Below are 49520 nucleotides of genomic sequence, written 5' to 3' on the forward strand. Positions count from 1 at the left end.
CGCTTATAACGGATGTTTAAAATCCTGTTATAAGCGTTTCTTTATTGTCTAAAAAACGACTCTAATCAAAATAAGCGAAGTTTTTCAGTGCCCTCGCCGAGGCAAATGGGATTTTTTTATTTATTGCGCTGAGACTAAAAACTGCTCACTGAAAATATAATTATTTATTTCCTTTTTCGAAATCAGCAACAAATTGTGCTAATCCGATATCAGTCAATGGGTGTTTCAACAAGCCGTAAATTGCAGATAATGGTCCGGTCATTACATCAGCACCAATTTTTGCACAGTTTACAATATGCATCGTGTGACGCACCGAAGCAGCAAGAATTTGAGTTTCATAACCGTAGTTATCATAAATCAATCTGATTTCTTCAATCAAAGCCAATCCGTCCGTAGATACATCATCTAAACGGCCTATGAATGGAGAAACATAAGTAGCTCCAGCTTTTGCAGCTAATAAAGCCTGTCCAGCCGAAAATACTAAAGTCACATTTGTTTTAATTCCTTTATCAGAAAAGTATTTAGCAGCCATAACTCCTTCTTTAGTCATAGGCAATTTTACCACGATTTGCTCGTGTAAATCCGCTAACTCTTCTCCTTCTTTAATCATTCCGTCGTAATCCAAAGCATTAACTTCAGCACTTACGTCACCATCAACTAGGTTACAAATATCAACATAATGCTTCAAAATGCTGTTTTTCCCAGTAATTCCTTCTTTAGCCATCAACGAAGGATTAGTTGTAACACCATCCAAAACGCCTAATGCCTGTGCTTCTTTAATCTGAGCTAAATTAGCCGTGTCAATAAAAAATTTCATATAATATAATTTAATTGTGTGTTTCTAATTCTTTGGGCGTGACCCTTCGTAAAAACTTCGGGTCAGGCTTTCCGCTATATCCTCGCTAAAAAGCGAGGGATGCCGCTTCAATCCTTCACGCAAATTTCGTGCAAAATTACAACTTATAATGGTTCATCAGCATTTTTTCATATACTTTATCAGGTAAAATTCTCTTCAAAACAATTGATATTTTTTGCATAAAAACGCCCACTTTATAATGAATTTTAGGTTCTGGAGTTTGAATAATCTGATAAACCGCCTCGGCCATATCATTTGGATTACTGCCACTATCCACATGTTCATCCATTGTTTTCAATGTATTTCCGTATGGAGTTTCATAAGCCGAACCTTTTAAAACCGGAGCATGAAAACGTCCCGAAGCAATATTTGTGGCAAAATCACCAGGAGCCACATTGGTAATATGAATGCCAAACGATTTTACTTCCATTCGCAATGCTTCCGTGATAAGTTCTAAAGCCCCTTTTGAAGCAGAATAAACACTTCGGTATGGCAAGCCCATATAACCCGCAATCGATGTCACGTTAATAATCAAACCTGATTGTTGGGTTCGCATTTGTGGCAACACTGCTTTCATTACTTCAATTGGACCAAAAAGATTAGTCTCAAAATTATTCTTGATTTCCTGCATCGGAATTTCTTCCAATGGGCCAGTAATTCCCACACCGGCATTGTTTATAACAACATCAAGTCTTCCAGAAGTCGCAATCACTTTGGCAACAGCCGCATGAATAGAATCCGTATCCCGAACATCTAAAACTACTAGAGGAAAAACCGAATTCAAAACTCGGTCAGGATTCCTACTGGTGCCATACACAACAAAACCTTTGTGATGCAAAAACTCTCCAATAGATTTTCCTATTCCTGAGGAACCTCCAGTTATTAGAACTACTTTATTCATGATTATTGCTATTGGTGATACGAAAGGTCCAAAAATAAAAAAATCCTCCAGAAGGAAGACTATATAATGAATTGAATTTTTGTGAGGTAAATAAAATAAAAAATGGCAAGCGACCTACATCGCACCGCTCAACCACGTACCCTTGCTATGTTCCCATCCTGGGGGAGTCTGCAGGAGCTGGTCGTGTAGGACTTGCCGGTGCAAATATACAATCTTTTTATATTTTTGCAAGAGCTTTAATCATTAAAAATAACGTTGTATATTGGGGTATCAAAAATAAAAACCATGAAAAATTATAACTTCCTATCTATCATTTTATTAGGAATCACTTTAGCAAGTTGCAACGAAACAAAAAAAGGCGAAAATACTTTATTTACCTTTGATAATTCCAAATTTAAGGAACAATATAACCCACAAGAGTCCCTTACTTTCGAAATTTTGAACTCCAATTCGAAAACAATAGACAGCGTTGTGTATTATGTAAATGACAAAAAAATTGGTTCAAAAAAAGGAGTTGAAAAATTATCTTTTGAATTGAAAGAACAAAAATTGGGATATCAAAACCTAAAAGCTTTAGTCTTTTATGAAGGACAATCTTCCGAAGCTACCACAAGAGTAGAATTAGTTTCAAACATTCAGCCAAAATTATTAAAATACACCATCGTAAATACGTATCCGCACGATATTCAAGCATACACGCAAGGGTTAGAATTTTACCGTGACACACTGTATGAAGGAACTGGAAACGGCTCAGGAAATAGTACCGGAATAAAAGGAATCTCAAGTTTAAGAAAAACAAATTATAAAACTGGAGAAGTTTATAAAAAAGTGGAATTGGAAGACAAATATTTTGGCGAAGGGATTACGATTCTAAATAATAAAATATACCAATTAACGTGGCAAAATAATGAAGGATATGTTTACAATGCAGATACTTTCAAAAAAGAAAAAACGTTTACCTATTTCAAAGCAATTGAAGGTTGGGGATTAACTAATGACGGAAAATATCTTTATCAATCTGATGGTACGGAAAAAATTTGGATATTAGATCCAACCACCTTTAAAGAAGTAGATTACTTGAACGTTTATTCATTCGAAACAAAAATAAAAGCTATCAATGAACTCGAATGGATTGACGGTAAAATTTATGGAAATGTATACCAAAAAGACGCAATTGCTGTCATCAATCCTAAAAACGGAGCAGTCGAAGCAATTATCAATCTTGCCGATTTAAAGAATAAAATAACTCAATTACCGGATACGGATGTCCTAAACGGAATTGCCTACAACCAAAAAACAAAAACCATTTTTGTTACCGGTAAAAATTGGGACAAAATGTTTGAAATCAAAATTTCAGAGTAATTATCAAAGAAAATGACAACATTAATCATCAATATAAAAGAGTTACTTCAGGTTCGGGAAACAGCTAAAGCTAAAGTTTCTGGTGCCGAAATGGCTATTCTTTCAACGATTAAAAATGCCTTTTTAGTAATTGAAGACAATTTGATTGCTGATTTTGGTGCTATGGAGAATTTACCTCCAATACATGCTGATAAAACGATTGATGCCACTGGAAAAATGGTTTTGCCATCTTGGTGTGACAGTCATACTCATATTGTTTATGCCGGTAATAGAGAACAAGAATTTGTCGATCGAATCAATGGTTTGACGTATGAAGAAATCGCCAATCGAGGCGGTGGAATCCTAAATTCAGCTAAAAAACTCAACGAAACTACAGAAGAAGAAATCTACCAACAATCCAGAGCGCGACTGGAAGAAGTCATGCGTTTGGGAACCGGAGCAGTAGAAATAAAATCAGGTTATGGATTAACAGTTGATGGAGAATTGAAAATACTTCGTGTGATACAGCGCTTAGCTCAAAATTATCCCATTACCATAAAAGCAACTTTTTTAGGTGCTCACGCATTTCCATTGGAATACAAAGAAAATCATAAAGGTTACATTGATTTAATAATTAATGAAATGCTTCCTGAAATTACTAAAAATAAACTGGCAGATTTCATCGATGTATTTTGTGAAACGGGTTATTATTCTGTTGAAGAAACCCAGCAAATTATGGAGGCCGGAATTCAATTTGGCTTAAAGCCAAAGATTCACGTTAATCAGTTCAACTCAATTGGCGGAATTCAAGCTGGCATTAAATATAATGCGCTTTCCGTGGATCATCTAGAAGTAATGAAACCCGTAGATATTGAAGCATTAAAAAATACCGAGACAATGCCCGTTGCATTACCATCATGTTCTTACTTTTTGAGTATTCCTTACACTCCAGCAAGAGAAATGATTGCGGCTGGACTTCCTCTCGCTTTGGCCACGGATTACAATCCAGGTTCTACTCCATCAGGAAATATGAATTTTGTTGTAGCTACTGCATGCATCAAAATGAAAATGACTCCTGAAGAGGCCATCAATGCAGCCACAATAAATGGAGCTTATGCAATGGGAATTTCTAAAACTCACGGAAGCATCACCATTGGTAAAAAAGCTAATCTAATTATTACGAAACCTATTCCTTCCTACTATCAAATACCTTACGCTTTTGGAAGTAATTTAATTGATACTGTTTTGATTGAAGGTGAAATAATTTCATAAAAAAAGAGGAACAGTACGTTCCTCTTTTTGTTGTTTTATAATATAATGACTATCTCAGTTCAAAACTTGTTTTAGAAACTAAAACATCTTTATCAAAAATATTGATAAAATAAGTTCCTTTAGCAAAATCTTTTCCTCTTAAATCTTCCGATACTTGGATTGTTTTATTTTCATATTTTACATTAGTTAGAAAACTATATGTTAAAGTATTCTCTCCAAAATTTTCAGTTCTCTTATCGCCTAAAACATTATTTTTACTGTCAATTACTTGAACGTAATATGTTTTATCTCCTGATTTAGCAATTTGATTTTCGGCAATTGTAAAGTTAATTCTAAGAACATCAGCTCTACTTGCTTTATCAGTTTCGATTTGTTTTCCTGAACTTCTTAATTTAAATGCAGAACCTCTAGTGTTTAAAACCGTTAATTTTGAACCAATTTCAACTGTTCTTGCTAGTTCATCATTTTGACCAGTTAATGCTTCAACATTCTTTTTTGTTTCTCCTAAAACCACTATCGTACTGTCACGTTGTGAAGTTAGTGTTGTATTTGCCTTTTTTAGGTTATCATTTTCAGCCATTAAAACTTTCATATTACCTTGTAAAGCGTTGAATTGCGTTTTGTATTTAGCTAATGACGCTACATCACCTTTTGATTTACTTAAATCAGACATTAATTTAACCACTTTATCTCTTTCTTGAATTAACTCTTCTGACATTGATGTGTTCTCTGCAATAGCAGCATCATAAGTTGATTTTAATTCTTGTAAATCTTGCATAACTGATTCTTTTTCAGTTAAAGTAGTTTTCAATTCTGTTTTTACGATTTCGGTATCTGAAGTCATTTTAAAAATATAAACTAAACTTCCCACTAATAAAATAGCTAATACTGCTACAACCGCTTTTAGACCTGAACTGTTTTTTTGATTTTCCATCATTTAACTTATTTTAATTTATTTCACAAATTTAACAATATATAACCACCTAACAACGTAAGTTGACGTAATTATATTATTTTTGAAAAAAAATATTTTTGTTAATGGAAAAAATCATCCCGTTTACCATCAAAGACCTTGCTAAAATTACAAACCATAGAAGTGGTGAAATAAAATTTGGTGAGAAAATGATAACTGTTCCAAAAGATACTGATTCATTAGAGTTTTTAAAAACTTGTGAAGCAAAATATGTTTTGTTTGGCATTCCTGAAGATATAGGTATTAGAGCTAATTATGGCAGACCGGGTGCAGCTTCAGCATGGGATAGCGCCATCAAAAGTATTGCTAATATTCAGCACAATCGCTTTTGTAAAGGAAGCCAACTTTTTGTTTTAGGACAATTAAATGTTAGTGCCGAAATGAAGGAAGTAGAACATTTAGATTTTAATGATATTGATGACCGCTCAAAATTGAGTCAGTTAGTTGAAAAAATTGATAAAGATGTTTCTCACATTATTTTTAATATTATAAAACTAGGCAAAATTCCTATAATTATTGGAGGCGGACATAATAATTCCTATGGAAATATAAAAGGAACAGCACTTGCTAAAGGGAAACCTATTAATGCTGTAAACTTTGACGCACATTCTGATTTTAGAATTTTAGAAGGACGTCACAGTGGTAATGGCTTTTCATATGCTTATGAAGAAGGCTTTTTAAAGAAATATTTTATTTTTGGTTTACATGAAAATTATACTTCCAAGAATGTACTAGACATCATAAAAAAAATAGAAGATCGGGTGCGCTACAACACTTACGATAGCATAAACATTAGAAAAGAAAAAGATTTCAATCAAGAAATGGCATTAGCTTTAGAATTTATAAATGACGATTTTTTTGGAATTGAGATAGACCTTGATTCGATTCCTAATATCGCTTGTAGTGCCATGACTTTTAGTGGTTTCTCAGTAGAACAACTAAGACAATTTATATCCTATTTTGCAAAAAATAAAAATGCAGCCTATTTGCATATTTGCGAAGGCGCACCGGATTTAGGTGAAGAAAAAAACAACCATTTAATAGGTAAACTAATAGGATATTTAGTAACTGATTTTATTAAAACCAATATTACATAGTCTTTTTTATTGATGAATTTCTCATAAGTATTTATAGAAATTCTAACTCCAAATTCCATATAAATTATCATCAAAAATAATAATACTATCTTTGCTACACTATCTATGTACTTAATGCATGATATTTAATACCAAAAATATGTTATTCGAAGATTTATCACTTTCAAAAAGTATACAAAAAGCCGTATTTGAACAAGGCTATCTAAACCCTACTCCTATTCAAGAACAATCTATCCCAATTGTATTATCTGGAAAAGATTTAATAGGTTGTGCACAAACTGGAACTGGGAAAACTGCCGCGTTTGCAATTCCAATTATACATCAATTGCACCGAATTGTAGGTTCTTCAAAAAAAGCAAAACAAATACGAGCTTTAGTAGTTACTCCTACAAGAGAATTAGCTGTCCAAATTGGTCAAAGCTTTGATACGTATGCAAAATATACAAACTTAACACAGCTTACCATTTTTGGTGGAGTTTCACAAAATCCGCAAGTAGATACTTTAAAAAGTGGTATCGATATTTTGGTTGCAACTCCCGGAAGGTTACTTGATTTACACAAACAGGGCTTTATTGATTTAGACCATTTACATACTTTAGTTCTTGACGAAGCTGATCAGATGCTTGATATGGGATTTGTAAATGATGTAAAGAAAATTGTAAAGCTTACGCCAAAAAACAGACAAACATTATTTTTCTCAGCAACAATGCCAATCGCTATTCGGGAATTAGCCGAAATGTTTTTGACCGATCCTGCAACAGTAACCGTTTCGCCTGTTTCATCTACCGCCGAAAATGTAGAACAACGCGTTTATTTTGTTGAAAAAGGGGAAAAAAGAAACCTACTATATCATTTAATTAAAAATGAAAACCTATCCGATGTTTTGGTTTTCTCCAGAACAAAGCATGGCGCGGACAATGTTGTAAAAGCATTACGAAAAAACAATATTGCCGCTGAAGCTATTCATGGTGACAAATCACAAAATGCAAGGCAACGTGTTTTAGATGCTTTCAAAAACAAAGAAGTTGGTGTTCTCGTAGCTACCGATATAGCAGCTCGTGGAATTGATATTGACCAATTGCCCGTTGTAATTAATTTTGATTTACCTAATATTCCTGAAACGTATGTCCACCGCATAGGTAGAACTGGTCGTGCTGGAAATGGCGGTATTGCAATCTCTTTTTGTAGTAAAGATGAACATACCTATTGGAAAGACATACAAAAACTAATAAAAGTCGATGTAAAAACGGTAAATGATCATCCGTATCAATGGCATTCTGGAAGTCCAGAAATTGCTTCTGGTTCTCAACAAAAAAACTCAAACCGTAGCGGTGGAGCTCACAAATCAAGAAAATCTGAGGTTTCAAAACAAAATAAAAAGCGCTGGTATTAATTGTTTTTGAATTAACTATCACTAAGAAATTACCTTTCAACAAAAATAAATCACTCAATTAACAACAATTTTTATTGTCTTTAATCAAATTTACTTCAGAAATCATTAAATCATTAAATTTGATTAAAGACAACATAAACAATTTTTAAACAAAAAGACTTTCAAGATAAATTATCTGCAGCATCTAATGAATTATTTTTATGGAACAAAAAGAAAGAACAAGTTAGAAAAAAAGGCAATTACATTCGAAAAAATATTAATCATCAATCCTTCTTTCGTTCTTTTATATTAACTGAATCAATTGAAGTAAATAAAATTGAAGTAAATTTTAAAAATGAAATTCTTCAAATTGATATTGAAAAAAAGACATTCTTTTTTAGAAAAATAATACAAATTAGAAAAACATTTAAATCCTTAACAGATAAAGAAAACGCTTTTATTTTAGTTTTTAGAAATCAAAATTGTAATGATACTAAACAATTTAAGCGAATCAAATGGTTTTATAATGATATCATTTATTCCAGCTGAAAGCGCTTCTTCAGTAATTTCAGCTTTATCGAAGGCAGTAAGTGCAACAATTGGTGTATCAATTCCCATCAACCGAATCTTTCTCGTAGTCTCAAAACCGTTTATCAGAGGCATATTGATATCCATTAGTATGACATCAAAAAATTCTTTATCTAGTATTTCAAGGGCAGCATATCCATTATCAACAACAATGCACTTGTAATTATTTTTTTCTATTGTTTTTTTAGTAACCAATTGATTAATATGATTGTCCTCAACTACCAAAACTTTTATAGTTTGATTCGAAGTAATATCTACTTGAATATTATTGATAATTTCAATTGTTTTCTCCATGTTATATTCGAATGCAATAACAAATTTGAATGTTGTACCTACATCAATTGAACTTTGAATAGCTATGGTACTATTGAATAACCCCAACAATTGTTTTACTATCGAAAGTCCAAGACCTGTACCCTGATAATCAGTTTCTTTTCTACCAATTTGCACAAATTTATCAAAAATCTTTTCCTGATCATCCAAAGCTATTCCTATTCCATTATCTTTAATTTCAAAGTTGATAAAATAAGACTCATCTTCTATTTTTTCTAAATTTAGACTTATTGTTACTTCTCCGTTTAATGTGAATTTCAGAGCGTTACTTACTAAATTCATAATAATTTGCGATAGCCTTAACTTATCACCAATTAGATATTCTGGAATAGCAGGATCAATTTTTACTATCACAAAATTATTATTATTTTTTGCCAAAAATGAAAGCGAATTTATAACCATATTAATTTCATCTGAAATATTAAAAGTCATATTCTCTAATATCATTCTGTTATCTTCTATTTTGTTGATTTGGAGAATATCATTCACAAGTGACAGTAAATACCTAGCAGAAAATTTCAGTGAACTCAAATGTGGACTATTTGCTAATTCTTTGTGCTCGTCAATCAACATATTAGTAATTCCAACAACGCCATACAATGGAGTTCGCAATTCATGACTGATGGTAGACACAAATTGGGATTTTAAAACCGAAGCTTCCTCTGCTTTTTCTTTAGCTAGAATTAACTGCTCATTAGTTTTAGAGAGTTCTGAATTTAATTTTTTTCTAAAATTATTATTTTTGAATAAATTATACACAAAGAGCAACAAAACAAAGAGTATTAACATAAACAATATTACAATCGTTTTAGTTTTTTGAACTATTTGATGCTGCGCTTCCTTTTCGCTTTCAAATTTTTCAATCTCTCTTTTGTACTCATCTAACTCTACATTGATTCCGGCAACATTTGCTTTTTTTAGCTTGTCTTTATTATAAAGAATTTCGGTAATTTTATTATACAAGATAAGATTTTGGTATGCTTTCTTATAATCGCCTTTTTTCAATAAGAATTTAGAATATTCTAAATGTGCAAATGATAAATCTGATTTCTCATTAGTTTCATTTCCCGACTTTATGGCGTTCAAAAAATAAGCATTTGCTTTTTCATCATTACCTTTGTTCCCATGATACATTCCATTAAGCATGTACACTACACCCGCTGTCGATTTATCGCCATATTTTATATTATTGCCATTGATAAATTCCAGATTTGTATAACCTTTTTCGAAATGACCCACATCAAAATACGCCCAAGTAATATTCAGTTTAGTCATGAAAATTTGGCTCGAATCAGCTATTTTAATACTGTATTTGAGAGCATTTTCAAAAAAATTTATTCCTTTTATATACTGCTTTTTTTCAAAACAATAAATATTACCTAAATTATTATTAATCCTATTTTTTAATGTGTCGTTGTGCGTTTTATTAGCGTAAAGTAATCCTTTTTGATAGAAATAAATAGCTTTATCAAATTCAGCTAATTCAGCATAATTTGCAGCAATTGTAATATAGGAAATGGTTGTCGAGACACTATCATTATGTACGATAGATTTATGTAATGCCTCTTTAGAAATTTTTAATGATTTTTCAAAATTAGCATCATTCAAAAAGTGAGAAGCCTGTTCGGTTAGTTCAGTGAGTTCTTTTTTACTATAAAGCTTTTTTTGAGCAATTAAATCATTAAACGTATTTGACACCAGTAATACCAATAAAATAACACGTATCTGACACATAATTAATCATAGTTTATCAAATATACATTTTATTAATAAAAAAATAAGAAAAAGAACATTTTTCATATTAAAATCTGATTAAATATAAAATTAGTAAGGAGTTAAGAAAACCTCGTGTTATTTAAACAAAAAAACCGCCTCAAATTTACTTTGAGACGGCTTGTTATGCTATGATTAAAACATTTAAATTATTAAACGTCTACATTTACCGTTTCTTCATTACCCTCCCATTGTCCTACAACAGAGGTGGCTAAAGCGTTCCCTAAAACATTTGTTGCACTACGAAACATGTCACAAAAATGATCGATAGGTAAAATTAATGCGATTCCTTCAATTGGAATATCAAACATACCACATGTAGCGGCAACGACAACTAAACTTGCTCTTGGAACACCTGCAATTCCTTTACTAGTAAGCATCAAAACTAAAAGCATCGTCATTTGTGTTCCAATATTCAAATCGATTCCGTACGCCTGCGCAATGAAAATACTAGCGAAAGTCATATACATCATGCTTCCGTCCAAATTGAAAGAATACCCAAGCGGCAACATAAAAGAAACTATTCTGTCTTTTACTCCAAAACGTTCCAATTCTTCTGTCAATTTAGGAAAAACTGCTTCACTACTGGTTGTACCAAAAGCAATAATCAAAGGGCTAACTATTCTTTTAAGTAAAACAGTCATTCTGCTTTTTAGAAAAATATAACCCACCACAATTAATACTAACCAAAGTGAAGAAATTCCGACTAAAAATGAACCAAAAAATTTAAAATACGTTATCGCTAATTCTTGAAAATCTCGTACAGCAAAAACTCCGGCAATAGCTCCAAAAACTCCTATTGGTGCAAACTTCATTACATAATTTACCATTTTAAGAACAATGTGAGACGTTTTGTCTAATGCATTTATGACAGGTTTTACATAATCACCTAGTGCGGCTGCGGCCAAACCAAAGAAAATAGAAAAAATTACAATTTGCAAAATCTCATTAGTTGCCATTGCTTCAAAAATACTTTTGGGTACAATATGCTCAATAAAATTTTCAAAAGATATATTTTGTGTTTTTGCAGTAACCTCGGAAGCTGAACCCAGGTCAACATTTGATAAATTAAGACCTACTCCCGGTTCCAAAATGTTTACCCAAAACATTCCGATTAATAACGATATGAATGAGGCTGTAAAAAACCATCCCATCGCTTTTCCTCCAATTCTACCTACTGCTTTTATATCTCCGAGCTTTGCAATTCCCACAACTAATGTCGTAAAAACTAAAGGCGAGATGATCATCTGGACCAATCGAATGAAGATTGTTGCAAGTATTTTAATTTTTGCACTGAAGTTTTGTGCAGCTTCTGGAGAGATTGAATTATGAATTATAATACCCAAAATGGCACCTAATACCATCGCGATTAGTATCTGTCCCGTTAATCCTGAAAAAAAAGATGGTTTGGTGGTTGTTCTGTTACTCATTAATTTGGTTGTTTATTTTAGTCTTACTTTAATTGTGTAAAATTTCGTTTCTTACTTTTTGTTTAATAAGATACAATGTGGTGTAATCAGTGATAGCTACAAAAATTAGTTTTAATATGTTTTGTTTATCAGATAAAAGTCGGCAAGCACAATCGCAGCCATTGCTTCAACTATAGGTACAGCACGTGGAACTACACATGGATCATGACGTCCTTTTCCTGTCATTTCTGTAATATTACCTTCCTTATCTAATGACTCTTGTTTTTGCATAATGGTCGCAACCGGTTTGAATGCAACTCGGAAATAAATGTCCATCCCGTTGCTAATTCCACCTTGAATCCCACCAGAAAGATTAGTTTGTGTAGTACCGTCAGGATTATATAAATCATTATGTTCGCTTCCTTTCATCTTAGAACCATCAAAACCACTTCCAAACTCAAATCCTTTTACAGCATTTATAGAAAGCATAGCTTTACCTAATTCAGCATGAAGTTTATCAAAAACAGGCTCGCCTAAACCAACAGGAACATTTTGAATCACACAAGTTACAGTTCCACCTACAGTGTCGCCTTGTTTGCGAATATCACGAATATATTCCTCCATAATTACCGCTGATTCCTCATCAGGACAACGCACTGGATTATTTTCAGTTTTTGAAAAATCTAGTTCTTGGTATGGTTTTTCTAAAAATATAGGACCTACAGAAGACACATAAGCATTGATTTTTATTTCTGGTAACATTTGCTTTGCAATAGCACCAGCTACTACTCTACTAGCAGTTTCACGAGCTGAACTTCTTCCGCCTCCACGATAATCTCTTACACCGTATTTTTTTTCATAGACATAATCAGCGTGACTAGGTCTGTAATTGTCTTTTATATGCGAGTAATCATCTGATTTTTGATTGGTATTTGGAATAATAAAACCTATGGGAGTTCCTGTGGATTTACCTTCAAATATTCCAGATAAAAATTGTACATCATCTGGCTCCTTACGTTGGGTAACTATTGCCGACTGACCCGGCTTTCTTCTTGACATTTCAAATTGAATTGCTTCTAAATCTATAGTTATTCCAGGAGGGCAACCATCTATTATACCGCCTAATGCTTCACCATGTGATTCTCCAAAAGTTGTTAATCTAAATAGTGTTCCGTAGCTATTTCCTGCCATTATAATTAGTTTTGAACAAAAGTACCATTTTAGTTCAAAGTTTAAAAGCTTATCCTGAAATTTCGGGATAAAGTTTTAATAAACATTTCACATTTATTGATATTAATTTAATCTTGTCTAAGAATTCTTAACCTTTAATGCCATTTTTATTGTTAATAATTCTATTAATTTGGTAAACTTCAAATTCAAATACATTGAAAAAAAGAAAAGTCGAGTTAGTTGTTATTTCTGATGTACACCTAGGAACTTTTGGTAGTCATGCTAAAGAACTTTATAACTATTTATCCTCTATAAAACCTAAAACGTTAGTCTTGAATGGTGACATTATAGATATCTGGCAATTTCGAAAATCATATTTCCCAAAAGCACATTTAAAAGTCATACAAAAAATTATAAGTTTCGCATCCAAGGGAACTAAGGTCTACTACGTAACTGGAAATCATGACGAAATGCTTCGGAAATTTAGTGATATGAATATGGGTAACTTTGCTTTAGTAGACAAATTAGTTTTAAATCTTGATGATAAAAAAGCTTGGATATTTCACGGTGACGTTTTTGATGCTTCTGTGCAACATTCAAAATGGATTGCTAAACTTGGCGGCTTAGGGTATGACTATTTAATACTTTCAAATCGCTTTGTAAATTGGTGTTTATCCAAAATGGGAAGAGAACCGTATTCTTTTTCTAAAAAAATAAAAGCAAGTGTAAAAAAAGCAGTAAAACACATTTCTGATTTTGAGACAACTGCAACCGAATTAGCCATCGAAAAAAAATACGATTATGTTATTTGTGGACACATTCATGAACCAAAGATGATTTATAAAGAGAATAAAAACGGGACAACTTTATATTTGAATTCGGGAGATTGGGTTGAGAATTTAACAGCATTGGAGTACAATAAAAAACGTTGGAAATTATATAATTATTCCGAAGCAAATTATGTTGAAGAAGAAAACCTTTTTGAAATGGAGGATATTATAATTAATCAAATTGTGGAAAGAGCACTTTTCTCCAAACAAAATATTTTTTTGTAATTCGAGATTCAAAGCTTTTCAATTCCAAAATGTGTAAATTATGTAACATTTAATTGAAATTTTATAAACTTCGTAACCTACTTAATTATACATTTGTACCTATAAAAACTTACTTATGAAAAAAATTATTTTATCAGCAATAATGTTAATTGGATTAGCATTTACCGCACAAGCACAAGACATTTCGAAAAACGCATTAGGATTACGTTTTGGTGATAGCTATGGATTTGGAGCAGAAATTTCATACCAAAGAGCATTAGGTAGCAACAACAGACTTGAACTTGATTTAGGTTGGAGAAACAGAAGTAACTTTAATAATAATAGTTACGATGACAATGCTGTGAAATTAACAGGTTTGTATCAATGGGTATGGAACATCGATGGTGGTTTCAACTGGTACGCAGGTGTTGGTGGTGGTGTAGGAAGCTACGGTTATGAAGATAACAATACAAAATACAATGATGTTTTTGCATTTGCTGCTGGAAATATCGGTATTGAATATAATTTCGACTTTCCTTTATTAGTGTCTTTAGATTTTAGACCTGAATTTGGTGGTAGTGGATATTACAAAAACAATTATGGTTCTGATGTAGCTTTAGCTTTAAGATACCAATTCTAATATTTTAGAAAACAAATTAAAAACGCCATTTGCAATGCAGATGGCGTTTTTTTTTATTTAAAAATGATTTCTTTTTTAGAATTTATTTTTACTACACAAAATGGATTTGTGAATGCTTGTGTAACCATACTGCCTGGTTCCGGATTAGTCTCTTTAATGGTGATAACAATATTTTCATCGGTTTCGATAACACTATCAATCCCTATACTATATCCGCCTGATGTTTTTTCTCCCATATTCAAAACTATAAAATTTGATTTCTGAACATCATTAGCACTAATTTTATTTTTTAAATTTTCATCGTTCTGCAACATTGCTATTTCATTTGGCTCCGTCAGAATCTCAAAAAAACGAATACTTGCACCACCGTTTGATTGTTGGGTCAAGACTTCATATAAAGAACTTTTATCGGAACTTTTTGTAACTGCTGCACCGCAAGAAGCTAAGGTGACAGCCACTAATGATACTATTATTTTTTTCATTGCTGCATTTATTTGTGACTAGAGTAAATTCTAGATTAATACTACTTTTATTCTAGATATAATGGTTAAACGTATTTTTTTAATGCTTTTTCATACAGAGCTTCATAAAGTGGTAAAATGTTTTTGATATCAAATTGTTTTGCTACTGAAAGCGCATTTTCCTTAAATTTCTGAAGGGTAGCATCATCTTTTAAAATCTTTAAAGCGTTCTGCGCCATTTCATCCGTTTTTCCTACATCACTTAAATATCCTGAAATACCATCAAAATTCACTTCCGGTAAACCTCCAGAATTACTAGAAATTACGGGAACACTCCAAGCCATAGCTTCTAGAGCAGCAAGACCAAAACTTTCTGTTTCTGATGGCAATAAGAACAAATCAGTGTAACTTAAAATTTTATCAATCTCATTACTATTGCCAAAAAAAATAACTTTGTCCTGTATTCCTAATTCCTGACATAAATATTCTGCTTTTTCTTTTTCAGGACCATCCCCTACCATCATTAATTTAGCTGGTATTTCTTTTTGAATACTAAAGAAAATTTTAATTATATCTGGAATTCGTTTTACTTTTCTGAAATTACTGATGTGCGTTATAATTCTTTCGTTTTTATTGGCCATTACGGAACGATGACAAGCTGTACTTGGGTCATTCATGTTTTTGTCTAATTCTATAAAATTAGGAATGACCTCAATTTCATTTTTTATCTTGAATAATTTAAGAGTATCATCTTTTAGACTTTGGGAAACCGAAGTAACAAAATCAGATTTATTAATGCTAAAAGTCACTGCTGGTTTATAAAAAGGATGATTTCCTACCAATGTAATATCGGTTCCATGAAGTGTCGTTACCATTGGAATATTAATTCCTTCATCTTTCAACATTTGTTTTGCCATATAACCCGCATAGGCATGTGGGATTGCATAATGTACGTGCAACAATTCGATTTTATAGAGTTTTACCATATCCACTAATTTGCTTGACAAAGCTAATTCGTATGGTTGATAATGAAATAATGGATATTCAGGAACATTTACTTCGTGGTAATGCACATTTGGGCTCAGTAGCGCCAAACGCACAGGCTGACTGTAGGTTATAAAATGTATTTCATGACCGCGACGAGCCAGTTCAAGGCCTAATTCTGTAGCGACAACACCACTTCCACCAAAGGTGGGATAACAAACTATTGCAATTTTCATCTATGTAATTTAATAAAACGAAATTAAGAAAAATAGGAATGTGTTTTATGGAAATTTAAGTTAAATCATTACCAACTCAAAACTTAATTCGCTGAATTCTTACAGCAGTTAAAATCGCTGACTAATAAAAGTCAACTTCAGCAAAAAAAACTTCAATGTGGTAGTTAGCAGAATTATATATCATCAGTAAAATGTTTGTGTGTCATTTTAGATAATGAAATTTATAAAAAAGAACTAATAACATTCAATAGTGTTACTAATTATGAAAATTAGTGTCTTATCTATTGATTTGGCTCATAAAATCACCATATTATACCCTACAAATTATTCATTTAAGGTTAATTGATTTAGAATGAATTCTTAATCATTTTCAAACAATAATCACTGAATATCAGTTCCTTTGTTATCCTTTTTATAAGTTTTTTTATTTATCCACTTATTCACTTTATAACTTAGATATGCCGAGCCACTGCCAATAACTGCACCCGCAAGTACATCACTAGGATAATGAACCCCTAAGTGCATTCTAGAATATCCCACTGTACTTGCCCAAACAAAGGACGGGGCAATAACAAACCATTTAGGATAAGCTAAACTCAGTGAGGTTGCTGTTGTAAAAGCTAAAGAGGTATGTCCAGAAGGGAATGATCTTCCCAGAGAAGATGCAGCTTGATCAATATCTGGATAGGTTTCAAATGGTCTGTTCCTTTTTATAGTATGTTTTAATGCTATAGTAACAAATGCATTAACTAAGAAAGTCTCGCCTAAAAAAACTGCTTGTTTCTTGATAGAACTATCTTTTTTTATTAATCCAACAGAATATATGATAATAGGAGTTGAAATACTAATTGGAACCGCAGTGTTTGTAACAAATTTAAAAGTTGGGTCCAAATTTTTATTTCTATCAATATTGATATCTCGTAGGATATTAATATCAATATTTTGAGCATTTACAAAAGTCATGCAAAAAAGCAATACAATTAAATTGACTTTTGCAAAAACGGTATTCCTGTTTTTCATCACGCTATTTTTATATCAAATATACTATAATTAGGCTAAAATTAATAACTATACAGTTCTAATGAAGGACTATAAACCTGTTTACAAAAAAAATCCAAATGAAATAATTGATTATATCATTTGGAGTATTTATTATTGCTTCAAGGTTAGATTAATTTATAATAGCTTCATAAATCACCTTTTGAATATCTTCTCGAATGTTTTCTTTGGATAATCTATTTTCACCAGCAATAGGAAAAGTTCTGTTGGATAAAAATACATAAACAATTTGCGTTTCAGGATCTGCCCAAGCCATCGTTCCTGTGTATCCGGTATGACCAAAACTAGTCATCGAAGCACAGCCACACGTAGGTCCTTCTACACCCAATTGTGGTTTATCAAAACCTACGCCTCGCCTATTTCCTGCTGCACAAAAATAACAGGTATTAAAATCATCAAATGTCTTTTCAGAAAAATACTGCTGGTAGCCATAATTCCCTTTCTGCAAATAAAGCTCCATTAATTTAGCAACATCCATAGCATTCGAAAATACACCTGCATGACCAGAAACCCCACCTTCTAAAGCAGCCGACAAATCGTTGACATATCCATGTAAAAGTTGATTACGAAAATAAGTATCCGTTTCTGTTGGAGGAATTCTCCTTTTGTCAAATTTAGTCAACGGATTATAACTAGAATTGTTCATTCCAAGCGAACGATAGAAATTTTCCTGAATTAAAACATCCAATGTTTTACCAGTTGTTTTTTCTAAATAATCCTTTAAAATCATAAAAGTTAAATCACTGTATTTGTATTCTTTTTTCACTGACAGTTTACTATCAACAATCATTTTCATAATAGTATCACTAAAATCATTTCTGATATAAAGACTGTCTCCCAGTTTTTTAGAAAATCCTTGCTCTTCTACTTTTCTAAAATAAACTTCCGAAGGTAATTTAGATTTATCCATTACCGCTTTGTAAAATGGAATCCCAGCGGCAAGTCCTGCATAATGCGACAATAAATCCTTGAAATTGATATTTGCTTTATTCGAATCTTTAAAAATTGGAGCCATTGTCCCTAAAGTAGTTTCCAAATTTATTTTTTGCTGATCGTATAGCAACATAACATTTGGTAAAGTTGCCAAAATTTTTGTTAAAGATGCCACATCATAAATATCTGAATTCTGGACTTTTATTGTTTTATCATAAGTATGATGCCCGAATGATTTTTGATAAATAACTTTTCCCTTTCTGGCTACTAAAACCTGAATACCAGGCGTCATTTTTGCATTAATTGCTTTATTCGCAATGCCATCAATTTTTGATAAAATGGCTGAATTCATACCCACGTTTTCAGGAGTAGTGAATCCTAAACGATTTAATTTTTCCGTAGACAAACCATCATTTACCTTAAAGTTGTTATTTATTGAAACCGGTAATTTCCCTTTGGCAGCAATAGACCCAAAAATTAGTTCCGCCGAGACGACTTGAGCGATATAGCTATTTTGATACGAAACGACTAATCCTTCAATATCATCAAAATTTGTTATAGGTAATAAAGAATATGGTTTTGCAAAAACGTTCAGAATAACATTATTATTCTTTGCTAAAAAATTTATTTTGAATATTTCGTTTGTTTTTAAATCATCGTTTCTAAAAGCCACATCTGATTTGTGATAGCCAATGATTACCGTTGTAAAATCCTTTAATTTCACCTGAAGACTGTCAAGATTTGTATCTGAAATCACGGTAACTTCTGCATATTTTTTTAAAGTCGAAACAAAAGCATCATTGTTATCATCACCTATTTTTACATAAGCGATTTTTTGTTTGTCCAAATTTTTAATTGGTAAAACAGTACCCGTATTTTTTAAAACTGTAATCGCATTTTCATATAATTCATACTGTAAAGCATCGTTTTCAACTGCATTTAAATCTTTGTGTAAATTTTCGGTAGCAATTGGCTTATAACTATTTAAACCAGCTTTGTACTTAAACTTTAGAATTTTCTTTACAGAATGCGCCAATCGTTCATCGGTAAATAAATTCAAAGAATATGCAAGTATAAATTTATCAATTGCAGCAGGAACATTTTCAGGAAATAATAATACATCATTTCCGGCCATAAAAGCTTCAAAGTTAATTTCGCTAGGAGAATTGAAATTACTTACACTTTTCATATTTAAAGCATCAGTAAATATTAGACCTTGGAAGCCCAATTCTTTTTGAAGAATATCCGTAACAACATTATAAGAAATAGAAGAAGGAAAATTAGGTCTTGATTCTAAACTAGGAACGTTTAAATGCGCCACCATAACAGACGAAAGGCCTTCATGAAACATTTTTTGATAAGGGTAAAACTCTACGTTTGATAATCTTTCTTTTGAAGAATTTATAGTTGGTAATCTTTTATGAGAATCTGTTTCTGTATCTCCGTGACCTGGAAAATGTTTACCTGTAGAAAACACACCTTGACTCTGAACGCCTTTCATTACAGCAATGGCGCGCTCGGTAACTTTAAATTTATCTTCACCAAAAGAACGAAAACCAATAATAGGATTTTTAGGATTTGAATTGATATCTAATACCGGAGCAAAGTTAAATTGCAATCCCATACGTTTGCTTTGTTGTCCGATTTGAATACCAACTTTTTCCAAAAGCTTCATGTCTTGAATGGCTCCAAGAGTCATATTCCATGGATAACTATAAGTAGAATCCAGTCGCATACCCAAACCCCATTCTGCATCATTACCGATAAATAGTGGTGTTTTAGATTTAGATTGGTACCGGTTAGTTAATTTTGCCTGACGTTGCGGACCGCCTTGAAAGAAAATTAAGCCGCCAATATTATGGTCTAATATGAGTTTGTCAATTGCTTTGATATGCGCTGAATCTTTATTAGAATATGCAGCGACCATAAATAATTGTCCTAATTTTTCTTTTAAAGTCATAGCACTATATACGCTATCAACCCATTTGTTTCCTGGTGGAGACAATTCAAAAAGATGCGGAGTATTAGAAGTATTTATACTGTCCAAATTTTCTATTTTGGACGGAATGTTAGTTACAATTGTTTTGTCCTTATTCACTTTTGTACCAACACAACCCGCAGCAACAAAAATAAATAAGACATAAAAAAAAACAATTTTAATGCCTATTTTTTTCATTGAAGTATTTTGTTTAAAAAAAGCGGCTATGCCAACTGTCAATAGCTGGAACTTCCCACGATTCATTGTATTCTTCTATATTATTCACTAAATTATTAAAAACTATAGTATTTTCAGTAACAGCTTTGTCCTTTACCATTTTCTTGAAATCAATTAATGGCTTATGTGCAATATGCTCTCCAAGTTTGAAGGTAACATTCATTTTATCCAATAAATCAACGGTGTACTTTTGTTCTAAACTTTGAATAAACTCTACTGAGGAATCAATCGAACATCCCGTTGCTGCTTGAACATCTTGATTTACAGCAATAATTATAAATCGATTGTATTTTAATTGATACGATGACTCTAAACTAGTACCATGTGCAGCCCAACTTTCAAGAAAACTTTGCAGAGCAGTTTCGATTTCAGAGAATTCCGCATCCGAAAACTTTCTGTTTGATTGATAAATCCAGATTCGAGATTCTTCGGGTAAATTTTCAAATAGAACGTACATTTTAAGTATGAATTATGAGTTATGAATTATGATTTATTATCAAAATTCGTAATTTAATTGATTTATAAATCCTGAGCATTTGCGATTAATTCCGCAATATCCATGACCTTTACTTCGCCTTCTTTTTCTTTATTTTTGATACCGTCAGTCATCATCGTATTACAAAAAGGGCAACCCGCAGCAATTATTTCTGGTTTAGTTTCTAATGCGTCTTCAGTCCTTTCGACGTTTACTTCCTTGTTTCCAGGTTCAGCATCTTTAAACATTTGCGCACCACCTGCTCCACAGCATAAACCATTTGCTTTAGAACGTTTCATTTCCACTAATTCAGCATCTAATTTAAGAATCAAATCTCTAGGTGCTTCATAAACATTATTAGCTCTTCCTAAATAGCAAGGATCGTGAAAAGTAATTCGCTTTCCTTTGAATTGTCCTCCTTCAATGGTCAATCTTCCGTCATCTAATAATGATTTCAAAAATTCCGTATGGTGAACTACTTCATATTTTCCGCCTAATTCCGGATATTCATTTTTTAGCGTATTAAAACAATGCGGACAAGCAGTAACAATTTTTTTGGCTTCGTATGCATTTAAAACCTCGATGTTCATCATGGCTTGCATTTGGAATAAAAACTCATTTCCAGCTCTTTTTGCAGGATCACCGGTACAACTTTCCTCAGTACCTAATACCGCAAAAGAAACATTGGCTCGATTTAAAATACGAACAAATGCCTTTGTAATTTTTTTTGCTCTATCGTCAAAACTTCCAGCACAACCTACCCAAAATAAAACTTCTGGTTGTTTCCCTTGAGCTAACATTTCGGCCATCGTTGGCACTATTAAATTTTCTGACATACTATTTTGTTGATTCGGTTATTTGCTTATTTAATTAATCACAAATTCATTATTAATAAATCAGTTATTGTCAAACAAATAACGATTTAAATATTTTAAAGGTTATTCGTTTTTCCAATTTAATCGATCTTGCTGGTTGTATTGCCAAGGTGCACCATTATTTTCTATATTGGTCATCATAGCATTCAAAGGCATTGGAGCCGCACTTTGTTCCATAACTAAGTAGCGACGCATATCCATAATTATAGAAAGCGGACTAATATTTACAGGACATTCCTCTACACAAGCATTACATGAGGTACAAGCCCAAAGCTCTTCTGGTGTAATATAATCGTTTAATAATGTTTTGTTATCTGGAATAAAAACACCTTTGTTGGCATCAATATTTCTTCCTACTTCTTCCATCCTGTCTCTGGTGTCCATCATAATTTTACGTGGAGACAATTTTTTACCTGTAATATTGGCTGGGCATGATGAAGTACAGCGACCACATTCTGTACAAGTGTATGCGTTCAATAGTTGTACCCAGTTTAAATCTTGAATATCACTTGCCCCAAACTTACTTGGAATTGCATTTTCATCCACCGGAGCTGCTGCAAAAGGATCTGCATTAAGGTCCATCATTAATTTTACTTCTTTAGTAACAGACTCTAAATTGTCAAATTGTCCTTGAGGATTTAGATTTGCAAAATAAGTATTTGGGAAAGCTAAGAGTATGTGTAAGTGTTTTGAAAAATAAAGGTAGTTCATGAAAATTAAAATTCCCACGATGTGCAACCACCAGAAAATCTCTGAAAGCAACATTACCAATTCATTTGACATTCCATTGAAAATAGGCTCAATAAATTGACTTATTGGAAAAGTACCGGCTTTTATAAAATGAGAAAAACCTCCAGATACATTTTGCAAATGCAAATCAGAAGCATTCATCAATAAAAATAATGTCATTAAAACCACCTCAAAGTACAAGATGTAATTCGCATCACTTTTTGGCCAACCTTTTAAGTCTGAGCTTACAAACCTTTTTAGTTTAATTGCATTTCTTCGGCTCCAAAAAGCAAAAACAGCAACTAAAACCAAAAATGCTAAAATTTCAAAAGATGCAATCAGTACATCATATGTTGTTCCTAAAAAAGCAAAAACTCGATGCGTACCAAAAAGTCCATCGATTATAATTTCAAGTAATTCAATGTTTATAATTACGAAACCCACATAAACTATAATATGAAGTATTCCCGAAATAGGTCGTTTTACCATTTTTGATTGACCTAAAGCAATCATGGCCATATTGGACCAGCGCGCTTTTGGGTTGTCAGAACGATTTACATCAGTTCCAAGATTGATATTTCGTCTAATTTTTTTAACACTTGTAAAAAAATATCCAAAACCAATTACCAATATAATGGCAAATAAAATATTGTCTAAGTAGCTCATAATTGCTATTTTATTTCATTAGTTATTGAGTCATTTGCAGGACCTACATACGGTTTGTTTTTCTTTCCAAAAACAGAGATATTCACATATCTTGTTGGATAGAGTCTAATATCTTGCAATAGTAATTCTAATTCTTTTGTAGAACTTTTAATGTTTTGGTAAAAAGCTTCATCATTTAATAGTTTACCCATAGAACCTTTACCTGATTCTAATCCATTCATAATACCATCGACTCTAGCTAAAGTTGTATTTAGATTCTTTACAGTTTTTCCCAAATCAGCTTTATTTAAAGAGTCTGATATCTTAGAAAAATTTCCAGATATTTTATTGAAATTCGTAACCATTCCGTTTATTTGAGTTTTATTGGTACTCAATAAATCGTTAACGCTCATGGAAACTTTATGAAATTGCTCAACAGTCTTACTTAATTCAGCTAATGTGAGTTTTAAATCTTGCTGTCCTTTCTGGTCCAAAACATTGTTTAATCCAGAAATTAATTTTTCAGTACTTCCCAATAATTTTTCTAGTTTTTCTTGGAGAGGTGCTAATTGGTCTCCTACTTTATCCGTAAGACCCATTTTTACACCACCTTGTAATTTCTGACCATCAACAGCTAAAGTTTTATCATCAAAATTAGGGATAATTGCAATTTGCTTTCCTCCAATGAATCCAGGCTCATAAATAGACGCAATACTGGATTTTGAAATTGGAAAATCAGTTTTTAATTGTAATTCAACTAATAATGTACCAGTATTCTCATCAATTGTTATACTGCTTACTTTACCAATAATCAACCCATTTAACGTAACAGGAGCAGAAGTCGCTAAACCTTCAACACTTTTATATTCTACATAAAATGTTTTGTAATTAGTAAAAAGGTCTCTTCCTTTCAAAAAACTGTAGCCCCAAATAAATAATAAAATAGATGCAATTACTAAAATAGCAGTTTTAATTTCTCGTGTTATTTTCAAAATTTAAGTATTTTTTACAAATTTAATATAAAATAATTGACTTGTTATAATTATTTCAGTGCTTCTTCAACACTAATATTTTTTCCATCTTTAATTGCTATAATATACGCTGAAGAATAGCCTTTGGATTTTACAACTTTCAAATTCTCTTTTGCAATATTATAGTCTGAGGTTAAGCCATATGTATACTTATATAGAGATCTATTGCTTGTGGTCATCATTACATTTTTTAAACCTTTAAAATTTGAAGGGCTTAATTTAATATTTTTATTTCCGGTAGCAAATAGAACTTTAAAAACCACATCAGAATTTTGTATTTTCGACTCTTGCTTTTGTAAATCTTGTTTCTCTATAGATGGTTTTGTTTTAATATTTTTTGAAGAATATTTCATCTCATTTTTAACTACTTTTTTAGATGGAAGTTCTTCATAATTATTAGTTTGTGTACCAAAATATTCTTTCTTGTAATCAATAATCGCTAATGCAATAGCTTCGGCCATATTATTTTGCCCTTCTTCTGAATTTAAATAACGTCCTTCTTCTTTATTTGATAAAAAACCCAACTCAATTAAAACACTTGGCATATAAGCCGCATCTAAAACCCATAAAGGAGTCTGTTTTATCCCTCTTGATTTTCGATGTAATATATTTTTAAAATTCTTCTCGATTTTTGAAGCCAGATTAATGCTTCTGTCTAAATAATCCTCTTGCAGCATTTTTAATCCAATCAATGTTTCAGGATTCTTAGGGTCAAAACCTTTATAGGTTTGCTTGTAATTTTTTTCTAGAAGAATCACTGAATTTTCTTGTTTAGCAATTTCTAAATTACCTTTACTTCTTGCTAAACCCATTACAAATGTCTCAGTACCGGAGGGAATTGGATTATCTACTGAATTACAATGTATGGAAACAAATAAATTAGCATCAATAGTATTTGCCTTTTTAGGTCTGTCTTTTAAATCTATAAAAACATCTGATTTTCTGGTGTAAACCACTTTGATATCACCGTCTTTTTTGAGGTATTTCTCTAATTTTAATGTTGTTTTGAGAGCAATTTCTTTTTCGACAAAACCATGATACGAATTACCTGGATCTTTACCTCCATGTCCTGCGTCCAGAATAACTGTGAATTTCTGATTGGATTGAGAAAAAGTATTCCAACAGAAAAACAGAAATATAGTAACAATTGTGAATTTGACTTCTTTGGAAATGTTCAAAATAATATTTTTTTTTCAAATTTAATAATAGTAGAATTCATTTCTACTATTTTATAATATCTTGAATATTGATTTTTTTTCCATTTTTAAATGCTATCAAAAATGCAGAATTATACCCTTTTTCTTTGGCTTCGCTTAATTGTTTTTTAGCTTCATCATAATCGGCGGTTTCACCATACATGTATTTGTAGACTTTGTTTTCATACGCTACAGAAATATTTTTAAGTCCATTAAAATTCTTTGGAAGCAATTCTAATCTTTTGCTACTGGCTGAAAGTTGCACTTTGAAAATCGGTTTAGAATTCTCAGTCGCTTTATTTGATGTAAATGCTTCTATCGATTGTGATACCATTTGTTGTTTTGCAGGAGTAACAGTATCACGTATGGGTTTTTCATTAATTTTTTGAGACGGTATCTCATCAAAAAGCTCTACTTCACCATTGCCATAATATTCTTTTTTATAACTAATAACAGCATCAGCAATTGCCTTAGCTATTTCGTCTTGACCTTCTTCAGAATTTAATCTATTCCCTTCAATTGTATTGGATATAAATCCCATTTCTATCAATACTCTTGGCATGTAAGCTTTGTGAAGTACCATAAAAGGTGCTTGTTTTACTCCGCCTCCTCTTATTTTCTTACCCAAATCTTCAAAAGCATCTTCAACTTTACTGGCTAATGAAATACTGTTGTCCAGATATTCTTCCTGCATCAGTGTCATTCCAATCATTGTTTCAGGAGAATTAGGATCAAATCCCTCATATTTTTGTTTGTAATCTTTTTCTAAAGTAATAACAGAGTTCTCTTTTTTAGCCGCTTCTAAGTTTGAAGCTACTTTACTCAAACCCATTACATAAGTTTCCGTTCCATCGGCAGCTGTATTTCTATTGGCGTTACAATGAATGGATACAAAAATATTTGCATTAAATCTATTAGCGATATTAGCTCTTTCGATCAAATCAATAAAAACATCAGTTTTTCTAGTATAATTGACTTCTATTTGTGGGGTTGCCGCAAGAATTTTGCCCACTTTTAAAACTACAGCCAAAGCAATATTTTTTTCTATACGCCCTTCATAGACAGCACCAAAATCATGTGCACCGTGACCCGCATCTAAAGTTACCTTAAAATTATTGGATTGACTGTTACCAGCCAGTGAATTTAGTATCAAAATAAAAGTTACAATTATTTTAATTTTACTTGTACTACGCATAAAGCTATAAGTTAATTTAATTAAAAGACTACCGCTATAAAAATATTTATTTGCCTATTTTTGACAAAAAATAATATGTAAGTTTGACATGTCAAAAAACAGGCCAAAATTTTACAAAAATAGCATTTAAACCTTTGCATACAAACTTATTTAATATCGTTTTATTATCAATTTTCCTATCCTTAGGTTCTGGTAAATTATATTCTCAAGATATAACAAAAAAAAAGACTACTGTACCTGCTAACAATCAAACAGATAGAACTAAACCAAGCATAAATACGACTAAAACTTCAGTTTTAACGGTTGAAAAAGAAACTGATACCATTAAAATGGACAGTATCAAACCTAAAAAAGCATTTCTTGACGGTAAAGTAAAATACAAAGCAGATAATTATGCTAAAATTGACCAGAAGAAAAAAATCATTATACTTTACGACAAAGCAGAATTATACTATCAGGACGTTGAATTAAAGTCTGGTATTATCGTGATGGATTATGAAAAAAATGAAGTGTATGCCGGACGGATTAAGGATTCGACAGGTACTTACACGCAATATCCAAATTTTAAGCAAGGAACAAATGTAATTGAACCCGATTCTATTCGTTTTAATTTTAAAACAAAAAAAGCTTTGATTTGGAATTCAAGATCCGATCAAGGAGAATTTAAAATAAAAGCAGCTATCACCAAAAAAGAAAATGATTCAGTTTATTTTTTAAAAGGAGCTCGTTTTACCACTTCAAAAGATGTAGACAATCCTGAATATTATTTTCAAACAAATAAAGTAAAATTTATTCCTGGCAAAAAAGTGGTAACCGGTTTGACTAATATGGTGATTGCAAATGTGCCAACACCAATAGCGCTGCCATTTGCTTTTTTCCCTATGAGTAAAGAAACAAGTATTTCAGGTTTGATTTTACCAAGCTATAACGATTCTAATAACAGAGGTTTTTCTCTTCAAAATTTAGGATATTATTTTGCGCTGAGCGATAATTATGATTTGACCGTTTTAGGAGATTATTATACTAATGGAAGTTATGGATTGCGTTTTGAAACTAGTTATGCAAAACGATACAATTACAGAGGAAATCTGAACGTGAGATTTGAAAATTTAATAACTAGTGAAAGAGGTTATCCAGATTATTTGAAACAAAATATTTATAACATCCAATGGTCTCATTCTAAAGACTCTAAATCAAATCCTAATTCCAGTTTTTCTGCATCTGTGAATCTTGGAAGCAGCAAATATTTCCAGCAATCCATTAATCAAATTAACATTGGTTCCAATCTTAATAATACATTAAGCTCATCTATTTCGTATTCAAAAACATTTACTTCGGTGCCACAGGTAAGAATGTCACTTACAGCAACACATTCACAAAATACGCAAACTGAAGAAATCAATATGACTTTGCCAACTTTACAGTTAAGTGTGGACCGTATTTATCCATTTGTAGGTAAAGACGGAGTTAGAAAAGGTTTCTTAAAAAACATCAACTTACAATATAATTTAAACGGAAGAAACAGTATCATTACCTCTGACTCATTATTTTTTAAACCGCAAATGTTTAGAGATGCAAAAGTTGGTTTTCAACATAGTATACCATTAAGTACCAATTTTAAATTATTCAAATATTTTAGTGCTTCATCATCCATGAACTATGAAGAAATATGGTACACAAAAACAATTGAAAGAAATTATGATGTTGACCAAAGCAAAGTTGTTGATAAAACCATTAACGGATTTGATGCTTTTAGAACATACTCTTTTTCGTCCAGTTTAGGAACTACTATTTATGGAACTTTTAATTTTGGTGATGACAAAAAAATAAAATCTATAAGACACGTCATGCGACCATCTGTTTCTTATGGTTACACACCTAGTTTCGAAAAATATTATGACACTTATGCAGCTGATGCCAGCGGATCTATGATCAAACAATATTCACGATTTGAAAACGGAATTTATGGAGCTCCGGGTATAGGTAGCTCTAATACTTTGGGTTTTGATTTGAGTAATACTTTTGAAGCCAAAGTAACCGATAAAGACTCCACAAAAGTAGAAGCCAAAAAGATAATGTTACTAAATAATTTAAACCTTTCCACCTCTTATAATCTGGATGCGGATGGTATAACTTCACTCGCATTTTCACCTATTAGAGTTAGCGGCGGAACAGCATTATTAGATAATAAAATGAATGTCAATTTTGGTGCTACATTAGATCCGTATGCCATTGATAATTCTGGAAACAGAATAAATGTTTTTAATATTGATAATGGTGGGAGTCTTTTTAGAATGACCAGTTCTAATATGACAGTCAACTATTCTATTTCGAGTCAAGGAAAAGACAAAACAGATAAGGAGAAGAATAACCAGAGTCAAAGAAACGGTGGTCGTGAGGATGATTTATTTGGTACAAATACAGATTTAGGTGACAGCCGAAGAAGTCAATTTGAAGAAGAGGAAGAGGAAGGCGAAGATGAAATTTCAGAATTTTTCAATTCAAAACTACCTTGGGACATGACATTTGCATACTCACTAACTTACGGAAATAACAATAGAGAAAATAAAATAATTGGTAATTCAATAATGATTTCTGCTAATGCTGATATCACACCAAAATGGAAAGCAGGAATATCTACTGGTTATGATTTTGTCCAAAATGGAGTTACTTTTACACAACTTCGATTTGAGAGAGATTTATTGAGCTGGAGAATGGATTTTAACTGGTCTCCTTTTGGTACTAATGCCAACTGGGGATTCTTCATCGGGATAAAATCTGGTGTTCTAAGTGACATTAAGTGGGACAAAAGAAGTACCATAAACCGTTAATCAATTTTTATAAATTTTTAAAAAATATAAAACTGTTTTATGAAAAAGATAATTTTTACAGAAAATGCTCCAGCACCTATAGGACCATACAATCAAGCGGTTCTTAAAGGAAACACACTTTATACTTCAGGACAGATAGCAATTGATCCAAAAACAGGAGAATTAGTTACAACTACTATTGAAGTAGAAACAGAACAAGTAATGCAAAACATGAAAGCTGTATTAGAAGCAGCTGGAATGACGTTTGACAATGTGGTTAAAACTACAATTTTTATCATGGACATGAATGATTTTGCTAAAATAAATACTGTTTACGGTTCTTATTTTAATGAAACAACTGCTCCGGCGCGAGAAACAGTTCAAGTGGCTTGTTTGCCAAAAAATGTAAATGTTGAAATTTCAATGATTGCAATACTATAACAAGTGTTGTTCAATATTTAATACAAATAAAAGTTACTATTTATTCCAAAAAAAATCACTACAAATTTACTTGCTTGAAGTAAATCGGTAGTGATTTGTAATTTAAAAATACTTTAAAATACTATTTATTGGCAATGTGATATGCAATCAAACCATCAATTGGTCTTCTTAAAACATTCCCTAATTGCAATTCGTATTTATCAAATGTTTCCTGTAATTCTTCTTTTAGATAAAAAGCAATAGAACCTACAAAATGAATAGGAACTTCCTTGCAATTATCATATTGTTTGATATAATTTTTTACAAATGATTTCATTCCTTTGAAAATAATTTTTCTACAGAATTCTGTTTCTTTATGTTGAATTAAGAACTTTGCAAAAGTTGCCAAATACGCATTTGGATTTGGCTCTTTATACAATTTGCTTTTAATTGCATCTGGATCTAAATCGTATTCTTTTTCAAATTCTACTGCCAGTTCTTTTGGCATTTTATTGAAATAATACTTTCTGATTAATTCTTTTCCAAAAACATTACCACTACAATCATCCATAGCAATATAGCCTAGCGATTGAACTTTCTGGTGTAACTCTTTACCATCAAAATAACTACAGTTTGACCCTGTTCCTAAAATAGATACAATTGCTTTTTCTCCCTTTGGAGTTGTTGCGTAAACCGCAGCATAAGTATCCTCTTCAACAACAATAATTGCATTAGGAAAATAGTTTTGAAAAATTTGTGAAAGTGAAATTTTCATTTTATCAGTTCCACAACCTGCGCCATAAAAAAATAAATGAGTAGCCTCTTTTTTATTTTGTAAAATATCAAAACGGTCATTCAAACGTTCAATAATTTCATCTCCATCTAGAATTTCTGGATTTAACCCTAATGTTTGCGTGGTAAACAATACTTTACCGGCATCATCTATCGCAATCCAATCGGCTTTAGTAGAACCACTATCAACTAATAATCTCATTTTTTTTGGTTTTTTTGGTTTTTTGAATTTTGTTTTTCTTATTTAGAATGCGTTCAAAATAAAATTTGCACTCATAAAAAGTAAACAAAAAATAAAAATCCCGTTAAATATAATATAACGGGATTTGTAAATATAAAGAATTATTTTAAACCTGCAATGTGTACAGATAAATCAATTAATTTGCTTGAATAACCATATTCATTATCATACCAAGAGATAATTTTGAAGAAAGTAGAATTCAATCCAATTCCAGCGTTAGCATCAATGATAGAAGTTCTTGAATCTGAAATGAAATCTTGAGAAACAACTAAATCTTCAGTATATCCTAAGATACCTTTCATTGTAGTTTCAGAAGCATTTTTCAAAACTGCCATAATTTCTTCATAAGAAGTTTCTTTGGCCACTTTTACAGTTAAATCTACTACAGAAACGTCAGCTGTAGGAACACGCATTGACATACCTGTTAATTTTCCATTCAATGAAGGAATAACTTTTCCAACTGCTTTTGCTGCACCTGTTGATGATGGGATAATATTTAGGTTTGCTGCACGTCCACCTCTCCAGTCTTTTCTAGAAGGACCATCAGTAGTCATTTGAGTTGAAGTTGTTGCATGAACAGTAGTCATCAACGCTTCAACAATTCCAAAGTTATCATTAATAACTTTAGCTAGTGGAGCTAAACAGTTTGTAGTACAAGATGCATTAGAAACAACCATATCAGTTGCTAAAGCTTCCTCATGATTTACTCCCATTACAAACATTGGAGCATCAGCAGAAGGAGCTGAAATAATAACTTTTTTAGCACCACCTTTAATGTGCTCAGATGCTGTTTCGATAGTAGTAAAGAAACCTGTACATTCAGCAACTACATCTACATCAACTTCATTCCATTTTAAATCTGCAGGATTTCTTTCAGCAGTGATACGAATGTTTTTTCCGTTTACAAAAAGTTTTCCATCTATAACTTCAACAGTTCCGTTGAAACGACCATGTACTGAATCATATTTTAACAAGTAAGCTAAGTGATCTACATCTAATAAATCATTAATAGCTACAACTTCTACATTATCTCTGTTGAAAGATTCTCTGAATACAATTCTTCCAATTCTTCCAAATCCGTTTATTCCTAATTTTACTTTTGACATTTTACTTTAATTTTTTTGTTTATTTTTATTAACTCAACCTAAAGTCTAATTTCCTCACTATAAACTTTAACAACTTATGTAGACATAATGTCTGAAACTCTTAATAATTCTCTGTCAATCATTGTTTTTCCTTTGATTGCTTGTTCTAAAGGCGTCAACGCTACTTTATCATTTTGTAATCCAACCATAAAATTTGATTTACCTTCAATCAAAGATTCAACGGCTTTTACTCCTAATCTACTGGCAAGAACTCTGTCAAAACAAGAAGGAGAACCTCCACGCTGCATATGACCTAAAACCGAAACTCTAACATCATATTCTGGTAAATTAGCTTCAACGTAATCTTTTAATTCAAATACATTCTTACCTATTTTATCACCCTCAGCTATAACAACTATACTAGATGATTTTCCTGAAGCTTTACTTTTTTGCAATGATTCTAATAGTCTGTCTAAACCTAAATCCTCCTCTGGAATTAATATCTCTTCAGCTCCAGCACCAATACCAGCATTCAAAGCAATATGCCCAGCATCTCTACCCATTACTTCTACAAAAAATAATCGGTTGTGTGAACTTGCAGTATCTCTAATTTTATCAATTACGTCCACTACAGTATTTAAAGCAGTATCATACCCTAAAGTATGACTCGTCCCAAAAATATCATTATCAATAGTTCCCGGAATTCCCATTACTGGAAAATTAAATTCAGTATTGAATAGTAAACCACCTGTAAAAGTACCGTCACCACCTATAACTACTAGAGCATCAATTCCTGCTTTAGTTAGATTTTCGTGTGCTTTTTTTCTTCCCTCAGGAGTTTTAAATTCTAAAGACCGAGCTGATTTAAGAATCGTCCCTCCTTTATTTACAATGTTGTTTACACTTCGAGGTCCCATTTCTTTGAAGTCTCCTTCAATCATTCCTTGATATCCTCTATAAATCCCTATGCATTCTATATTATGATAAGCACATGTTCGAACAACTGATCGAATAGCTGCATTCATTCCTGGTGAGTCTCCTCCCGAAGTTAGAACACCAACTTTTTTTATTGTTTTTGGCATTATTTAAGTATTAAAGTGTAAAATTAGCAAACATTCAGCACTTTTGAAGCTGTGTTTTCAATAAATTAGTAAACCGTTCCAAATTCAAACGTTTTCGTTGATAAGTTTTTGGAAAAGCTAATTTGAATGAGTTTAATTTAACAAAATTGAAAAATAATCGATTTTTATTTGATAATTAACAATTAGTTTGTTCATTTAAATGAAAATTAATAGAATATACTGCGTATTCATTATTGAGTTGCTAAAAGAGCGTTTTCTTCTTTTGCTTTAAAAAATAATTATGAATGTATTAGGGTTTATCTACTGGCTTTTTTAATATCCAGCCAACACTATGTTACATACTTATCAAGAAATAGAAGTTTATGTAATCAAAAGTCTTATTATTAGTTTTCCTCTGGAAGTAAACCTTCGTAGTTTTTTTTGAACTTTTTAGGGACAGATTTATTTGATTTAGAAAAATTTATGTAATCAGGAGACATCTCTGAATCTTGATCCTCAGCATTAGACACGCTAGCACGGTCTATTTTTAGATTTTTAAAAATTTTATTGACTAACTCTTTAAAAGTATCAAAATCTACCTCGTAAGAAACCCCTAAACCTTGTGTATATCCAATTCCTTGACCAATATAATTAATGTCATTTTCTTTATTAAAAAGACGCAAATTAAGTGTTCCATCTTCATTAACTCTATATAAAACTTCAACATCTCCAACTATTGCTGATTCATTAATCCCTCCAAAAGGGACACCTAGTTTACCATTGATAGTAATCCTCTCATTTATTTTTGATGAAATAGTGGCTACAAATCGCCCGTCTGTTTCCTTGCCTATTCTTCTGTCTGCTCCAATGAAATTAAGACCAACTTTAAATTTTTCATCATCTGATCGTATGATTCCACCTAGAATACTAGAGGCAGTCTCAAACAAACTTCCTGAAAAATCAGATTGACTCACTCCTTCTGGACTCAAAAAACCACCAGATGATAATAAATACAAGGCTTGTGTTTGTCTTACATCCTTATCATTTAACTTATATTGTATTTCTGATTTCAAAACATTACTCACTGTTGGGAATTCTATATTAAAATCAGGTTCCGGACTAGTCAAATCGCCACGAATACCAATTACTACTTCAACAGGAACTTTATTATTAAATGATGAATTATCTAATAATACTGCAGGATTCGCTATAGTTTTGTATACCGCCTCAAGGTTCAATTGTGCTCTCATAGGATTTCCTTCCCAAGAAATAGACCCTCCTTTTTTAACTGCAAATTTCTTATCTATAAGTCCTCCATATTTAAAATTATAGGTTCCTTCATAAGCCTGGAAATCTCCCCACATATTAAATTTTCCTAAAGTATTTATTTTAAACAATAAAGATCCAAAACCTTTTCCTTTCATTCCATGACCTGTATTTCGGTCTAAAATTACTTCTACTTCTGCATCTGGTGTAATATCTAAATCAAACTCTAATTCCAGTCCGTTATAATTTCTGATATTATCCGTAATTCCATTTTTTAGATTGTATTTTTCCTGAGCAGTTACAAAATGTAGAAAAACGTTGTCACTTACACTTTCTGCGTTATTAATTGGAATTTTTACAGCAGTACCTTTTTCAGATTTAGCCTCAACTTTTATAAACAAAGAATTTGTAGGTCCTTTTATAGTTGCAATACCATCAATAAACGCAGTTCCATAATATGCTGCATCTTCACTGTCTTGCGTATCTAATGCTAACAGCCTTTTAGAACTTATAGCTAAATCTAATTTCCAATCTGCAAAATTATTATGCTCAATACTTCCGTTCAATTTACCTACTGTTCCATATTTTGTATCATTAAGCGTGTTATTTCTAAACATAAATTTCTCATCAGTAAGATCAATAATGGTGTTATTGCTCAATGCGTAATCAACATTCAAATACGGAATGGTTATACCAGCATAGTCTAAAAATAAACGTCCATTAATATTTGGCTTTTTAAGATTTCCCTCAATCGTAGAATTCCCTGATATAGAACCTCTGATGTTTGATAAAACTTCACCGCCAAGCGAATTAAGAGCGGCAATGTTAAACTTTTCGAATTTTAGTCTTAAATCAAGAATGGTTTCTTTGTTTATAATTTCAAAGCTTCCATTAGCATTAAAAGATTCAAGATTTTCATTCTCTAAATTAGAATTTATAGTGAACTTTTTAAGGCTTTCATCTCCTTTAATATCAAAATTCAGAGTGCCTAAATCTGTTTTATTTACATTCAAATTATCGATTACGATAGAAGCTGTTGGCTGATAAACATTAATATTTTGCTTAAAATTTACTTCACCATTTATATTTCCATGTGCAACAATCTTATTATTGGCAGGTGTAATTTGATTTAAATCAACATCTTTAAAACTCAATTTCAAATCCTTGACTATGGATCCTTTAAAAGCACCCATTAAAGAAATTGATTGGTTTTCGTGCGACAATATTATATTATCAATATCGAAGTTTTGAAAGTTTTTATCAAAAACAATCTGATTATTTGGAGTTTCATCCTCATTCAAAAACCAAAGATAATCCTTAAATTTCACCTCTGATTTACTGATTCCTACTACATTATTATTATCCTTATTAATTGTATGATATAAATTCAGATTATAATAATCCTCTCCTTTTGACCCGCCTTTAAATTCAGAACGAAAGAATAACGTGTCTTTCATAGTCACATTAATCACACTAAAATCACGAATTTTATAATATTTAGTTTTTATACTATCTAATTCAATATAAGCATTATAAAGTGGATTTTTATTATCTACTGAAACTCTAATATTATCAAATGTATTATCAGAAGCAATTATTTGCGGAGAATTAAAATTCAATTTAAACTCTTGATTATCAGAACTTAAATTTCCTTTTACTATTGTATTAGAACCAATTGAGATATTAGGGTAAAAAATCTCTATAATTTTATTATAAATCGAAAAATTAAACTTAAGAAATTGCCCTTTCTTAACCTTATTAGGTTTAAAATTTGTGTAAAGACTACCAAGAGAATTTTTAACTAAATTTTCTAATTGATTGAATTCATATTTACCTACAATTTCACCCTGAACAATATCTGGTGATTTTAGATTTATGGTTCTAATTCTATTTTGGTCAAAAGTTGAATTTATGGTGAAGTCATCAAAATTATATGTGTCTTTTGCATTTTGATAAGACGTCTTATTGATGTACACATTTCCCTGAAAATTCTCAATGTTATTACCCGAAGCCTGAACCACAACATCACCTCTAAACACAGAAATAGAATCTTTAATCAATTTCAATTTATTCAAATCGGCATTTTCAACATTAATATGAAAATCGTACCGACTGTCTTTTTTACTTAAATCTAATAAGCCATCAAAATTCATACTCAAATTAGGGTCATTCACAGAAATTTGACCTTTGTAATAAGGACTTTTAAGTGTTCCATCGACAACAATATTGGTATAATTATAATTTTTATACTCTATTTGACTAATATCACCCTTGATAGCAGTGTCTAGATATTTTTGTTTGAATCCCATTCCATCTACATCAATAATCAAACTCACCCTGCCTAATTCTTTTTGATCCAATAAGGTACCAATGTCAAAATTTTCTAAAATCACATTACCAAAATAAGAAGCCTTATCTATGACATTAATATCTTGTATTTCTAAATTTGAAGTGACAATTCCTAATGCGGTAGTCATAGTAAAATCAGCTTCAACAGCAGTAGTAGAAACATTAGAAATACCAGAGGCAGTAAATCTTCCTAATTTCTTTAAAGAGGTAGGTAATTTATTCCCTAAAATATTGGGAAGTATTACAATTAAATCATCATAGCTAGACGTTAACTTGTTAAACTTAGCATACATCGAAAATTTTTGCCCTTTCTTAGCAAACAAATTTTTAAAATTGATATCACCATTAATTTGAGTTTTACGATCATCAACTAATTCTAAATTCTTAAATTTTAAATCATTAAGCGTCCCTTTTATACTTGCTTTAGTATAAAAATGTTGGTTCTTGCCTAACTCCTTATAAAAATAACGAATATCATTAGAAGCAATTGATGCTGCATCTAATTTGATATCAAATTGAACTTTGTCCGTAAAATTCGAGAAATCTTCGATTTTATATTTTAATATAACGTTCCCTTTCAATGTTGATTCCTTAGTCAACAAATCAAGATTTTCCAGTTTTATATTTTTTCTAGAATAACTCAACTTAGAGCTTAAATTTTTGACGTACAATCCGCGAAAGTCCAAAAATGACATTTTATTAATCATTGTGGTAACATCAGGACCATATATCTGAAAATCAGTTACAGAAGCATTCAGTTTTGTGAAATCAACGTCTTTAGGATTTTCTCGGTTTAGGTCTGTTACAATAAAACGCCCATTGTGAATTTGCAATTTATTAGCTTTTAGTAAAAACTTTCTACTAGACGGTTTGTTGGATTCAAAGGCTTTAATGAATTTATCAAGATTAGATTCTTTATCATTTTTATAAGTTTTCAAATCTATAAGTAATCCGTGCAAATCTAAATCATCAAAGATTAAATCCCCATCGAGCATTTTTTTCCCTTCTAAAATAGTGGTTGAAATTCTATTGGCATAAATCAACGTATCTTTATAATGATCCCGAATTAATACTTTTTTAAATTTTACTCCCCCAAAAACAGAAATGGCAACTTCATCAATATTAATATTAGTCCCAAAATCTTTGTTTATACTATTTGTAAAATATTGCGCAATTTTAGTTTGCACAAAAGGCATAGTAAGAGAAATACCGAGTACTAACAAAAGTAGGATTAGTCCAAGTAAAGAACGAAATACTATTTTTCTAATTTTTTTGATACTTATTACTATTTAAATTTTCTAATATTTCATTTTGCCTATGGAAATGGAAGCACCTTAAATAAAAATTCTTTAATTTTGACTGCTACAAAATGATTTTTATAATCGACTTGTCAAATGTAATTCAAAATTTGTGCCTTTTTATGCAAAATTCCGAGGTTTTTATTCTTGCCATCGAAAGTTCCTGTGATGATACCGCAGCTGCTGTTCTACAAAACGATAAAGTATTGTCCAATGTTGTTGCAAATCAGCTTATACATAATCAATATGGTGGCGTGGTTCCTGAACTTGCTTCGCGCGCACATCAACAAAACATAGTTCCGGTAATCGATGCCGCGCTTCGAAATGCAAATATACAAAAAGAACAACTATCGGCAATTGCCTTTACACAAGGTCCTGGACTTATGGGTTCGCTTTTAGTTGGAAATTCGTTTGCAAAATCAATCGCTTTAGCTATGCAAATTCCATTGATTGCCGTAAACCATATGCAAGCGCACGTTTTAGCTCATTTTATAGACGAAGAAGGATATGAAAAACCTACATTCCCTTTTTTAGCACTAACTATAAGTGGTGGACATACCCAAATTATAAAGGTTGATAATTTTTTTGACATGACTGTAATCGGAGAAACAACCGATGATGCAGTAGGTGAAGCTTTTGATAAAAGTGCCAAAATACTAGGTCTTCCCTATCCCGGCGGTCCTTTGATTGATAAATATGCGCAATTAGGAAATCCAAAAGCCTTTGCTTTTACAAAACCAAAAGTTCCTCGATTAGATTTCAGCTTTTCAGGTCTAAAAACTGCTATTTTATATTTTATTCAAAAGAAAAAGTTAGAAAATCCAAATTTTGTTGAAGAGAACCTCAATGACATTTGCGCCTCTATTCAACATACCATCATCGAAATTTTGATGGACAAAATAAAATTGGCAGTAAAAGAAACAGGTATTAAACAAATAGCAATTGGCGGAGGAGTTTCTGCAAATTCTGGAATCCGAAAAACATTAAAGGAGACAGAGAGTAAATTCGGATGGAAAACTTTCATCCCTAAATTTGAATATACTACAGACAATGCTGCAATGATTGGAATTGTAGGTTATCAAAAGTTTTTATCCCAAAAATTTGAAACCTCTTCTGTGGTTTCTAAAGCAAGAATTCAATTATAAATTATGCAATTATTTTACAATCCAAATATTACTGAATTTACTGAAACTTTTTCTTTTGATAAAGAAGAAAGCAAACATATTATTAAAGTTCTGCGAAAGAAAGATACTGATATATTATTTGTAACCAATGGTTTAGGCTTTTTATTTAAAACTGAAATCACTTTAGCATCGGACAGTAAATGCACCGTTAGAATCCTTTCATTCGAAAAAGCAACAGCTTCAAAATTTCATTTGCATTTGGCGGTAGCGCCTACTAAAATGAATGATCGTTATGAATGGTTTCTAGAAAAAGCAACTGAAATTGGTATACACGAGATAACACCTATTATTTGTGATCACTCTGAACGAAAAGTTATCAATAATGAACGATTTGATAAAATTTTGTTGGCAGCCATGAAGCAATCCAATGAATTGTTTTTACCAAAATTAAATAAAGCCATAACCTTAAAAGAATTTTTTAATCTCAAAATTGAAGGTGTAAAACTAATTGCGCATTGTGAAGAAACAGATAAAAAAACACTAAAATCAGTTTTGAAACCTAATACAGATATCACATTAATCATAGGACCTGAAGGTGATTTTTCTGAAAAAGAAATCGCTTTAGCAATAGAAAATAACTTTATACCCGTTTCCTTGGGGAATACAAGATTAAGAACTGAAACTGCAGCAATAGTTGCTTGCCATAGCGTAATTTTTGTAAATGAGGAACAATAAACACCGATTTAAATAATTATGAAAAAACTATTTTATCTACTGTTATTGTTTTCAATACCAACTTTTTCACAAGAAATTGCTTTGGTAAAATACAGCGGTGGCGGTGACTGGTATGCAAATCCTACTTCTTTACCAAATTTGATAAAATATTGTAATGCTAATATCAATACCCGAATAAAATCAAAACCATCCACTGTTGAACCTAGCAGTCCGGATTTATTTTCCTATCCCTATGTTCATATGACAGGGCATGGAAATGTAGTCTTTACTGATGCTGACAGTAATAATATTAAAAATTATTTACTTGCCGGAGGATTTCTCCATATTGATGACAATTATGGTATGGACCAATATATCCGAAAAGAAATAAAAAAAATATTTCCAAATAATGACTTAATTGAAATACCAGCCAATCATGCCATTTTTCAAAAACCATATTCTTTTCCAAATGGATTACCAAAAATACATGAGCATGATGGTAAACGACCTCAAGCCTTCGGAATATTTGTTAAAAACAAATTAGTATTGCTTTATACTTACGAATGCGATTTAGGTGACGGCTGGGAAGATCCAGAAGTAAATAACGACCCAATTAACGTTAGGGAAAAAGCATTAAAAATGGGTGCTAATATTCTTTATTATATTTTTAATAATTAAAAATTCTGTTTCAAAAATATATTTTAAAACGGCGTATTCAAAATTTAATTTTGAGTAAGCCGTTTTTGTTTAAATCCGCTTCCACAATCAGATATATTTCCTTACAACTATTTATGATAAGAGATAAAAAATTTAAAAAAAGATATTTTTAGTAAAATCACAAAACATCAATTTGATATCCATTCTTTACATAACTTTATTTAATCTTATTTTTTTTCTTAAATACCTATACTATCTCTACAATTTTGATTGCCAAAATGCGATGCAAAAAAAAATTGTATGAAAGTACTTGTAAATTATAAATGGGCAGAATTTACTAAAAGCAGTAAAATCAATAGAATGAATTTTTTTTTTAATTTTTTTTTAATTTTTTTTTATTAAAATTTTTTTTGTGAAATAATTGTTATAGAATTGTGAAATAATTAACCAAAACTATTAATATATAACAAATTTTTTATGAAAAAAATTCTTTTATCTGCTGTAGCATTACTAATGCTTTTCTCTTGTCAAAATGAAACAACAGAAATAGCTCCAGAAGCAAGCGTACTAGCACGTCGCGGATGTGCCTCTCAAGAAGTTCTTGAAGCTCAAATGAAAGCTGATCCAACTTTAGCTTTAAGAATGAACCAAATTGAAGCATTTACTGAAAAAGCTATGCTAACTGGTCGTTTAGTAAATGGTAAAATTGAAATTCCTGTTGTAGTAAACGTATTATATAGAACTGCTGCTGAGAATATTTCATTAGCTCAAATTCAATCTCAGATTGATGTATTAAATGCAGATTTCAATGCAACAAATTCGGATTTCAATAGTACTCCTGCTCAATTCTCTGGAGTTGCTGCAAATGTTGGTATCACTTTCGTTTTAGAAACAGTAAACAGAAAATCTACAAATAAATCATCTTGGGGAACTAGAGATGCTATGAAAAAAACAAAACAAGGAGGTTTAAATCCTACTTCACCTACTACAAAACTTAATATGTGGGCTTGTACTATTGGCGGTGGAATTTTAGGTTACGCACAATTTCCTGGTGGAAGTGCTGCTACTGATGGAGTTGTTGTTGATTCTAAGTACTTTGGACTATCTGGATCAGGAGCTTTTCCTTATAACTTAGGAAGAACTATGACTCATGAAGTAGGTCACTGGATGAACTTACGTCACATTTGGGGCGATGCAACTTGTGGAAGTGACTTAGTTTCTGATACACCTACGCACAACACTGCAAATTATGGTGTACCAGCTTACCCACATTACAGCACTTGTACTGGAACTCCAGTAGAAATGACAATGAACTACATGGATTACACAGACGATAGAGGAATGTATATGTTCTCTAACGGTCAAAAATCAAGAATGTCAGCTTTATTTGTTTCTGGTGGAGCAAGAGCTGGTTTCGGAATATAATTTTCTTTAAAGCTTAAATAAAAGAGGCGACTTTTAGGTCACCTCTTCTTTTTGAATTTATTTTCAATCTATTCAAAAAATATAAAAACAACCCATTTCTTGTTCTTATGATTAAAGCATAATTTTAACGTATTTTTTAGATTATTTTTTAAATTTTTGTTTAAAAAATTTTTTATCTAAAAAATTGTTATAAAATTGCGACATAATTAACCAAAACCATTAATTTATAACAAATTTATTATGAAAAAAATTCTATTATCTGCTGTAGCATTATTGATGCTTTTTTCTTGTCAAAATGACACAACAGAAATTACTCCAGAAGCAAATGCAATAGCAAAACGAGGTTGTGCTTCTCAAGAAGTTTTATTAGCTCAAATGAAAGCTGATCCAAAACTAGCACTAAGAATGAACGAGATTGAAGCATTCACACAAAAATCAATAGCATCTGCTCGAATAGTAAATGGGAAAATTCAAATTCCTGTCGTAGTTAATGTATTATACAGAACAACTGCTGAAAATATTTCATTATCACAAATTCGATCTCAAATTGACGTTTTAAACAAAGATTTTAATGCAACTAACTCAGATTTTAATAAAGTACCTTCTTTATTTTCAGGTGTAAAAGCAAATGTTGGAATCTCTTTTGTACTTGAAGCGGTTTACAGAAAAGCAACTACTAAAACTTCATGGGGTACAAACAATGCAATGAAAATTGCTTCACAAGGTGGAATTGCACCTACCTCTCCAACAACAAAAATGAACCTTTGGGCTTGTACTATTGGTGGTGGAATTTTAGGTTATGCGCAATTTCCAGGTGGATCTTCTTCTACTGACGGTGTAGTAATTGATTCTAAATATTTAGGAACAACAGGTACTGCTACATATCCTTTTAACTTAGGAAGAACAGCAACTCATGAAGTAGGTCACTGGATGAACTTACGCCATATTTGGGGTGATGCTACTTGTGGTAGTGATTTTGTGTCTGACACACCTACACACAACGCAGCCAATTCTGGAGTTCCAGCTTACCCACATTATAGTACTTGTTCTGGTAACCCAGTAGAGATGACAATGAACTATATGGATTATACAGATGACAGAGGAATGTACATGTTCTCAAATGGTCAAAAATCAAGAATGTCTGCAGTTTTTCTTTCCGGTGGATCAAGAGCTAGTTTCAGATTATAATTATTAGTTTTTTTTAGATTTTAAAACTCGCTACTTGTTAGCGAGTTTTTTTATATTTACAAACTAAAATATAATCATGATTACTTCAAAAACTATTTCAAACGGAATTCTTAGAGCATTGTTAACAATAACTTTTTGTGCACTTGTATTGTTCTTTTTTTATCAAATTCAATCCGTGCTGATTTATCTTGTTGTGGCATTTATTCTCACACTCATTGGAAATCCTATTTTGGACTTTTTCAAGAAACGTTTAAAATTCAATCATGTTTTTGCTACCATAGGAACTTTGTTTATTTTCATATTAATTATATTTGGTTTCATAATGATGTTTGTTCCTTTGATTTTATCTCAAGGTGAAAACCTGTCTCTGCTTAATACGGTTGAAATCGAAAAAAATATAGTTCAATTAATCAATCAAATCTCTCTATTTTTAGAAAATCACCAAATTGATTCCGCACAAGTATTAAAAGAAGCTAACATTACCTCTAAGATTAATTTAAATTTTATCCCTAACTTTTTAAATTCAATTCTAGGCACCATTAGTAGCTTGGGCGTAGGATTAGGTTCTGTTTTATTTATTACATTCTTTTTTCTTAAAGATCGTTTGATGTTCATTTTAGGTGTAAAAAAACTGATTCCTAACAGTCACGAAGAACAAATATTACACTCTTTAGGAAAAATAAATTACTTGCTATCTCGCTATTTCATTGGTTTACTGCTTCAATTATTTATTGTATTCATTTTATACCTTATAGTTCTAATTATTTTTGGCGTTCCAAATGCTATTGTTATCGCATTTTTATGCGCTGTACTAAACATCATTCCATATATTGGACCACTTATCGCTTCGTTTCTTGCGGCTATACTTACCATGTTGAGCAATTTGGGAAGTGATTTTCAATCTGAAATTTTACCAACTACCATTTATGTTTTAATTGGTTTTTGGATTGTTCAAATAATTGACAACAATTTATCTCAGCCAATAATTTTTTCTAAAAGTGTTAGCTCACATCCGCTGGAGATATTTCTTGTTATCTTGATTGCAGGTTTCCTTTTTGGAATATTAGGTATGATAGTAGCAGTACCACTTTACACAATAATAAAGGTTATGGGTAAAGAATTCTTCCCGGAAAACAAAATTATTATGTTATTAACTAAAGATATTTAATTTTGGATTTAAGAATTCTAAATGCCGAAATACAAGCGTTTATCAATAAAAACATTGGTAAAAGCATTTCTAAGCTAGCACTTCAAAAAAATCCCTTTCAAGATGTAGATTGGATTTCTGTTTTGAACCAAATTGAAGCCAAAACAAAAGCAAAAGATAAATTACCAAATTGGTTTTCGACTAAAAACATTATTTATCCCAGTAAAATTTCAGTAGAACAAACATCTTCGGAAAAAACTGCTGCTTTTAAAGCTTCTATTGTATCTGGTAAATCTCTAATCGATTTAACGGGAGGTTTTGGAGTAGATGATTTTTATTTCGCAAAAAAAATAGAAAATGTGGCTCATTGCGAGATTAATACCGCACTTTCTAATCTTGTAAAACACAATTTTGAACAATTAAATATTCTAAACATCACCTGTTATTCAGGAGATAGTTTAGATACTTTAAATACATTAAAAACAAAATGGGACTGGATATATATTGATCCTTCCAGACGAAATGATGCCAAAGGAAAAGTATTTATGCTCAAGGATTGTTTGCCAAATGTTCCTAAAAATCTCGATTTTTATTTTCAAAACTCAGATGCAGTCCTTATCAAAACTGCACCGCTTCTTGATATTTCTGCGGGTTTATCCGAGTTGAAAAACGTAAAAAGTATTTATATCATAGCTGTAGAAAATGAAGTAAAAGAGCTATTGTGGGAATTACATAAAGACTATCATGGAAATGTAAGTATAAAAACTGCTAATATTGTTAAGGACAAAACCGAATCATTTGATTTTGTGTTAAACGAAGATGTTAAATTTCCGATCTTCAGTTTGCCTCAAAAGTATTTATATGAGCCCAATAGTGCCATTATGAAATCAGGTGGGTTTGATGAAATTAGCACTTTTTATAATCTAAATAAACTGCATAAACATTCCCATTTGTATACTTCTATGAAGTTAACATCGTTTCCAGGCCGCATTTTTGAAATCACAAATACTTTCTTTTACAATAAAACGGAAATGAAAAGTTATTTAGAAAAAAGTCAGGCAAATATCACCACCCGTAATTTCCCTGATAGCGTAGAAAGCATTCGGAAAAAATGGAAAATTAAAGATGGAGGAAATATCTATTGTTTTTTTACAACTGATGAAAATAATCATAAAATAGTTTTAATTTGCACCAAAATATCATAAAAATGAAACACCTTATTACACTAGCATTATTGTTCTTCAGTCTAAATATATTTGCTCAAATACCATGTGAATATAATGCAAATGTTACCGATTCTTTAGGGACTTACAAATCGACAAAAGAATACATGATTAGCGAAAAAATATTTGCCGGAAATTCCAGTTATATCTTTTATTCTTTGGCGCTAACTGATGGATTACCTACATTGAATTTGCAGATAATCCAAAAAAGTAAAGAATTTTTGAAAGCAAATTGTTTTGATAAAAATTCTAAATTATTTTTACAATTAAACAATGGAAAAATAATTACACTAATACATATCGATCAAGAAAATTGTGGTTCGTTATTACGAGACGAAAAAGGATTCGACAATAGAGTGAATTCTGGGATTTTTATGTTTATGAAAGATAGTTTTGAAGATTTAAAAAACTCTCCAGTATCACTGATGCGTATTAAATACTTTACTGATACCGAAGATTACATCCTCAAAAAAGAGTTTAAATCCGAATTAACAAATGAAACATACAAACCGGAAACCTATTTCATGGATAATTTAAAATGTATTGAATAAGTTTTATTTACAATCCCATTTAGAATTAGAAACTTTATCATTTATACCTGACTTCAAATTATAATGCCACCATTCTGAATCAAATGAATTGAAACCGCTTTTTATCATTGTTGATTTCAAAAGCTTCCTATTTAGTTTTACTTCATATGAAACATTGGTATAATTATGACTCGCTTCAATTCCAAAAAAATCAAAATCAGTACCCATATCAACTGCTTCTCCTTGAAGCGTTACAAGAGAAATATCTACTGCCCCTCCTCTATTGTGAATAGAACCTTTAGCAGGATTTGCCACATATTTAGGATTAGGAACGATTTCCCACATTTTTTTTTGGATATCCAAAGGTCTGTAACAGTCGTAAATTTTTATTTTATATCCTTTTTGAGCAAATTTAGCATTGGCTTTTAGTAAACCCTTAACCGTTTTTAGACGCAAAAAGCACTCCGCACAATCATACACTTTTGCTTTCAGGAAATTATCATCAGTGGCGTACTTCATGTCATATTCAAAATCTTGACTGTATTCTTTTAAATTTACAAATGTAGTATCATTGATAATCAAACTATTTTTTTCTTGAGTATCCACAATGATAGTTTGTGACTTGCAAGAAACCACACAAAAAATAGAAGATAGAAATATGAATGATTTGAAGTAGGAAGTCATAGACACTATTTTTATAAAAATAAAACAATTTTTAGGTATAGAAAATATAAAAACAAAAAAACCGATACTAATAAAAGTATCGGTTTAAGTGAAGGCAGAAGGATTCGAACCTTCGACCGCCTGCTTAGAAGGCAGGTGCTCTATCCAGCTGAGCTATGCCTCCATTGCTCGTGAAAAAAAGTCGGGGTGGCAGGATTCGAACCTGCGGCCTCCTGCTCCCAAAGCAGGCGCGATAACCGAGCTACGCTACACCCCGAAAAAAAATTATAAAGCGGAGGGACAGGGACTCGAACCCTGGCACCGATCACTCGATGACAGTTTAGCAAACTGCTCCATTACCACTCTGGCACCCCTCCAAGCTCAAAGAAACGTGTCTTGTTTTGCGGTTGCAAATTTAAGACATCTTTACGTTTCTCACAACTATTTAAGACCTTTTTTTTAATATTTTTTATTGTTTTTACAAAAACACTTAACAATCAAACATATAGAATAGATTAAAATTTAAAAAAAGATAATGGCAAAATCAAAATTTGAAATTGTTTAAAAAAGATTAAATTTGCTACATAAACCAACATTATAAAAAAGTCATGAACAAAAGAGTTGTTATCGTTTCTGCCGTTAGGACACCTATCGGAAGTTTTATGGGGGGATTATCTACAGTTACTGCACCAAAATTAGGAGCAATAGCTATTAAAGGTGCTTTAGATAAAATAAAGTTAGATCCAAATTTAATTGATGAAGTTTACATGGGCAATGTAGTTCAAGCTGGTGTAGGACAAGCTCCTGCGAGACAAGCTGCACTATATGCCGGTTTACCACATTCAGTTGCCTGCACCACTATCAATAAAGTATGCGCTTCAGGAATGAAAGCTGTTATGTTAGGAGCACAAGCTATTCAATGCAGTGATGCCGAAATTGTAGTGGCTGGTGGAATGGAAAACATGAGTTTAATTCCACACTACATGAATTTAAGAAATGGAACTAAATTTGGTCCTGCTACCATGATTGACGGAATGCAGAAAGATGGACTTACTGATGCTTACGATAACAGCGCTATGGGAGTGTGTGCTGATTTGTGTGCTACAGAATACAATATAACTCGAGAAGATCAAGATAACTTCGCAATTCAATCCTATGAGCGTAGTGCAAAAGCATGGGATGCTGGGAAATTTGACAATGAAGTAGTCCCTGTTCCAGTTCCTCAAAGAAAAGGAGATCCTATCATTGTATCAAGAGATGAAGAATTTACTAATGTAAAACTTGATAAAATACCAACATTAAATGCCGTTTTTACAAAAGATGGAACTGTAACTGCAGCTAATGCATCAACTATAAATGACGGTGCAGCAGCTGTCATATTAATGAGTGAAGAAAAAGCAATCGCTTTAGGATTAAAACCTATAGCATATATCAACGGATATGCTGACGCGGCTCAAGAACCTAAATGGTTTACTACAAGTCCTGCTAAAGCATTGCCTAAGGCATTAGAAAAAGCTGGATTATCAATTAATGATGTAGATTATTTTGAATTTAATGAAGCATTTGCTGTAGTTGGTTTAGCTAACTCAAAAATTTTAGGATTAGAGGATAGCAAAGTAAATGTAAATGGTGGAGCAGTTTCTTTAGGACACCCTCTAGGTTGTTCAGGGGTAAGAATCATTGTTACATTATTAAATGTTTTAGAACAAAACAATGCTAAAATTGGTGCTGCTGCAATTTGCAATGGCGGTGGCGGTGCTTCAGCAATTGTAATTGAAAGAGCGTAAATAATTATAAGTTATGAGTTATGAGTTTTACTACTTATAACTCATGATTTTTAACTCATAAAAGACCCTAAATGTTCGGAATTTGTAATCTAGCCATAATCCCTATTCGCTATGAACCCAGTGACAAAAGCGAAATCGTTTCTCAAGTTTTATTTGGTGAACATTTTGAAATTTTAGAGCAATTGAGACAATGGTCCAGAATCAGAATGCAATATGATGATTACGAAGGCTGGATCGATTCTAAACAGTTACAACTGATTTCTGAAGCCAGTTTTAAGCAACTATCTACCGAAACCATTATTTTAAATGCTGACTTGATAGAATATATTACTGCACCTAATAATATATTGATACCAATACCGCTTGGTGCTTCCGTTTCTTTTATACATCACAATGAGATAAATATTTCGAACTTTGATTTTGAAGGAACTAAGAGTAGCGGGGTAAAAAGCAAAGAAAGCATAATAAACACTGCGTTTATGTATTTGAACGCTCCTTATCTTTGGGGTGGGAAAACACCTTTTGGTATTGATTGTTCCGGTTTTACCCAAATGGTTTACAAACTCAATGGCTACAAATTATTACGAGATGCATCCCAACAATCAACACAAGGGGAAGCATTAAGTTTTATTGAAGAAAGCGAACCTGGAGACTTAGCATTTTTTGACAATGACGAAGGCAGTATTATTCATGTTGGAATTATTATGGCCGACAATTATATCATTCACGCCAGTGGAAAAGTTAGAATTGACCGCTTAGATCATTTAGGAATATTTAATGCTGAAACAAATAAGCATACACATAAATTAAGAGTCATTAAAAAAATAGTATAAAAAAACCTGTCTAAAAATAGAGGGCACTGAAAAACTTCGCTTATTTTGATTAGAGTCGTTTTTTAGACAATAAAGAAACGCTTATAACAGGATTTTAAACATCCGTTATAAGCG

Annotated in this window: 40 protein-coding genes, 3 tRNA genes and 1 other RNA gene; 19 read left to right on the plus strand and 25 right to left on the minus strand. The window is 31.6% G+C overall.

What is annotated here, in order from left to right; genetic code table 11:
* Window positions 1–160: 160 nt before the first annotated feature.
* The 3 genes from fsa to ffs form a co-directional block, all read right to left on the minus strand.
* Entirely contained in the window at window positions 161–817 is a 657-nt protein-coding gene (gene fsa, locus DFR66_RS12595; RefSeq protein ID WP_073353076.1) for a fructose-6-phosphate aldolase, read from the minus strand.
* A gap of 136 nt (window positions 818–953) precedes the next feature.
* On the minus strand, window positions 954–1757 hold the full coding sequence (locus DFR66_RS12600; RefSeq protein WP_114755195.1) for an SDR family oxidoreductase: 804 nt from the start codon (window positions 1755–1757) through the stop codon (window positions 954–956).
* Between the two features lie 100 nt (window positions 1758–1857).
* Window positions 1858–1955: signal recognition particle sRNA small type (ffs, locus tag DFR66_RS12605), an RNA gene on the minus strand.
* Between the two features lie 87 nt (window positions 1956–2042).
* On the opposite strand from ffs, the gene DFR66_RS12610 reads away from it, so the two are divergent.
* Together DFR66_RS12610 and hutI are read left to right on the plus strand one after the other, a co-directional pair.
* Window positions 2043–3119 (plus strand): glutaminyl-peptide cyclotransferase, encoded by a 1077-nt coding sequence (locus DFR66_RS12610; protein ID WP_114755196.1) that lies wholly within the window; start codon window positions 2043–2045, stop codon window positions 3117–3119.
* A gap of 12 nt (window positions 3120–3131) precedes the next feature.
* Window positions 3132–4370 (plus strand): imidazolonepropionase, encoded by a 1239-nt coding sequence (gene hutI, locus DFR66_RS12615; protein ID WP_114755197.1) that lies wholly within the window; start codon window positions 3132–3134, stop codon window positions 4368–4370.
* A 49-nt stretch (window positions 4371–4419) separates the two neighbouring features.
* Here hutI and DFR66_RS12620 read toward each other — a convergent pair whose 3' ends face one another.
* Window positions 4420–5304, minus strand: coding sequence for a hypothetical protein (locus DFR66_RS12620; RefSeq protein ID WP_114755230.1), 885 nt, complete (start codon window positions 5302–5304; stop codon window positions 4420–4422).
* A gap of 104 nt (window positions 5305–5408) precedes the next feature.
* Between DFR66_RS12620 and DFR66_RS12625 the strand changes: the two genes are divergently transcribed.
* The 3 genes from DFR66_RS12625 (at window position 5409) to DFR66_RS14190 (ending at window position 8361) form a co-directional block, all read left to right on the plus strand.
* Window positions 5409–6440, plus strand: coding sequence for a formimidoylglutamase (locus tag DFR66_RS12625; protein WP_114755198.1), 1032 nt, complete (start codon window positions 5409–5411; stop codon window positions 6438–6440).
* Window positions 6441–6579: 139 nt separating this feature from the next.
* Window positions 6580–7833, plus strand: a complete 1254-nt coding sequence (locus DFR66_RS12630; protein ID WP_114755231.1) for a DEAD/DEAH box helicase — start codon at window positions 6580–6582, stop codon at window positions 7831–7833.
* A 141-nt stretch (window positions 7834–7974) separates the two neighbouring features.
* Window positions 7975–8361 (plus strand): Hsp20/alpha crystallin family protein, encoded by a 387-nt coding sequence (locus tag DFR66_RS14190; protein ID WP_114755232.1) that lies wholly within the window; start codon window positions 7975–7977, stop codon window positions 8359–8361.
* Here DFR66_RS14190 and DFR66_RS12640 read toward each other — a convergent pair.
* The 3 genes from DFR66_RS12640 to aroC all read right to left on the minus strand — a co-directional run bounded on the left by DFR66_RS12640 (window position 8275) and on the right by aroC (window position 13106).
* Window positions 8275–10467 (minus strand): tetratricopeptide repeat-containing hybrid sensor histidine kinase/response regulator, encoded by a 2193-nt coding sequence (locus DFR66_RS12640; protein WP_114755199.1) that lies wholly within the window; start codon window positions 10465–10467, stop codon window positions 8275–8277. The genes DFR66_RS14190 and DFR66_RS12640 overlap by 87 nt on opposite strands.
* Window positions 10468–10658: 191 nt before the next feature.
* Window positions 10659–11936, minus strand: a complete 1278-nt coding sequence (locus DFR66_RS12645) for a dicarboxylate/amino acid:cation symporter (RefSeq protein WP_114755200.1) — start codon at window positions 11934–11936, stop codon at window positions 10659–10661.
* Between the two features lie 111 nt (window positions 11937–12047).
* On the minus strand, window positions 12048–13106 hold the full coding sequence (gene aroC, locus DFR66_RS12650; RefSeq protein WP_114755201.1) for a chorismate synthase: 1059 nt from the start codon (window positions 13104–13106) through the stop codon (window positions 12048–12050).
* Window positions 13107–13300: 194 nt separating this feature from the next.
* Between aroC and DFR66_RS12655 the strand changes: the two genes are divergently transcribed.
* Together DFR66_RS12655 and DFR66_RS12660 are read left to right on the plus strand one after the other, a co-directional pair.
* Window positions 13301–14140 carry a UDP-2,3-diacylglucosamine diphosphatase gene (locus DFR66_RS12655; protein WP_114755202.1) on the plus strand — a complete coding sequence of 280 codons (840 nt, stop codon included), beginning with the start codon at window positions 13301–13303 and terminating at the stop codon, window positions 14138–14140.
* 115 nt (window positions 14141–14255) lie between these two features.
* The gene (locus tag DFR66_RS12660) at window positions 14256–14759 is read left to right on the plus strand and encodes a hypothetical protein (RefSeq protein WP_114755203.1); all 504 of its coding nucleotides are present in this window, start codon (window positions 14256–14258) and stop codon (window positions 14757–14759) included.
* Window positions 14760–14812: 53 nt separating this feature from the next.
* Here DFR66_RS12660 and DFR66_RS12665 read toward each other — a convergent pair whose 3' ends face one another.
* The 10 genes from DFR66_RS12665 to DFR66_RS12710 all read right to left on the minus strand — a co-directional run bounded on the left by DFR66_RS12665 (window position 14813) and on the right by DFR66_RS12710 (window position 26793).
* On the minus strand, window positions 14813–15241 hold the full coding sequence (locus DFR66_RS12665) for a protease complex subunit PrcB family protein (protein WP_114755204.1): 429 nt from the start codon (window positions 15239–15241) through the stop codon (window positions 14813–14815).
* Between the two features lie 65 nt (window positions 15242–15306).
* The gene (gene bshA, locus DFR66_RS12670) at window positions 15307–16440 is read right to left on the minus strand and encodes an N-acetyl-alpha-D-glucosaminyl L-malate synthase BshA (RefSeq protein ID WP_114755205.1); all 1134 of its coding nucleotides are present in this window, start codon (window positions 16438–16440) and stop codon (window positions 15307–15309) included.
* Between the two features lie 381 nt (window positions 16441–16821).
* A complete protein-coding gene (locus DFR66_RS12675; protein WP_114755206.1) occupies window positions 16822–17460 on the minus strand; it encodes a phosphatase PAP2 family protein in 639 nt (212 codons plus the stop codon).
* Window positions 17461–17611: 151 nt separating this feature from the next.
* On the minus strand, window positions 17612–20608 hold the full coding sequence (locus DFR66_RS12680; RefSeq protein WP_114755207.1) for a glycoside hydrolase family 3 N-terminal domain-containing protein: 2997 nt from the start codon (window positions 20606–20608) through the stop codon (window positions 17612–17614).
* 13 nt (window positions 20609–20621) lie between these two features.
* Window positions 20622–21104, minus strand: coding sequence for an ABC transporter ATPase (locus DFR66_RS12685; protein ID WP_114755208.1), 483 nt, complete (start codon window positions 21102–21104; stop codon window positions 20622–20624).
* Between the two features lie 62 nt (window positions 21105–21166).
* Entirely contained in the window at window positions 21167–21958 is a 792-nt protein-coding gene (locus DFR66_RS12690; RefSeq protein ID WP_114755209.1) for a (Fe-S)-binding protein, read from the minus strand.
* A 102-nt stretch (window positions 21959–22060) separates the two neighbouring features.
* Window positions 22061–23392, minus strand: coding sequence for a (Fe-S)-binding protein (locus DFR66_RS12695; protein WP_114755210.1), 1332 nt, complete (start codon window positions 23390–23392; stop codon window positions 22061–22063).
* Between the two features lie 5 nt (window positions 23393–23397).
* Entirely contained in the window at window positions 23398–24363 is a 966-nt protein-coding gene (locus tag DFR66_RS12700) for an MlaD family protein (RefSeq protein ID WP_114755211.1), read from the minus strand.
* A gap of 50 nt (window positions 24364–24413) precedes the next feature.
* Window positions 24414–25580, minus strand: coding sequence for an N-acetylmuramoyl-L-alanine amidase family protein (locus DFR66_RS12705; protein WP_114755212.1), 1167 nt, complete (start codon window positions 25578–25580; stop codon window positions 24414–24416).
* A 46-nt stretch (window positions 25581–25626) separates the two neighbouring features.
* Window positions 25627–26793 carry an N-acetylmuramoyl-L-alanine amidase family protein gene (locus tag DFR66_RS12710; protein ID WP_114755213.1) on the minus strand — a complete coding sequence of 389 codons (1167 nt, stop codon included), beginning with the start codon at window positions 26791–26793 and terminating at the stop codon, window positions 25627–25629.
* Window positions 26794–26876: 83 nt separating this feature from the next.
* Between DFR66_RS12710 and DFR66_RS12715 the strand changes: the two genes are divergently transcribed.
* Both DFR66_RS12715 and DFR66_RS12720 read left to right on the plus strand, forming a co-directional pair.
* Window positions 26877–29624, plus strand: a complete 2748-nt coding sequence (locus DFR66_RS12715; protein ID WP_114755214.1) for a putative LPS assembly protein LptD — start codon at window positions 26877–26879, stop codon at window positions 29622–29624.
* Between the two features lie 39 nt (window positions 29625–29663).
* Window positions 29664–30044: a RidA family protein gene (locus DFR66_RS12720; RefSeq protein ID WP_114755215.1), complete on the plus strand. Its 381-nt coding sequence runs from the start codon at window positions 29664–29666 to the stop codon at window positions 30042–30044.
* Between the two features lie 121 nt (window positions 30045–30165).
* Here DFR66_RS12720 and DFR66_RS12725 read toward each other — a convergent pair whose 3' ends face one another.
* The 4 genes from DFR66_RS12725 to DFR66_RS12740 form a co-directional block, all read right to left on the minus strand.
* Window positions 30166–31017, minus strand: a complete 852-nt coding sequence (locus tag DFR66_RS12725; protein WP_114755216.1) for an N-acetylglucosamine kinase — start codon at window positions 31015–31017, stop codon at window positions 30166–30168.
* Window positions 31018–31157: 140 nt separating this feature from the next.
* Complete coding sequence (gene gap, locus DFR66_RS12730) at window positions 31158–32162, minus strand: type I glyceraldehyde-3-phosphate dehydrogenase (RefSeq protein WP_114755217.1); 1005 nt, start codon at window positions 32160–32162, stop codon at window positions 31158–31160.
* 74 nt (window positions 32163–32236) lie between these two features.
* The gene (gene pfkA / locus DFR66_RS12735) at window positions 32237–33223 is read right to left on the minus strand and encodes a 6-phosphofructokinase (protein WP_114755218.1); all 987 of its coding nucleotides are present in this window, start codon (window positions 33221–33223) and stop codon (window positions 32237–32239) included.
* A gap of 383 nt (window positions 33224–33606) precedes the next feature.
* The gene (locus DFR66_RS12740; protein ID WP_114755219.1) at window positions 33607–38013 is read right to left on the minus strand and encodes a translocation/assembly module TamB domain-containing protein; all 4407 of its coding nucleotides are present in this window, start codon (window positions 38011–38013) and stop codon (window positions 33607–33609) included.
* Between the two features lie 224 nt (window positions 38014–38237).
* On the opposite strand from DFR66_RS12740, the gene tsaD reads away from it, so the two are divergent.
* From tsaD to DFR66_RS12780, 8 genes are all read left to right on the plus strand, one after another.
* Window positions 38238–39260 carry a tRNA (adenosine(37)-N6)-threonylcarbamoyltransferase complex transferase subunit TsaD gene (gene tsaD, locus DFR66_RS12745; RefSeq protein ID WP_114755233.1) on the plus strand — a complete coding sequence of 341 codons (1023 nt, stop codon included), beginning with the start codon at window positions 38238–38240 and terminating at the stop codon, window positions 39258–39260.
* 3 nt (window positions 39261–39263) lie between these two features.
* Complete coding sequence (locus DFR66_RS12750) at window positions 39264–39974, plus strand: 16S rRNA (uracil(1498)-N(3))-methyltransferase (protein WP_114755220.1); 711 nt, start codon at window positions 39264–39266, stop codon at window positions 39972–39974.
* A gap of 18 nt (window positions 39975–39992) precedes the next feature.
* Window positions 39993–40631: a DUF4159 domain-containing protein gene (locus tag DFR66_RS12755; RefSeq protein WP_114755221.1), complete on the plus strand. Its 639-nt coding sequence runs from the start codon at window positions 39993–39995 to the stop codon at window positions 40629–40631.
* Window positions 40632–41087: 456 nt separating this feature from the next.
* Window positions 41088–42035 (plus strand): zinc metalloprotease, encoded by a 948-nt coding sequence (locus tag DFR66_RS12760; protein ID WP_114755222.1) that lies wholly within the window; start codon window positions 41088–41090, stop codon window positions 42033–42035.
* Between the two features lie 240 nt (window positions 42036–42275).
* A complete protein-coding gene (locus DFR66_RS12765) occupies window positions 42276–43223 on the plus strand; it encodes a zinc metalloprotease (protein ID WP_114755223.1) in 948 nt (315 codons plus the stop codon).
* Between the two features lie 76 nt (window positions 43224–43299).
* The gene (locus tag DFR66_RS12770) at window positions 43300–44391 is read left to right on the plus strand and encodes an AI-2E family transporter (protein ID WP_114755224.1); all 1092 of its coding nucleotides are present in this window, start codon (window positions 43300–43302) and stop codon (window positions 44389–44391) included.
* Between the two features lie 2 nt (window positions 44392–44393).
* Entirely contained in the window at window positions 44394–45575 is a 1182-nt protein-coding gene (locus tag DFR66_RS12775; RefSeq protein ID WP_114755225.1) for a THUMP-like domain-containing protein, read from the plus strand.
* A gap of 2 nt (window positions 45576–45577) precedes the next feature.
* Entirely contained in the window at window positions 45578–46144 is a 567-nt protein-coding gene (locus DFR66_RS12780; RefSeq protein WP_114755226.1) for a hypothetical protein, read from the plus strand.
* Between the two features lie 3 nt (window positions 46145–46147).
* Here DFR66_RS12780 and DFR66_RS12785 read toward each other — a convergent pair whose 3' ends face one another.
* The 4 genes from DFR66_RS12785 to DFR66_RS12800 all read right to left on the minus strand — a co-directional run bounded on the left by DFR66_RS12785 (window position 46148) and on the right by DFR66_RS12800 (window position 47163).
* The gene (locus tag DFR66_RS12785) at window positions 46148–46807 is read right to left on the minus strand and encodes a M15 family metallopeptidase (RefSeq protein WP_114755227.1); all 660 of its coding nucleotides are present in this window, start codon (window positions 46805–46807) and stop codon (window positions 46148–46150) included.
* Between the two features lie 89 nt (window positions 46808–46896).
* Window positions 46897–46970 (minus strand) — tRNA-Arg (locus DFR66_RS12790).
* An 18-nt stretch (window positions 46971–46988) separates the two neighbouring features.
* Window positions 46989–47063, minus strand: a tRNA-Pro gene (locus tag DFR66_RS12795).
* 16 nt (window positions 47064–47079) lie between these two features.
* Window positions 47080–47163, minus strand: a tRNA-Ser gene (locus tag DFR66_RS12800).
* Window positions 47164–47394: 231 nt separating this feature from the next.
* Here DFR66_RS12800 and DFR66_RS12805 point away from each other — a divergent pair.
* Together DFR66_RS12805 and DFR66_RS12810 are read left to right on the plus strand one after the other, a co-directional pair.
* Entirely contained in the window at window positions 47395–48573 is a 1179-nt protein-coding gene (locus DFR66_RS12805; protein ID WP_114755228.1) for an acetyl-CoA C-acyltransferase, read from the plus strand.
* A 71-nt stretch (window positions 48574–48644) separates the two neighbouring features.
* Complete coding sequence (locus tag DFR66_RS12810) at window positions 48645–49406, plus strand: C40 family peptidase (protein WP_114755229.1); 762 nt, start codon at window positions 48645–48647, stop codon at window positions 49404–49406.
* Window positions 49407–49520: the final 114 nt, after the last annotated feature.

Origin of the sequence: Flavobacterium glaciei (genome assembly GCF_003350545.1) — a bacterium.
GTDB classification, from domain to species: Bacteria; Bacteroidota; Bacteroidia; order Flavobacteriales; family Flavobacteriaceae; genus Flavobacterium; species Flavobacterium glaciei.

What these genes read in the sequence shown, in the direction of transcription:
- DFR66_RS12810 (WP_114755229.1), top strand. Translation starts at nt 48,645, where the DNA reads ATGTTCGGAATTTGTAATCTAGCCATAATCCCTATTCGCTATGAACCC.
- DFR66_RS12695 (WP_114755210.1), bottom strand. Translation starts at nt 23,392, where the DNA reads ATGAGCTACTTAGACAATATTTTATTTGCCATTATATTGGTAATTGGT.
- DFR66_RS12665 (WP_114755204.1), bottom strand. Translation starts at nt 15,241, where the DNA reads ATGAAAAAAATAATAGTATCATTAGTGGCTGTCACCTTAGCTTCTTGC.
- DFR66_RS12780 (WP_114755226.1), top strand. Translation starts at nt 45,578, where the DNA reads ATGAAACACCTTATTACACTAGCATTATTGTTCTTCAGTCTAAATATA.
- DFR66_RS12685 (WP_114755208.1), bottom strand. Translation starts at nt 21,104, where the DNA reads ATGTACGTTCTATTTGAAAATTTACCCGAAGAATCTCGAATCTGGATT.
- DFR66_RS12625 (WP_114755198.1), top strand. Translation starts at nt 5,409, where the DNA reads ATGGAAAAAATCATCCCGTTTACCATCAAAGACCTTGCTAAAATTACA.
- DFR66_RS12690 (WP_114755209.1), bottom strand. Translation starts at nt 21,958, where the DNA reads ATGTCAGAAAATTTAATAGTGCCAACGATGGCCGAAATGTTAGCTCAA.
- DFR66_RS12740 (WP_114755219.1), bottom strand. Translation starts at nt 38,013, where the DNA reads ATGCCTTTTGTGCAAACTAAAATTGCGCAATATTTTACAAATAGTATA.
- DFR66_RS12770 (WP_114755224.1), top strand. Translation starts at nt 43,300, where the DNA reads ATGATTACTTCAAAAACTATTTCAAACGGAATTCTTAGAGCATTGTTA.
- DFR66_RS12640 (WP_114755199.1), bottom strand. Translation starts at nt 10,467, where the DNA reads ATGTGTCAGATACGTGTTATTTTATTGGTATTACTGGTGTCAAATACG.
- hutI (WP_114755197.1), top strand. Translation starts at nt 3,132, where the DNA reads ATGACAACATTAATCATCAATATAAAAGAGTTACTTCAGGTTCGGGAA.
- DFR66_RS12710 (WP_114755213.1), bottom strand. Translation starts at nt 26,793, where the DNA reads ATGCGTAGTACAAGTAAAATTAAAATAATTGTAACTTTTATTTTGATA.
- DFR66_RS12725 (WP_114755216.1), bottom strand. Translation starts at nt 31,017, where the DNA reads ATGAGATTATTAGTTGATAGTGGTTCTACTAAAGCCGATTGGATTGCG.
- tsaD (WP_114755233.1), top strand. Translation starts at nt 38,238, where the DNA reads ATGCAAAATTCCGAGGTTTTTATTCTTGCCATCGAAAGTTCCTGTGAT.
- fsa (WP_073353076.1), bottom strand. Translation starts at nt 817, where the DNA reads ATGAAATTTTTTATTGACACGGCTAATTTAGCTCAGATTAAAGAAGCA.
- DFR66_RS12805 (WP_114755228.1), top strand. Translation starts at nt 47,395, where the DNA reads ATGAACAAAAGAGTTGTTATCGTTTCTGCCGTTAGGACACCTATCGGA.
- DFR66_RS12720 (WP_114755215.1), top strand. Translation starts at nt 29,664, where the DNA reads ATGAAAAAGATAATTTTTACAGAAAATGCTCCAGCACCTATAGGACCA.
- DFR66_RS12630 (WP_114755231.1), top strand. Translation starts at nt 6,580, where the DNA reads ATGTTATTCGAAGATTTATCACTTTCAAAAAGTATACAAAAAGCCGTA.
- DFR66_RS12765 (WP_114755223.1), top strand. Translation starts at nt 42,276, where the DNA reads ATGAAAAAAATTCTATTATCTGCTGTAGCATTATTGATGCTTTTTTCT.
- DFR66_RS12610 (WP_114755196.1), top strand. Translation starts at nt 2,043, where the DNA reads ATGAAAAATTATAACTTCCTATCTATCATTTTATTAGGAATCACTTTA.
- DFR66_RS12660 (WP_114755203.1), top strand. Translation starts at nt 14,256, where the DNA reads ATGAAAAAAATTATTTTATCAGCAATAATGTTAATTGGATTAGCATTT.
- DFR66_RS12760 (WP_114755222.1), top strand. Translation starts at nt 41,088, where the DNA reads ATGAAAAAAATTCTTTTATCTGCTGTAGCATTACTAATGCTTTTCTCT.
- DFR66_RS12645 (WP_114755200.1), bottom strand. Translation starts at nt 11,936, where the DNA reads ATGAGTAACAGAACAACCACCAAACCATCTTTTTTTTCAGGATTAACG.
- gap (WP_114755217.1), bottom strand. Translation starts at nt 32,162, where the DNA reads ATGTCAAAAGTAAAATTAGGAATAAACGGATTTGGAAGAATTGGAAGA.
- DFR66_RS12750 (WP_114755220.1), top strand. Translation starts at nt 39,264, where the DNA reads ATGCAATTATTTTACAATCCAAATATTACTGAATTTACTGAAACTTTT.
- DFR66_RS12675 (WP_114755206.1), bottom strand. Translation starts at nt 17,460, where the DNA reads ATGAAAAACAGGAATACCGTTTTTGCAAAAGTCAATTTAATTGTATTG.
- DFR66_RS12620 (WP_114755230.1), bottom strand. Translation starts at nt 5,304, where the DNA reads ATGGAAAATCAAAAAAACAGTTCAGGTCTAAAAGCGGTTGTAGCAGTA.
- DFR66_RS12755 (WP_114755221.1), top strand. Translation starts at nt 39,993, where the DNA reads ATGAAAAAACTATTTTATCTACTGTTATTGTTTTCAATACCAACTTTT.
- DFR66_RS12680 (WP_114755207.1), bottom strand. Translation starts at nt 20,608, where the DNA reads ATGAAAAAAATAGGCATTAAAATTGTTTTTTTTTATGTCTTATTTATT.
- aroC (WP_114755201.1), bottom strand. Translation starts at nt 13,106, where the DNA reads ATGGCAGGAAATAGCTACGGAACACTATTTAGATTAACAACTTTTGGA.
- DFR66_RS12785 (WP_114755227.1), bottom strand. Translation starts at nt 46,807, where the DNA reads ATGACTTCCTACTTCAAATCATTCATATTTCTATCTTCTATTTTTTGT.
- bshA (WP_114755205.1), bottom strand. Translation starts at nt 16,440, where the DNA reads ATGAAAATTGCAATAGTTTGTTATCCCACCTTTGGTGGAAGTGGTGTT.
- pfkA (WP_114755218.1), bottom strand. Translation starts at nt 33,223, where the DNA reads ATGCCAAAAACAATAAAAAAAGTTGGTGTTCTAACTTCGGGAGGAGAC.
- DFR66_RS12600 (WP_114755195.1), bottom strand. Translation starts at nt 1,757, where the DNA reads ATGAATAAAGTAGTTCTAATAACTGGAGGTTCCTCAGGAATAGGAAAA.